Below are 57671 nucleotides of genomic sequence, written 5' to 3' on the forward strand. Positions count from 1 at the left end.
GCTGTGTCTTTAGTTGGTAAAGAGCTGATACATTATCAAAGTGCTGCAATTTATGCGGCTAGAATTGTACAAGGCTTGCTTGAACATCCCATTAATAATGATCAAATTTTAAATGTTAACGTCCCTGACTTGCCTGTAGAAGAAATCAAAGGCATACGTGTGACTCGCCTAGGCTCGAGACATAAAGCTGAAGGCATGATCAAAGCTCAAGATCCTGCTGGGCGAGATATATACTGGTTAGGCCCGCCAGGTAAAGAACAAGATGCGAGTGATGACACTGACTTTGGTACTGTAGAGCAAGGTTTTGTTTCAATCACTCCGTTAACTGTCGACTTAACTGCATATAATCAGCTTGCTGGTTTAGAGAACTGGATAAATAAACTATGAGCCAGGTAGCCTCAACAGTTGCCATTAATTTAGCGAGAAAGTTACACGAAGCTGGGATTCGTAATAATGCCGTCTTACAAGCCGTGTCTAATACTCCAAGAGAGCTATTTTTAGATGGCGCTTTGGCGCATAAAGCTTATGAGAATACCGCCTTACCCATTGGGCAAGGACAAACGATTTCTCAGCCTTATATTGTCGCAAGAATGACTGAATTGTTGTTACAACATAATCCTAGCAAAGTGTTGGAGATTGGCACAGGTTCAGGATATCAAGCTGCGATATTGGCTCAGTTAGTGCCGCAACTGTGCACTATTGAACGAATTAAAGCGTTGCAAATTCAAGCTCGGCAGCGATTAAAGCGTTTAGATTTGCATAACGTTTCTTTTAAATACGGTGATGGCTGGAAAGGGTGGCAGAACAAAGCTCCTTTTGATGCCATTATGGTGACTGCTGCTGCAGCTTCAGTGCCAGAAGCTTTATTGATGCAGTTATCAGAAGGCGGTGTATTAGTGATCCCTGTTGGAGAAGACTCCCAGCAATTATTAAAAATTACTCGTCACGGGAATGAGTACAGTTCACAGATTATTGAGGCAGTAAAATTCGTCCCATTAATTAATGGCGAACTCGCTTAATTAGGGTGATATTTCCTATCATTTTGGAGAACATGCTTGAAGTATCACAATTGGGTTTTAATCACTTTCATATTGCTTTCAATTACGGGTTGTAGTTTTCAAGCTCATACTCCAGCACCTGTGAGTAGCATTTCGGCTTCTGCTGGGCCGAAATACAATAAAGGCTCGATCACCACCGGCACTTACAAAGTAAAACGTGGCGATACCTTGTATTCAATTTCTTGGGGGGCAGGCAAGGATTTTAGCGATATTGCTAAATATAATCGCCTCAAAGCACCTTACACAATTTACCCCGGGCAGACACTGAAACTCTATCAGCCTACACCTAGCAAAACGTCAGCTAAACCGGTTGCTATAGCGAACAGTAAACCTAAGCCTGCAAAGAAACCTGTGGCAAAACAAACTACAGCTACAAAACAGGCTAGCACTAGTGCTGATAAAAATAGTACAAAAAAAGAGCTTGATCACAAAGCAAAGCCTGCGTATTCTGTAAAAACTACCCAAGAAAAAACGGTACAAGTAGCGAAAAATCCTGTTTCACGCTTGCCAGATAAAGTAAGCAAGTGGAATTGGCCGAATAAAGGTCGAATAATAGGGTATTTCTCTACCACTCAACAGGGGAATCAGGGCATTAAGCTTGCGGGTTCTCGCGGTGATATTATTAAAGCCGCAGCTGATGGAAGAGTGGTTTATGCCGGCAATGCACTTCGTGGATATGGTAATTTAGTCATTATTAAGCATAACGAAGATTTTTTAAGTGCATATGCCCATGCTGATGCAATATTGGTCAAAGAAAAACAATATGTAAATGCAGGACAGACAGTGGCGAAAATGGGTAGCACAGGGGCAAACCAGGTGATGTTACATTTTGAGATCCGTCTCCATGGTAAGTCAGTTAACCCATTAAATTATTTACCTAAACGCTAACTGTTTAGTTCACATCAAAACGGAGGATAGGCAAGTGCAGTAGATACTTAAATTTTATCAGGTTTGGGAGAGCACCATATGAGCCAGAAACAAAACGCTGCAGTAGCAGAAGAGCTTATGGATTTAGCTAAACAACCAGAAGAGGTTGCACTAAAGGCAGGAACTAAAGCCAAAACAGCACAGCAACCCGATATCGACCAACAAGTTCAAGATGATTTGCAAAAGAATCTTGACGCCACTCAACTATATTTAGGTGAGATTGGTTTTTCCCCTTTGCTTAGTGCAGAAGAAGAAGTCTTCTTTTCACGTAAAGCACTCAAAGGCTGCGAGAAATCTCGTAACCGCATGATAGAAAGTAACTTACGTTTAGTTGTTAAAATTGCCAGAAGGTATAACAACCGTGGACTAGCGTTACTTGATCTTATTGAAGAAGGTAACCTAGGACTTATTCGCGCGGTCGAAAAATTTGACCCAGAGCGAGGCTTTCGTTTTTCAACTTATGCGACATGGTGGATAAGACAGACCATTGAGCGCGCTATCATGAATCAAACTCGCACCATTCGTTTACCTATTCATGTCGTTAAAGAGCTTAACGTGTACCTTCGTACCGCAAGACAATTGGCTCAAAAATTAGATCATGAGCCCACGGCTGAAGAAATCGCAGATACGTTAGATGTTTCTACTAGCGATGTAAGCCGCATGTTAAAGCTAAACGAAAAAATCACTTCTGTAGATACGCCATTAGGCGGCGAAAATGATAAAGCCTTATTAGATGTCATTGCTGATGATGATTCGGTTGGACCTGATTACAAAGTACAGGATGAAGATCTATCAAATTCGATAGTAGGTTGGCTAAATGAGCTAAATACTAAGCAAAGAGAAGTGCTCGCGAGACGTTTTGGTTTATTAGGTTATGAGCCTTCTACATTAGAAAATGTGGGTGCTGAGATTGGCCTAACGCGTGAACGTGTCCGCCAGATCCAAGTTGAAGCTTTAAAACGATTGAAAGATGTTTTAGGTGCACAAGGCTTGTCAGTTGAAGCGTTATTCAGAAGCTAATTTGTTGGAATAAGCTTTAGTATGCTTTCAATGAATAAGGACATTAATCATGTCCTTTTTTATTGTCTGTTGAAAACGAGGAATAAGAAACAATGAATAAAAATGTCATTAGTTTTATCAGTATTGTATGTGTTGTGATATTGACTGGTTGTCAAAGCACAAGAGACACAATGATAGAACAAGGTTATCCCCTAGCTTATGCCGATGGTTTTCAGGATGGGTGCGATAGCGGTAACAAGGCTGGCGGAAGTTTGTTTGATGAGTTTAAAAAAGATGTCAATCGCTTTAATCAGGAGCAGGATTATGCTCAAGGCTGGACCGATGGATTTAGACAGTGTGAAACTGAGCAAGAATCAATACAGCGCCAAGTAAGAATGAGCATCGAGCAACAGAAATTACAGCAACAGACCAAGAGTAATGAGTTAGCTGAGCAACATGCATTAGAGCGAGAAGTCATGAAAGGAGTTGATACGAGTAGCCTAAAATCATTAGAGAAGTGACCAGGCTATACTCAATGCTGTTAGTGAATAAAAAACGCTGCGAAATCATCGCAGCGTTTTTTGTACTGAGTCTTTAAATAGATGTATTAAAGCTGAGCTAGCCTTTTAAGTTCATACAACATATCTAAAGCCTGTTTAGGCGTTAAATTGTCTGGATTTATCTGAGCTAACTTGTCTGTTGCAGCAGATGACTGGGGTTCAGGTAATGTCAGGTTTAATGCTTCTTGAATCGGTACTTGATTGTTATTAGCAAAGTCACGACTTTCAAGCATATGCAGTTTTTGTTTCGCCGCTTTTATGACGTGGGCTGGTACCCCTGCTAGTGAAGCAACTTGTAAGCCATAACTTTTGCTGGCTGCACCTTCTTGCACTGCGTGCATAAATGCAATCGTGTCACCATGTTCAACGGCATCTAAATGTACATTAGCAGTGCCAGTTATTTGCTCTGGCAACTGGGTTAATTCAAAGTAATGGGTTGCGAATAAGGTTAACGCTGCGACTTTTTCAGCTAAATACTCTGCTGCTGACCAAGCTAGAGATAAACCGTCATAGGTCGAAGTACCTCGACCGATTTCATCCATTAAAACTAAACTTTTCTCTGTAGCATTATGAAGAATGTTAGCGGTTTCTGTCATTTCGACCATAAAAGTAGAACGTCCAGAAGCGAGATCGTCAGAGGCGCCGATACGTGTAAATATTCGATCTACAGGGCCGATAATTGCTTTTTGTGCAGGTACAAAGCTACCTATATGAGCCATAAGCGTGATTAACGCAACTTGACGCATATAAGTCGACTTACCCCCCATATTGGGCCCTGTTACGATAAGCATTCTTCGCTTAGGCGCGAGGGTGACAGGGTTGGCAATAAATGGTGTTTGGCTAACTAATTCGACCACAGGATGACGGCCAGACTCGATATGAATACCAATGTCATTACTGATTTCTGGACAATGATAATCCAGTGTTTCAGCTCGCTCTGCAAAGTTGCTTAGCACATCTAATTCGGATGCAGCTTGGGCAAACAGTTGTAGTTCATGCAATTTAGGTAAAAGTAAATCAAATAACTCTTCCCAAAGCTGCTTTTCAATCGCTAATGCCTTTCCTTGACTAGATAGCACTTTCTCTTCGTATTCTTTTAACTCTGGTGTGATGTAGCGTTCGGTATTCTTTAGTGTTTGACGACGCTGATAGCTCAAAGGAACTTGATCTGATTGTAAGCGACTCACTTCGATATAGTAGCCGTGAACCCGGTTGTAGCCGACCTTTAAGGTATTGATGCCTGTTTGTTCTTTTTCACGGTTTTCTAATTGTACTAGATAATCAGATGCCCCTTCACTTAGGCCACGCCATTCATCTAACTGCGCGTTGTAACCCGCTTTAATTACGCCGCCATCACGGATAAGCATAGGCGGATTATCGACAATCGCATTTTCCAATAGCTGTTGCTGCTCTGGAAACTCGCCTAATAAATTGGCTAGACGATGGAGTTCACTTTGTTGGCAGTGACCTAAAGTTTGCTGAATTTCAGGTAATAAAGCCAACGCCTGGCGAAGACGGGCAAAATCTCGTGGGCGTGCGCTGCGAATAGCTAGCCTCGCCATGATACGTTCGATATCGCCAAGGGCTTTTAATTGCTGGTGTAAGTCTGCATATAACCCCGTATCAATTAACTCAGCAACTGCTTGTTGCCTTTGGCTAATATGCTGTTGGTCACGCAGCGGTTGGTGGATCCATCGCTGCAACATACGACTTCCCATCGGCGTCGCTGTCTTATCGAGTACCCAAGCTAAGGTATTATCACGTGAGCCAGATAAATTAATAGTAAGTTCTAAGTTTCGGCGGGTGGCAGCATCAAGAATGATAGTATCAGCCTGATTAAACATGGTGATGCTATTAATATGAGGCAAAGCTGTTTTTTGTGTGTCTTTGACATATTGCATTAAGCAGCCAGCTGCTTGTAGCGAAAGCCTAGCATTTGTAATACCAAATCCATGAAGATCTTTGGTACCAAATTGCTCTAGAAGTAATTGAATGCTGGTATCGTAATCAAACTCCCATTCAGGTCTTCGACGTATGCCTTTGCGATTTTCAATTAATTGGCGGTCAAGTAAATCTTCACTGTAGAGCAATTCTGCAGGACTGGTACGTTGCAGTTCAGCTTCTAGTGTTTCTTCATTTTCAAGTTCAACAATAACAAATCGACCAGACGAAACATCTAAAGTCGCGTAGCCAAATCCACTCTTACCCTGATATACCGCAGCAAGTAAGTTATCCTGCTTTTCTTGTAGTAAGGCCTCGTCGGTTAAGGTACCTGGGGTAACAATTCTTACAACTTTACGCTCAACTGGTCCTTTACTTGTAGCAGGGTCACCGACTTGTTCACAAATAGCGACAGATTGACCAATTTGAACCAATTTTGCGAGGTAACCTTCAACGGCGTGGTAGGGAAGTCCTGCCATGGGAATCGCGTTACCACCACTTTTTCCACGTGCAGTTAATGAGATACCTAACAGTTCCGATGCCAGCTTAGCGTCTTCATAAAATAATTCATAAAAGTCTCCCATACGATAAAACAACAGCATTTCAGGATGCTGTGCTTTCAGCGTTAAATACTGGCGCATCATGGGAGTGTGCTTTTCTAAATTTGGGTCTTCATTTACGGTCATTAAGTGATTGCTCTTACTTTATTTTGAATTAGGCTAAGTCTGGGTCAATATAGGCGGTCATCTTAACAACAATTGATTTGATACCCAATAGAATCGCAACGATGCTATGCCGTCTTGCCCTTGTTTACTGATTTTTTGAACAATACTTATTGTTGTAAACTCAGGTATTTACCCAACTTAGAAGTACTGTATACAGTGGTTTTGTTTGTCTACTATTTATCGTTATTAATATATTTTCGTTATTAACTGTATGATTTTTAATGTGTAAATAATAGTAAGGTAAAAAAAAGGAAAAAAATTATACAGTAACTATTGATACTGTATGATTATACAGTATACTGAGCTCATATTACGAAACAGACAAATTTATTCGTTACCAAGTTCGTTATTCGAACTGAGTCACCTTAAAGGGATAAAGAGAATGAAAGCAGATCCAAATAAAGAGAAAGCGCTGAATGCTGTATTAGGTCAAATTGAAAAGCAATTTGGTAAAGGTTCAATCATGAAGTTGGGCGCTGATCGCACAATGGATGTTGAAACCATTTCTACAGGTTCGCTTTCGTTGGATGTTGCCTTAGGTGCTGGTGGTTTACCAATGGGACGTATCGTTGAAATTTACGGTCCAGAATCATCGGGTAAAACAACGTTAACACTTGAAGTTATTGCTGCAGCACAACGTGAAGGCAAAACGTGTGCGTTTATTGATGCTGAGCATGCTCTAGACCCTATCTATGCAAAAAATCTAGGTGTCGATATTGATAACCTATTATGTTCACAACCTGATACTGGTGAGCAAGCGCTTGAAATCTGTGATGCGCTAACACGTTCAGGTGCTGTTGATGTAATCATTGTCGATTCTGTTGCAGCATTAACACCAAAAGCTGAAATTGAAGGTGAAATTGGTGATTCTCATATGGGCCTTGCCGCACGTATGATGAGCCAAGCAATGCGTAAGCTTGCAGGTAACTTAAAACAGTCAAATACGCTACTTATTTTCATTAACCAAATTCGTATGAAAATTGGTGTTATGTTTGGTAACCCTGAAACCACAACGGGTGGTAATGCACTTAAATTCTACGCTTCTGTACGTTTAGATATTCGTCGTACAGGTGCGATTAAAGACGGCGACGCTGTCGTAGGTAACGAGACTCGAGTAAAGGTCGTTAAAAATAAAATTGCAGCGCCATTTAGACAAGCTGAATTCCAAATTCTTTACGGTAAAGGTATTAACCGTACTGGTGAGCTCGTTGATTTAGGTGTAGCACACAAGCTGGTTGAGAAAGCTGGTGCTTGGTACAGCTACCAAGGCAACAAGATTGGTCAAGGCCGTGCAAATGCGGGTAAATACCTAGTTGAAAACCCTGCAGTAGCTGAAGAAATTGAAGCAAATTTACGTCAAATGCTATTAAGCACTGAAAAAGAAGCGGCACCAGCCGAGTCGGATGAAAACATCGATTTAGAAACAGGTGAAGTGTTCTAATCACGTTTTAACAGTAATGAAAATAACTATCGCGGTCGACATGAGTCGGCCGCGATTTTTTTGTGAGTGCTCTATTCATTGGCATATGTGATCGAACGCCGCGCATAAAGATATGACTTCATTAAAGACGTCATTTAGCTCGTATTACGGCACAGATTATTAAAAACCAATTAACCGATTACAGTAATCGCCCCTCATAGCAAGAAAATCGCTAATCTAAATACGCTTGGATCTCGCACCTTCAGTTTGTTTAAGTATATAATGTTGCCAATTTAAAGCTGATATTCAGCTTCATGATAAATAGAATTTATCCATTTAGGGCGATTTCATGTTTCAGACCACCACAGAATTAAGAAGCGCATTTTTAGCGTATTTTGGTAACAACGGACACCAAGTTGTCGACAGTAGCTCGTTAGTACCACATAACGATCCAACGTTATTATTTACAAATGCGGGTATGAACCAATTTAAAGAAGCTTTTCTAGGATTGGAAAATCGTGGTTATTCACGTGCAACGACATCGCAACGTTGTGTCCGTGCTGGTGGTAAGCATAATGACTTAGATAATGTAGGTTACACCGCCCGTCACCATACTTTCTTTGAAATGTTAGGTAACTTTAGTTTTGGTGATTACTTTAAAGAAGAAGCCATTTCATATGCGTGGAACTTTTTAACCCAAACACTGAAATTACCAACAGAAAAACTTTGTGTCACTATTTACGATACTGATGACGAAGCCTTTGAAATCTGGAATAAGAAAATCGGTGTTGCTGCTGAAAATATTATTCGTATTGGTGATAACAAAGGCGCTCCTTATGCCTCTGACAACTTCTGGCAAATGGGTGATACAGGTCCTTGTGGTCCATGTTCAGAGATCTTTTATGATCATGGCGAGCACATTTGGGGCGGCCGCCCTGGTACACCAGAAGAAGATGGCGATCGCTTCATTGAAATCTGGAATATCGTTTTCATGCAGTACAACCGTCAAGCTGACGGTGAAATGAAACCGCTACCAAAACCTTCAGTCGATACAGGTATGGGAATTGAGCGTATTGCAGCTATCATGCAAGGCGTACACTCAAACTACGAAATTGATATTTTCCAAGCGTTAATCAAAAAAGCGGCGGAGATTATTGGGGTTGAAGATTTAGAAAATAAATCACTGCGCGTAATTGCTGACCATATTCGTTCTTGTTCATTCTTAATTGCTGATGGTGTGATGCCGTCGAATGAAGGCCGTGGTTATGTATTGCGTCGTATCATTCGTCGTGCAGTGCGTCACGGTAATAAGTTAGGTGCAACCGATACGTTCTTCTTTAAATTGCTGCCTACCCTAATTGAAGTCATGGGCGATGCGGGTAAAAGTTTGGTTGAAGCTAAAGCGATTATTGAAAAATCGTTAAAAGCTGAAGAAGAACAATTTGCCAGAACACTAGAGCGTGGATTAGGTATTTTAGATGCTGCGTTAAACGAGTTAGATACTAACGTTTTAGATGGTGAAACAGCCTTTAAACTTTACGATACCTATGGTTTCCCAGTGGATCTAACAGCTGACGTCTGTCGTGAACGTGATATTACCGTTGATGAAGCCGGTTTCGAAGCTGCGATGGCTGAGCAAAGAAGCCGTGCACAAGCTGCTGGTAATTTTGGTACTGATTATAATACTGGTCTTAAAATCGAAGGTGAAACTGAGTTTTGTGGTTACACCGAATTAAACGGTGAAGGCAGTGTTTCTGCAATTTATGTTGGTGGTGAATCAGTCGAGACGTTAGCAGCAGGTCAAGAAGCGGTAATCGTATTAGATAACACCCCTTTTTATGCAGAGTCAGGTGGTCAGGTAGGTGATAAAGGCTTACTTTCAATTGGCGAAAATGTTTTTGAAGTTGCTGATACACAAATCTTCGGTCAAGCATTTGGTCACGAAGGTAAGTTAACGGCAGGTACATTGACTGTAGGCCAAAAAGTCACTGCAGAAGTGGATAAGAAATTACGTCACCGTACACAGTTAAATCACTCGGTGACTCACTTATTACATGCCGCCCTTCGTAATGTTTTAGGAACTCACGTAAATCAAAAGGGATCTTTAGTTAACCCTGAGCGTTTACGTTTTGACTTTGCGCACTTCGAAGCCGTAACTGCTGCAGAGCTCAAGCAAGTAGAAGATATGGTTAATACCCAAATCCGTCGTAACCATCAGCTAAAAACTGCTGTGATGGGTATTGATGAGGCAAAAGAGCAGGGCGCTATGGCCTTGTTTGGCGAAAAGTACGACAGTGAAGTACGCGTTGTGACTATGGGTGATTTCTCGATTGAACTCTGTGGTGGTACACATGTTGGCCGTACAGGTGATATTGGTTTGTTCAAAATCACTTCTGAAGGCGGTATTGCGGCGGGTATTCGTCGTATTGAAGCGGTAACTGGCGCTGCAGCAATGGAGTATGTTGCTGAGCAGCAAGCACAACTTGATAAAGCGGCTTCATTGTTAAAGTCTGACTCAGCTTCAGTTGTTGCTAAGCTTAAAGCGCAACTTGATAAAGTGAAGCAACTAGAAAAAGAAATGTCGCAGCTAAAAGATAAGTTAGCTGCTGCAGCTAGTGCAGATATTGCTGGTGAAGCCATTGAACTAAACGGCGTAAAAGTTCTTGTTAAAAAGCTTGAAGGTGTTGATCCTAAATCATTACGTGGTTTACAAGATGAACTTAAGCAGAAGCTAAACTCAGCCATTATTGTGCTTGGTATTGCTAATGAAGGTAAAGTTAATCTTATTGCTGGTGTGAGTAAAGATTTAGTCGGTAAAGTGAAGGCAGGTGAGCTTGTTGCTATGGTCGCTCAGCAAGTTGGTGGTAAAGGTGGTGGTCGTCCTGATATGGCTCAAGCTGGCGGTACGCAACCAGAGAAACTTGATGATGCACTAGCATTAGTTCAGCCTTGGTTAACAGAGCGTTTAGGCTAACGGTTAATTAAGATTAAAGTCACTCTCATAGAGCAATGAACATAAAGCATCTAATATTGGTAGCGGGTAAAAATGTGATTGATTTACCAGTGATTGTTAGTTGCTTTATGGCTTGAGTGATTGTTCAAGGTTTGGCATAGTAGAAACGTAATAATGACAGCGGTATTACGAAACCACATTTTTGAATAAAAACAGATTTAACGCACTGAAAATCATGTAAGTATAGTTTTTTATGCTTATTTGGTTATGAAAGCGACAAATTGTTTTGAAGGTTCTGTTTTAGCTTTGTCTAAAGAATGAACGTCAAATGTTAACAGCTTGAAACAATCGGACTTTAAAAATACCGAATTTCTTTATTTTTTGATTTTTTACAGTAAAAAGCTTAAAAATTTTATTGATTTAGTGTCGTTACTAATGATTTGTATTAAGCTAACTATATTAAAACGCGCATATTACGGATAGAAGCTGGTGTATGCTGATTGGACTAAAGGAGCAATCGAATGCTGATTTTGACTCGCCGTGTAGGCGAAACATTAATGATAGGTGATGAAGTTACAGTTACTGTGCTTGGCGTAAAAGGTAATCAGGTACGTATCGGTGTAAACGCACCTAAAGAAGTATCAGTTCATCGTGAAGAAATTTACCAACGTATCCAGTCAGAAAAATCTGGCAATACGACCCCAGAAGGGGGCAATTTCTGATAAATCAGAATTGTTAGCTATACGAATAAGGCCAGCGAAAGCTGGCTTTATTGTTTTTGGATGGTAAATAATGCTGGAACAATGGAAGCTATCGCTGTTGCTTTAATCATTTTTAAACGTTTTTAATCATCATTGCTGTGATGCTTCTTTTTTATCTTTGAGTCGTTGACGACTTGAGTGTTGTTCTAACCCTCTAATTATTTCGATCTTCATTTATTTGCTCTAATCATTATGCACACAATTATTATCAAATAAGTTGATTTTTAGTTTATGGGCAGGTTTATCTACTTCATTTTAATGAATGACGATGATGGCTACAAAAATGATGGTTTATTGTTTTTATCTATAAAAACAAAAATCGGGTAAAAGAATTGATAAATATTGTGGCATATGTCGGCAATGTGATTAAAAACAGTTCAAATGAATATAGTTTCTGAAAAAGGGTTTGACTTATTTTCTTCAAACAGTAATATACCGCCCAAGAAAACGGAGAGGTGGCCGAGTGGCCGAAGGCGCTCCCCTGCTAAGGGAGTATGGGCTTTAACTCCCATCGAGGGTTCGAATCCCTCCCTCTCCGCCATTTCTTAAAAATAGTAAACGATGCGCGTGTAGCTCAGCTGGATAGAGTACCTGGCTACGAACCAGGCGGTCGGAGGTTCGAATCCTCCCACGCGCACCATTACTATTTAAAAAAGCAATATCAATACGATGCGCGTGTAGCTCAGCTGGATAGAGTACCTGGCTACGAACCAGGCGGTCGGAGGTTCGAATCCTCCCACGCGCACCATTGATATTATTTGCTTTTGTACCAAATTTTGCGCGTGTAGCTCAGCTGGATAGAGTACCTGGCTACGAACCAGGCGGTCGGAGGTTCGAATCCTCCCACGCGCACCATTATTGTTCGGAGAGGTGGCCGAGTGGCCGAAGGCGCTCCCCTGCTAAGGGAGTATGGGCTTTAACTCCCATCGAGGGTTCGAATCCCTCCCTCTCCGCCATTATTTGCATAATCTAAACCATGCAACTAAGCTCATTAGCAATGAGCAAGCTCGTGTTAACCGAGCGATATAAAAGATTTGCGCGTGTAGCTCAGCTGGATAGAGTACCTGGCTACGAACCAGGCGGTCGGAGGTTCGAATCCTCCCACGCGCACCATTATTAGAGAATGCCCTGTAGCTTGCTACAGGGCATTTTTTATTGCTGGTTCGTCACTGCTCAATTTAAGTGTCACTTTTCTATTTTCATTTTGCGTAATAGAACAAAGCTTTCACAGTGTTAAATTCAATTACCTTCCTTTCTAGGCCGCCAGCGTCGTTTTAATGCTGTTTATATTTTCAGCCGTTCTATACGTGTTAACAGCTTTTAATTCGCTTGATGTTGGTTAGCATGCGTTTGAGCTCTATATAGAGTCTGCGGATAAGGGGGATCTTTTTTGCAACTCAACAAACGCTTTATCTATATTGGTACTCTTTTAGGTGAAATCACTCTTAACATGGATCATCAGCGTTGATCTATTGGCAACAGGCACACTAAGGAGCATGATTTACCATGTAACTGCTCGATTGTAATAAATAGTCAATTAATCACGATAAAATTGACATATTTATGCTTTTTACTTCATCTGCACTTCTTTAGGGCGATTGGTTGTTCTTTATCTTGATATCACTTTTTAGTTAGAAGTCGTCATAATCTTGTCATTTTCTTCATAAACCCATCAAAATTAAATTATTCTCATAAAAGTCTCATTTTAATTATCGAATTATCACCTATACCCTTTTAATTTTATTATTTTTGGTCTGACCAATTTACAAAGTGTTGGATAAATTGTTATAGATTAGTTATATTTTTCGTCAGTGAAGAATTTGATATAACTAAATTAGCTGGTTGATTAGCTTTTTTATAATCATAAATTAGTTAAGATAGACTGAATATTTATTCTGAATGCCGTTTGTGAATTAATGAATGCCTACTTTTGGTGCGTGAGTTAATTGCATATATGACTTCATTATTGGCGTATGTAATCAGAACGGATCCTGTGTGCAATGACTGATTGAACACTAAGACAAGAGAGGATGTATGACTTCAATATCTGAGCAATTATTTAACGCCTTAGGCGTGATGATAATGGGGATGAGCTTAGTCTTTATTTTTTTAAGCTTGTTAATCGTCGGTATCACTATCGTCGCCAGATTAACCAAGTCAGAGAATCAAGTTGCAGCAGCGTCGGCGCCAATAGCGCAAGCACCTGCATCAGCAGCGACACTTGACCCTAAGTTAGTAGCAGCAATCACTTCTGCTATTCATCAGTATCGTGCCAAAGATTAATAGTTTAGGAGTAATTATGAGCAAGCCTTTAGCGTTAACAGATGTAGTATTACGAGACGCCCATCAGTCTATTTTGGCAACACGCCTACGTTTAGACGATATGTTACCTATCGCTCCTTTACTGGATAAAATCGGTTATTGGTCACTTGAATCATGGGGAGGCGCGACCTTCGATTCATGCATTCGTTATTTAGGAGAAGATCCGTGGGATCGTATCCGAGAACTTAAAAAGGTCATGCCAAATACGCCGCAGCAAATGTTGTTACGTGGTCAAAACCTTTTGGGGTATCGCCATTATGCTGATGATGTAGTAACTCGCTTTGTGGAGCGTGCGCATACTAACGGTGTTGACGTGTTCCGTGTGTTTGATGCAATGAATGATGTTCGTAACTTAGAAACGGCTGTTAAAGCGGTGAAACAGGTTGGTGGTCATGCTCAAGGGACTATTTCGTTTACAACTAGCCCAGTTCATACCGTTGATACTTGGGTTGATATGGCTAAAAACCTTGAAGACATGGGTTGTGAGTCATTGTGTATAAAAGACATGGCAGGTCTACTCAAACCAATGGAAGCATTTGACCTGATTAGCAGACTTAAATCTCAAACGGATTTAACAGTGTCTATGCATTGTCATGCTACAACGGGTTTAAGCACTGCAACTTATCAAAAAGCAATTGAAGCGGGTATTGATGTACTTGATACCGCCATTTCGTCAATGAGCCAAACATATGGACACTCAGCGACAGAGACCTTAGTCGCAATGGCTGAAGATAATGGCCGCTCAACTGGCTATGACATGGCGCTGTTAGAAGAAATTGCAGCTTACTTTAGAGAAGTTCGTAAAAAGTATGCTCGTTTTGAAGGTGCGCTTAAAGGTATTGATTCACGCATTTTACGTGCACAAGTGCCAGGTGGCATGTTAACCAACATGGAAAACCAGCTCAAAGAGCAGGGCGCTGCAGACAAAATGGATGCTGTATTAGAAGAGATCCCTCGTGTACGTGAAGATCTTGGTTTCTTACCTTTGGTGACGCCAACGTCACAGATTGTAGGTACTCAATCAGTAATTAATGTCCTAATGGGTGAGCGATATAAAACCCTAGCTAAAGAAACTGAAGGCGTATTAAAAGGTGAGTATGGTGCAACACCTGCACCAGTTAACGCTGAACTTCAGGCTAGAGTGCTAGACGGTGGTGAGGCCATTACATGTCGTCCTGCCGATCTTATTGCACCAGAGCTAGATAAGTTACGCCAAGAGTTGGCTGATATTGCGAAGAAAGACAATATTACTTTAGCGGCAGAAACTGATGATGATGTGATGACGTATGCGTTATTTAATCAAATTGGATTACAGTTCTTAACTAACCGTGGTAATCCGGACGCATTTGAGCCTATTCCAAGTGCTGATGATATTGCGGTTGTTGCTGATAAAAAAGACAAAGGGCCTGAAACCTATACCGTTAATGTCCAAGGGCAAAATTTTGTGGTGGAAGTCAGTGAAGGTGGAGATATTAGCCAAATTGTACCCACTTCATCAACGGCTGGTTCTCAAGCGCCAGCTCCGCTTGCACCATTAACGCCGGCGAGTAATGAAATTAAAGTCACGATGAACGCACCGCTGTCAGGCAATATTTTCAAAGTGATGGTGAATGATGGCGACCATGTTAATGAGGGTGATGTGGTATTAATCCTTGAAGCAATGAAGATGGAAACCGAAGTTCGAGCAGAAACGACAGGTGTGATCAGAAATATCGCGGTTAAACAGGGCGATGCAGTTGCAGTTGGCGCACCATTACTGGCACTAGCGTAAGAGGTAGGAGATAGCATGGAAGGATTAATGGCCTTTTGGTCTGAGACAGGTATTGCTAACTTCGCACCTGATCAACTATTTATGATGGCAATTGGCGGGGCATTATTATATCTCGCCATTGCTAAAGGCTTCGAGCCACTTTTGTTAGTGCCGATTGGTTTCGGTGCTATCTTGGCGAATATTCCTAATGCGGGGTTTACCGACGAAGGCGGTCTACTTTGGTATGCCTACTATGTTGGTATTGAAACAGGCATATTCCCATTACTGATTTTCATGGGCGTGGGGGCGTTAACTGACTTTGGAGCGCTGATTGCTAATCCGAAAACCTTACTATTAGGTGCTGCGGCGCAGTTTGGTATTTTTGCGACCTTGCTTGGTGCAATTGCATTAAATTTAGTGCCTGGGTTTGAGTTTACTATGCAAGATGCTGCGGCTATTGCGATTATTGGTGGCGCCGATGGCCCAACAGCCATTTTCTTAGCCTCTAAACTAGCCCCAGATTTATTGGGGGCTATTGCAGTTGCTGCGTACTCGTACATGGCGTTAGTACCGTTAATTCAACCACCAATCATGCGTTTATTGACTAACGAATCTGAACGCACCATTAAGATGGAACAGCTGCGTGAAGTCAGTAAAAAAGAGAAAATTATTTTCCCATTGATGGTAGTGGGAATGACCATTTTATTCTTACCAGCAGCAACGCCTTTAGTAGGGATGTTCTGTCTAGGTAACTTAATGCGTGAATGTGGCGTGGTAGATAGATTATCAAGCACTGCTCAAAACGAATTAATTAACATTGTCACTATTTTCCTTGGTTTAGCAGTGGGCTCTAAATTGCAGGCTGAAGAGTTTCTACGTATCGAAACCTTAGGTATTTTAGTCTTAGGAGCTGTCGCATTTAGTATCGGCACAGCTGCTGGTGTGTTGATGGCTAAACTGATGTCTAAAGTCTCAGGTGGTAAGATTAACCCATTGATTGGTGCAGCTGGTGTATCTGCTGTACCTATGGCCGCACGTGTTGTGAATAAGGTTGGTTTAGAGTCAAACCAACAAAACTTCTTATTGATGCATGCTATGGGACCAAACGTCGCGGGTGTACTGGGTAGCGCTGTTGCTGCTGGTGTATTGTTGGCTGTTCTAGGTTAATACCTTGCGTTAACTCTGTTTGTTGTAAATTATATTAAAGCCACTGCTAAGCAGTGGTTTTTTTTTGCTAACACATTAGTCATATTAAGCCTGAGTTCATCGCTAGCTCATCGGTATAAACAGAAGATAGTGCCATCTATTACGTGTCTGTATCAGGGTTTTAGTTTTCTCACTCTCTCGCTCTTTTCACTTAGCATTTAACTCATCACTCATAAGCCTTTCTTTATTTTCTTTCTTACTCGATTAGCAAGGCTTAAGGGACGTCGATTTATCAGCCTAATCCAATATTAAGGCTTGCATTGCTCCATTGTTGTTCAATCCAAAAAACGACTCGTATTTTATACCCATTTAGGTGCGATTTTATTTATCTTGCACTAAATTAGCACTACCCTTTATAGGTATGTTGATAGGTTATTTTAAAATTTGCATTTAAAACAGTGTGTTACTAAGTTGGCACGTTAGCTGAATAGTAATGGTCACATATTGGCTGATTATAATTGTATTTTATTTATCCGTTTTTGATTGTTTTTGGTCTTAAACGTGAAAATTAATCATTTTTTAGTCGTAAATTAATTTAAGCAAAGGCGCTTGATTATTCCTTAGGGGGTAGTTAGCGCCTTTTTTGTTTTACCTATTTAACACTTAACAAGGATTTAAAGATGAATTGGAAAAAAGCACTTAAACAGACATTACTGGTGATGTCTTTTTCTGCCGTATTGCCAGCCATGGCTGAGGTCGGATTTCCAGAAAAGGAAGAACTGACTTTTGGTTTTATCAAATTAACTGATATGGCGCCTATCGCTATCGCTTACGAGAATGGTTACTTTGAAGAAGAAGGCCTATACGTCACGATTGAAGCCCAAGCTAACTGGAAGGTGTTATTAGACGGTGTTATTGATGGTCGCTTAGATGGCGCGCATATGCTGGCAGGGCAGCCAATAGCTGCCACTATTGGTTATGGTACTAAAGCGCATATTATTACGCCTTTTTCGATGGATTTAAACGGTAATGCCATTACGGTATCCAATGATATTTGGAAAAAAATGAAACCTAACATCGCTAAAAATAGCGATGGCAAACCTGTTCATCCAATTAAAGCTGATGCGCTGAAACCTGTTGTCGAGGAATACACTGAAGCTGGTAAACCGTTCAAAATGGGCATGGTATTTCCTGTATCAACCCATAACTACGAACTACGTTATTGGTTAGCTGCTGGCGGTATTCACCCAGGATACTATGCGCCTCATAAAGGTGACACTTCGGGTCAATTAGATGCGCAAGCATTTCTTTCTGTAACCCCTCCGCCACAAATGCCATCAACGCTTGAAGCTGGCACTATTTACGGATACTGCGTGGGTGAACCATGGAATCAGCAAGCCGTATTTAAAGGCATTGGAGTGCCGGTTGTTACCGACTATGAAATTTGGAAAGACAACCCAGAGAAGGTTTTTGGGATCACGGCTGAATTTGCTGAAAAATACCCTAACACGACGATTCGTTTAACTCGCGCCCTGATTAAGGCGGCTAAGTGGTTAGATGATAATAACAATGCCAATCGTCCAGCAGCTGTAAAAATCTTATCGCAATCTAATTATGTTGGTGCTGATTACGATGTCATTGCTAATAGTATGACCGGCACATTTGAATATGAAAAAGGCGATAAGCGAGCGGTTCCAGACTTCAATGTGTTCTTCCGTTATAACGCAACTTACCCATATTACTCAGATGCGATTTGGTATTTAACGCAAATGCGTCGCTGGGGGCAGATCTCTGAAGATAAACCTGATGATTGGTACAAAGATGTTGCTGCGAAAGTTTATCGCCCAGATATCTATGCTAAAGCTGCTCAATCCTTAATTGATGACAAAACCATTGATGCAAAACATTTCCCAGACTTTGCAACTGAAACTGGCTTTAAAAAACCTCAGCAGCACTTTATTGACGATATCGTGTATGACGGGAGCGCGCCTAATGCTTACATCAATAAGTTCAGCATTGGTCTAAAACAAGGCGATAAGCTGTAATTTACAGCTATCGAAGTGAGGATAGAGCTATGTCAACCATTGCAAAAATTACCCAGAGGCTTCCTATGGATAAGTCATCTGCCAACGTGTTGCTTTCGAAACTAGGTCAAATGAGTAAAACGTTACTGTTACCCATTATTGGCTTAACCGTGTTCTTAGTCTTATGGTCTATCAGCGCAAATAACATCAACACTTCGTTGGGTAAGTTTCCGGGGCCAGTGGCTGTTGTAGCTCAGTTCGACTCGCTTTACCAAGAACATGTGGCTGAACGAGAAAAAGCGGCAGCTTTCTATGAGCGTCAAAAAGTGCGTAATGAAGCCCGCGTGGCAAAAGATCCAACTTATGTGCCAAAGACACGAGCTTATACAGGTAAAGAAACCTTTGTTGATCAGATTGGTACGAGTTTGATTACCGTGATGTCAGGTTTTTTATTAGCCGCGATTATCGCCATTCCATTAGGTATTTGGATGGGGCTGAGCAAAAATTTAAATGCGGCAATAAACCCTATTGTGCAGCTGTTTAAACCCGTCTCGCCATTGGCTTGGTTACCACTGGTTACTATGGTGGTGAGCGCACTTTATGTATCTCCAGATCCTATGTTATCGAAATCGTTTATCAATTCGTTACTCACAGTCACTTTATGTAGTTTGTGGCCAATGATCATTAACACCTCAATCGGAGTCGCATCTATTGATACTGATTTATTAAATGTCAGTCGAGTATTGAGGTTATCAGCCTTTACTCATGTGCAGAAAATCGTATTACCAGCATCAATACCGTTAATTTTCACGGGGATGCGTTTATCACTCGGTGTGGCTTGGATGGTGTTAATTGCAGCAGAGATGTTGGCGCAAAACCCAGGCCTTGGCAAATTTGTTTGGGATGAGTTCCAAAACGGAAGTTCAGAGTCGTTATCTCGCATTATGGCAGCCGTTATTGTGATTGGGTTTATTGGTTTCTTACTAGATAGAGCAATGCTTGCACTACAAGCTTGGTTCTCATGGGACAAAGCCCGTTAATTTGGGACGCAAGGAGTAAATATTATGAGTGTATTTTTAGATATCAGTAATATCGATATGGATTTTCCTACCCCTAATGGTCCATTTAAAGCGCTTAAAGAAGTGAACCTGAAGATCAATAAAGGTGAGTTTGTATCGCTCATTGGTCATTCGGGCTGTGGTAAATCAACTGTACTAAATATCGTAGCGGGTCTTTATCAAGCCACACAAGGTGGAGTGATTTTAAACAGCGCAGAAGTAACTGAGCCTGGGCCTGAGCGAGCCGTTGTGTTTCAAAACCACTCATTACTGCCATGGCTTACGTCATATCAAAATGTCGAGCTAGCAGTTAAACAAGTATTTAAGAATAAAAAATCCAAAGCTGAAATTAAGGACTGGATTGAATACAACTTAAAGCTGGTACACATGGAACATGCAATGCATAAGCTTCCTAGCGAAATTTCAGGCGGTATGAAGCAACGAGTCGGTATTGCAAGAGCATTGGCAATGGAACCCGAAGTCTTGTTAATGGATGAACCGTTTGGCGCATTAGATGCACTAACGCGTGCGCACATGCAGGACTCGCTAATGGAAATTCAAAACGAGCTGAATAACACCGTTATTATGATTACGCATGATGTGGATGAAGCCGTATTACTATCCGACAAAATTGTCATGATGACCAACGGCCCAGCAGCGACGGTTGGTGAAATTTTAGACGTGAATTTACCAAGACCAAGAGAGCGGTTAGCACTGGCAGAAGACAAAGAATATAACCGTCTACGTGCTGAAGTATTGAAGTTCTTATACGAGAAGCAACGAAAAGTTGAGACCATTAATATTAGCAATTCATCAATTAGTAACGATGAAACTGCTAATGTTGGCTAAGATTACTCTGATGGACAAGATTTAATTACAACAAGGGAAATATGATGAGAAAGAATCAACTTGCGAGTTTTATCAATAAAAGGTTAGCAAAATCAGCGTTAACCATCATTGCTCCAGCATCTTTGGCATTGATGGGCCAAGTACATGCTGCAGAAGCAACGACGATTGCAGAAGCTGTGACTGAAGGGAAAGTGAAAGTCGATTTGAATCTGCGTTATGAAATGGTAGAGCAAGATAACGCATTAAAAGATGCAGATGCCTTTACGTTACGTACCCGATTAACTTACGCCACAGCTGATTACTATGGTTTTAGTTCGTTAGTCGAGTTCGAAGATTCACGTGTCGTAGCGGGTGTTGATGACTATAACGATACTTTAGGAAACAATCCTGATTATTCTGTGATTGCCGATCCTGAAACCACAGAACTTGATCAGCTATTTTTAAAATACCAATACGAAGGTTTTAGTGTGAAAGGGGGTCGACAAGTGATCACCTTTGATAATCAGCGTTTTGTGGGACATGTGGGTTGGCGTCAAGATAGACAGACGTTTGATGGCGTCATGCTTGAATATAAGTTCAATGATATGTTCCAAATTGATTATGGTTATATTACTCAGCGAAATCGTATTTTTGCAGAAGCAAAAGATATTGATTCAAAAGATAATTTAATCAATGCTCAATTAAAAACGGGTTTTGGTACGTTAAGCGCCTATGGCTACCTATTAGAAGAAGATACTAATATTGAAAACGGTCTAGACACTTATGGTCTTCGCTTTACCGGTAAAGCTGATATTGGTGATATTAAGTTACTTTATACAGCGGAATATGCCACTCAGGATTCAGATACAGCAGGGCAATCTTATTCTGCAGATTATATGAGTCTTGAGGGGGGCGTTGGTTTTTCAGTGGTTACCTTCAAAGTAGGCTACGAGTTGTTAGGTTCAGATGGTGGCGATTATGGTTTCTCGACTCCACTTGCAACACTACATGGCTTTAATGGTTGGACCGACCAATTCTTAACAACACCTAAAGAAGGCTTGGCTGACTTGTATGCATCTATTGGTGGTAGTGTGATTGGTGGTAAATGGGCTGTGGCTTATCACGAGTTTGATGCGGATGAATCAAGTGCAGCGGTGGACGATTTAGGCTCAGAAATCAACGCCGTCTTTAGTATGCCATTATACGACCACTATACCGTTGGCGTTAAATATGCGGCTTATTCAGCTGGTGATGTTGCAGCAGGTAAAGTGGATACTGACAAAGCGTGGGTATGGTTTAACGCAAAGTTTTAGCCTAATGTCAGTCCCCAGTTTTAAATAGGTTGGGCTATAAAATGAAAACGGCAGATGAACAATTCATCTGCCGTTTTGTAGGTTTGGTAGCAAATTAACTGAATCTTTAACCAAATCCTTAATTACGTCATTAGCTATGCTGTTTGCTCAATGATTTTTTCATTTGAATTAAACTGCGCTTCATCAAATTGACCTTCACTTTTACCAACCACAACCGCTGTCATCATATCGCCAGTGACGTTCGTTGCTGTACGGATCATGTCAATTACACGGTCAATTGCCGCAATAAATGCGATTCCTTCAAGCGGTAAACCAACAACACCTAAGGTAACGGTTAGCATAACCATTGCACTACCAGGTACACCTGCAGTACCAACTGACGCTACTGTTGCTGTAACAGCGATGAGCATGTAATCGCTCATTTCTAATGGGATACCATAAATTTGGGCAATGAAGATTGCCGCAATAGCAGGGTAAATACCGCCACAACCGTCCATATTCATGGTTGCGCCAAGAGGTAAAACAAAAGCACTATAGCGTTTAGATACGCCCATTGATTCAGTACATTTAGTACTTGCTGGTAATGTACCAAAGCTAGATGCAGTACTGAATGCGACTAACTGTGCAGGCATGGCTTTGCGGAAAAATTGTATCGGGCTCAGTTTAGCGACAAACTTAATTAAGCCACCATAGACAAAAATGATGTGGATGAGCGCTGCGACATAAATTGCGATAATGAACTTACCTAATGGCAATAAGGTTGATAAACCGTACTCACCCACAACCCAAGCCATTAAACCAAATACACCTATTGGGGTGAGTTTTAATACCATACGAGTGAGTTCAAACATGACTTCTGCGCCAGCTGAAATGGTATTTTTAAGTGGTGCAGCTTTTTCGCCAACAGCATTAATAGCGATACCCACTAATGCAGCAAATACGATAATTTGCAGTACTTTTCCTTCTGCTAATGAGGCAAAAGGATTAACTGGGATCATATTTAATAAGACTTGAGCAAACCCTGGAATATCACGGTCTCTCACTTCCGTTGTCGCCAGCTCAATACTGCCGCCCATATCAAAAGAACTACCAATGGCAAGACCTATGAATGATGCAGCCGTGCCTGTTAGCATAAACAGGCCTAAGGTCTTAAAGCTAAGACGTTTAAGGTTTGCTTGAGAACCTAAAGAAGTAATACTAACGACAATGGCGCAGAAAACTAAGGGTGCGACCAACATTTTAATGGCACTGATAAACAAGTCACCGAGTGGTTTCAGCATTACGGCGCTTTCGCCTAAAGCAACACCCGCCATGATACCAAAAGCAAAACCTGCGAGGACTTTTTGCCAAAAAGGAATACGTTTCAAGGTTTGAAAAATCATTAAATTTCCAACTATTTATTATACTTGCCGTTGTTTTCAGCAAGGGGATTATTATTTCAATAACCAAACACAATTACACAAAGGCTATTGAATAGTCATTGCGGAAGTTACGCTGCGTAAGCAATACGATGGTTCACATCATTAAGGTTCAGCTTATTTTAATATTGCTTATCTACAGTTCTCGGTGGAGCAATTTTCGAATTGTATTGAGTCAATCATAACGGGACAAACCGTTTTTGATATAACTTATACCATTTTTGAGACTTGTTAAATGTACTTTAAATTTCAACAACTTGCTAACCCTTGGTAAGGTGTGACTTCAAAGTGATTAAAACTCTATAAATATCATCAGGTAAAGTAAATGACAGCGTTATGGTTAATGTTTAGCGGGGCCTTTCTAGCAGCAACTTTGTTACCAGGAGGCTCAGAAGTTTTACTTGTCGCTTTATTGAATGAAGCCCCACAAACGTGGTTTGCATTGCTTGTTGTGGCCAGTATTGGTAATTCGTTAGGGGCAATCACCAGTTATTATTTAGGCTATTTAGGCCGCTTTGCGAAGACGCCAGAGGACTTTGCCTCTAAAAAATACCAACATGGACTAAAATTAATCGAAAAATATGGCTATTGGGCGTTATTGTTATCTTGGCTGCCATTAATCGGCGATATTTTATGTTTAATCGCAGGATGGCTAAAGTTACCTATTGTCCCATCGACTATCATGATACTCATCGGTAAAACGATTCGTTACTCTTTAATTGTGGCAGCATTTATGTTGGCGTGGTAATAATGACCCTACGAGGTAGGGTATCCATCATATTGAATATTAATATATAACTTTCAATCACTTTAGTTTGTATTTTTGCAAGCCATAGCGCAATTTCCACTACTATTGGAAACTATCTGAATAAAGCAGGGTCGTAAGCCCATACTATTATGCTATTAATTTTTTAAAGGAAGTTTAAGTGAAGAAATGGATCTTAGCAGCGGCGATCTCTATTGCCATAAGTGGCTGCGCACATGACGTAAAAACGTCCTCCAGTTTGCCTCAAGGCGTGACTTTAATCGAAACCGTTGGTGTATCTGACGCGGTGAGTATCCCTTATAAAAAATATTTGTTAGAGAATGGACTGACAGTTATTTTGCATCAGGACAATTCAGATCCTCTTGTTCATGTTGATGTTACTTACCATGTGGGGTCTGCTCGTGAAGTAGAAGGCCGCAGTGGTTTTGCTCATTTATTCGAACACATGATGTTCCAGGGCTCCCAGCATGTTGGAGATGAGCAACACTTTAAAGTCGTCACAGAAGCTGGCGGTACGCTTAACGGAACGACTAATACCGATAGAACAAATTACTTTGAAACCGTGCCAAGTAACCAACTCGAAAAAATGTTGTGGCTAGAGTCAGACCGAATGGGCTTTTTGTTGCCAGCATTGACCAGTGAAAAATTTGAAGTTCAGCGTGAAACGGTGAAAAACGAACGTGCTCAACGTATCGACAACCAACCATATGGCCGTTTGAATGAACGCTTTAATCAAGCCATGTTTCCTGAGGGACACCCTTACTCATGGCCTGTGATTGGCTGGCCAGAAGATCTAGAACGTGCAACGGTTGATGATGTTCGTAACTTCTTTAAACGTTGGTATGGGCCTAACAATGCTACGTTAACTATTGGTGGAGATTTTGATGAAATGCAAACGCTTGCCATGGTTAATAAGTACTTTGGTGAGTTAGCCCGTGGCCCTGAAGTTAAAGCTGATCCTAAAACCCCTGTTACTCTCGATGAAACCCGATATATTTCGATGGAAGATAAGGTGCATCTACCTCTGATTTATATGGGTTTTCCGACAGTTTATGCCCGTCATGAAGATGAAGCTGCATTAGATTTATTGGCCAATATTTTAGGCGGCGGTAAAACATCGCTGTTATACAAAAATCTGGTTAAAGATGGCTTTGCTGTGCAGGCATCAGTCGGTCATCCTTGCCAAGAGTTATCGTGTCGTTTGACTCTATATGCGTTGGCAAATCCTGCATCAGGTACCGACCTTGCTAAATTAGAACAAAAAATTAATGACTCGATTGCCGAGTTTGAGCAGCGTGGTGTGACCGATGACGATCTACAAAAAGTAAAAGTGCAATTTGAAGCCGATACCATTTACGGCATGCAAAGTGTGAAAGGCAAAGTTTCTACACTGGCTTACAATCAAACCTTTTTTGATAACCCTAATATGGTCGCCAGTGATTTAGCTCGTTATGCCAGTGTTACCAAAGAAGATGTGATGCGGGTTTTTAAAACCTATATCAAAGATAAACCAATGGTCGTAATGAGTGTGGTTCCTGAAGGGGCTAAACAGCTTATCGCTAAAGAGGATAACTTCACTCCGGTAACGCAATCAGTGGCCGATGTAGCGGTAACAGGAACAGAGAATGTTCGTCAAATCACTTCAAGCTTTGATCGCACCGTGATGCCGAAGGCAGGCGCTGCGCCCGTGCTTAAAGTACCAAAGCTATGGAATGCATCACTAGCAAATGGCATCGAGGTCATGGGAACAGAAAACCATGAAACCCCAACGGTAGAGTTATTAATTTATCTTGATGGCGGTAATCGGTTACCTGAAATTGAAAAAGCAGGTGTCGCCTCTTTAACGGCTTCAATGTTAAATGAGTCGAGTCAAAAACGAACAACAGAAGAATTAGCAGGCGCACTTGAAATGCTAGGCAGTAGTATTTCATTTGGAGCAACCTCTACTCAGAGCTACATTCAAGTATCGAGTTTGACTGAAAATCTGACACCAACGTTGGCAATTTTACAAGAAAAGTTATTTTCGCCAGGTTTTGTTGAGGCTGATTTTGAGCGTCTAAAACAACAGGAAATACAAGGGTTACAACACCAAGAATCAGATCCAAACTATCTAGCTCGTAGAGCATTTTCAGGATTACTTTTTGGCGAAGATACTCACTTTAGCGTACAAGCCTCAGGCAGTGTAGCGACAGTGTCTGCATTGACATTAGATGACGTAAAGCAGTTCTATCAAACCCAATATAAAGCAGGTAATGCGCAGGTGGTGTTAGTGTCTGATTTACCTCAACAACAGGTGATGTCTGAACTTTCGGTATTGGAGAAATGGCAAGGCAGTGCAAATAAAGCTGAAGCGTTACCAACATTCCCAACACTTGCTGGTGGCACTATTTACGTTATTGATAAACCCGGTGCAGCTCAGTCAGTGATTAAGATCGGTAAGCGAGCATTACCTTACGATGCGACAGGGGAGTATTTTAAATCTTTCTTAATGAATTACCCATTAGGTGGAGCATTTAATAGTCGTATAAACCTGAATCTACGTGAAGATAAAGGCTATACCTACGGGGCAAGAACTGGCTTTAATGGTAATGATGTTATCGGTCGTTTTGAAGCAACTGCCAGTGTTCGAACAGATGTAACGGCTGAGTCAGTGACTGAGTTTGTGAATGAAATAAAACGTTTTCAAGCTGAAGGTATGACGGATAAAGAGTTAGCTTTCATGCGCAGTTCTATTTCTCAAGGCAAAGCGCTTGAGTATGAAACCCCATATCAAAAAGCGGGCTTTATGCGCATGATACAGCGTTACCAATTGGCAGATGACTTTACTGAGCAACAGGCTGATATTGTGGCGACAATCAGTAAAGATGAACTTAACCAGTTAGCTAAAGCGCAGTTAGATTTATCGAGTATGATTATGGTCATTGTTGGCGATAAAACGGTGATTTCACCTAAACTTGAAGCTTTAGGCTATCCTATAAAAGAGATTAAATAGGTTTCGCTATTGTTTTTAAAAATATAGACCCTATATAGGTTTTATAGGGTCTGATATGATGAAAGACCACATAACGGTGACAATAATGATGTTACCGTTTTTTATTTTAAGACGATTGAACGTAAATTTATTCAATGAAGCAGATTTTATTATGCATTGTTGGAAATAATATCGTTTAATAGCAGGTCTAGCAGATTGTAAGTCGCAATATGAACCGATGCGGCTGACTAATTCGAGTGATTAATTCGAGTTATTAATTCGGGTTACAATAAGAGAACAGCAAATTGAACTCATTCAATGAAATAATCGATTACCTTTCCAACGACCAAGGTCGTGAATCACTGCTCGGTATGTTAAGGGGCATTGAACGTGAAGCTTTAAGAATCGATGACTCTGGTCAATTAGCAAAAGACGGTCACCCAGAAAAGTTAGGTTCAGCCTTAACTCACTCTCGTATTACCACAGATTACAGTGAGTCTCTTTTAGAGTTCATCACTCCAGTTAATTCTAATATTGACACTTTATTAGATGGCTTAACTCAAACTCATGCCTACAGTGTTAAAAATATGAATGGCCAAACACTCTGGCCTGTCAGCATGCCTTGTTATGTTGGCGATGAGAAAGATATTCCGATCGCCCGTTACGGCAGTTCAAATAATGGCAAAATGAAAACCCTTTATCGTCAAGGGCTAACTCATAGATATGGACCTTTAATGCAGATTATTGCTGGGGTTCACTTTAATTTTTCAGTGTCAGAAAAACTGTGGGATGCTTTGTATGAGAAAAGTGATAAACAGCTTTCTAGACAAGATTTTATTTCAGAATCTTACTTTGGCATGATCCGCAACTATCGCCGTTTGGTATGGGTATTGCCATACTTCTTTGGCTCTTCACCCGCACTATGTAGTTCGTTTATTAAAGAACAGCCAGTTGATTTTGATTTTAAGAAAACAGGTAAAGGGACACTTTACTTACCTTACGCAACGTCATTGCGTATGAGTGATTTAGGTTACACCAATAAAGAGCAGGAACAGCTAGATATTAGTTATAACTCGCTACCTGAGTATCTAGCGGGTGTAGGCGAAGCAATTAGAATGCCTTCAGCAAGCTTTGCAAAAATCGGGGTTAAGGTTGGCAATGAATATCGCCAGTTGAATAGCAACGTTTTACAAATCGAAAATGAATTTTATTCGCCAATTCGGGCTAAACGCGTTGCTAAGTCAGGTGAAAAACCATCTGAAGCGCTTGCTAGAGCAGGTGTAGAATATATCGAAGTGCGTGCCCTTGATGTCAATCCATACAGCCCTATTGGTATTGATGCTAGTCAGGTTAAGTTCCTTGATTTGTTCTTGCTTTATTGTTTATTACTTTCATCCGAGAAAACAGATGTTGAAGGAGAGGCTGAAATAGCCGCTAACTTAAAAGCTGTTGTACTTGAAGGTCGTAAACCTGACTTAACCTTAAGTAGAAAGGGCCAACACGTTAAGTTAACTGAATGGTTAAGTGATATTTTTGAGCCAATGTCACGACTTGCTGTTTTACTTGATGGTGAGGGAAATCAGTACCAACAAGCATTATCACAGTGGCAAGAAGCGATTAACGACCCAAGTAAAACACTATCTGGTCGTGTACTTGAAGATGTAGTGAATCAAGGTATTGATCATGGTGTGTGGGTTAAACAACTTGCAAAACAGTACCATGAGTACCTGTCTAATTATCCGTTATCAGCCAATACTTTGGCTGAATATGAAGCTGAAGCGCAAGAGTCTCTAAAAGTGCAGCAAGACATTGAAGCACAACCCGCAGTGAGCTTTGATGAGTTTTTAGCGGATTATTTTGCTGATTTAGCGCAGCCAGCAGTTGCCGTTAACCAATGAAGATAACGGCCTTATTATTGATGATGCTTGCACTGCTTCAAGGGTGTGCAAGTTCATCAGATGATGAGTTTATGTGTGGTTCGGTTGCGAGTTACATTACGCCACCGACTGCTGATAACCTATATCGGGTGGTTGTCACACATCTTGATGGCCAAGCTGTTATTTCGCGTCCTTATTATAAACTGACAGCAGGTAAGCACACGTTTACATTAGCTGAGCTAATAGAGTCGCCAGAATTGAAAGTTAAACTCGCAGCCAGACAAACCAAAAAGCTGGATATTGTGGTTGAACGTGAGCAGCGCTATCATTTAGCTGCTGAACTTAAAGTTGATAAAACATATACAGGGCTTAATAGCGACTATTGGCAGCCAGTGGTTTGGAAGCAAGCGCCTTATGAATGTGTATTTACCGATAAGATGGGGTAAATACTCAATGCTCCCCAAGCGATAATTACACCAAGGAATCACGCTTAGTCATTTTTCGTCCCATACCTATTTTTCATTCTCCTCATGTTCAATTAATCGCTTTACATTTATCTCTTCAACGCAGTTATTTAAAAAGTCACTGAAAAATCATTTAACAAACTGATTTAAAGTTAGCCTCATAAACTAGCCTTCTTAAAATTAGCGACCTCAAAATATCGTTAATAGCCTATATGTATTGCGATGATATCAATCCGTGACAGTCCATAACCGTCTAAGCGACACTGTCTAATCGTCAGTTAAGTCATGGGATATTTTGTCGCTTTATCATAACGACATCGTCAGCTTTTTTATGATAAAGCGGTTTGCATCTCTGTCACTTTGATGTGAGAATCTACCCGTCTTTGGATTTTCATATTCAGTTGTTTTCATTTGCTATAAGGGCTTTTATGAAGTGGTTTTTTCGTGCTTTAGGCACCATTTTATTATTACAACTTACCGGTTGTGCCACACCTCCACCAAAAGAGCCTGACAACCTGTGTTCTATTTTCCAAGAAAATCGCTCTTGGTATAAAGCTGCTGTCAATACTCGTGATAAATGGGGCGTACCAGTGCATGTTCCACTCGCTATGATGTACCAAGAAAGCTCGTTTAAGCACAATGCTGCGCCGCCGATGGAATACTTTCTTGGTTTTATCCCAATTGGACGTGCCAGTGATGCTTATGGTTATGCTCAAGCAAAAACGATGACGTGGGATGATTACGTGCGTGAAACAGGTAATTCGTGGTCGAGTCGAAGTAACTTTGATGATGCGATGGATTTTATGGGGTGGTTTATTTATAAAACTAATAAAATCAATGGTATTTCTAAGTGGGACGCAAAAAATCAATATTTGAATTATCACGAAGGATGGGGCGGTTACAAACGGGGAACTTATAAAGCCAAAGCGTGGCTAGGCCCTGTCGCCAATCGCGTCGATGCACGTTCAAAAACCTATGCTCAACAGTATCACACTTGTAAAGAAGACTTAGATTCTTCTTGGTTATGGCGTTTATTCTTTGGGTAATCCATCGCCTTGAACCATAAGCCTCGCCAATGCGAGGCTTTTTTATGTCATTTGTATAAAAATACTGACAATAATAAATCTAAACTTTCAGCGACAATGTCCGATAACAATTGTAGATATTGTGTTAATTCTTTAATGTTGCACAGGATTTAACATCTTACGATTTATCAATAATAAAAATTGTAACCACTTAGGTTTAAAATAATTTATTCGTTTTCGGAACCCTATATGCAAACTCATAATGATAATAATAAATTGCAGACGAGGTTATTATTACCCGTCATGTCGTTTGTCTTGCTCGCCATTGTTGTTTCACTGTTTCTTCCTGATCAAATCTCCACATTCCAATTGGTCATATTGCTTGTTTGCTTAGGCACTGCGCAGTTGTTTGCCTTGTTATATGTTTACCAGCAGCAAGTACAAAAACGCTTAAATGTATTGAGCCATTATTTAGCGTTAGTGGTCAGTACCCATACTGCGCCCGATAAGCCATTAAAGGATAATGGAGATGACCAAATTGCTAATATCAGTAATGGATTAAGCGATTTCATTGAAGATTTGAAAGCTGTTATTGATGAGATTCGAGCCGATGCTAATGATGTTCGCTCAGGATCATATGAACTTGCTTCTCAAATGGGAGCTGCTGAGTCATCAATGAGTCAAAGCACACAAGAGAATGAACAAATAAGTGCTTCTTTAACTGAGATTGTTCACACTGCGGACGAATTATTTACTAATGCTGAAGAGCTTAAGTCGACATCAGTTCAAGTTAAAGAGCTATTAGCATCAGGAACAAGTGATGCACAAAATAACCAAAGCTCAATGACGACCTTTGCTAATGGCATTGAGAGCATGGTGTCTGATTTAGATTTGCTGAACAGTGATAGCCAGAAGATTGGAAACGTTTTAGAAGTCATTAAAAGTATTGCCGAGCAAACTAACTTGTTAGCCCTTAATGCTGCAATTGAGGCTGCTAGAGCGGGTGAGCAAGGGCGTGGCTTTGCTGTTGTAGCAGATGAAGTGCGAGCCTTAGCGCACCGAACACAAGAATCGACAGTTGAAATTCAATCTATTGTGCTAGAGCTTCAAGCTAAAGCTGGAAATGCGGTCAGTGCCATCGGAGAAAGTCAGCGTGTCACCCAAGAAAGCCTACAACAATGTCAGCGTGTGACCCAAGCCTTTAGCGATATAGGACACGTCTTTGAACAATTAGACAGTGTTGCTGGCAATATGACTTACAGTATTCAAGGTCAGCAAACTTCAACGGGAAGCATTAATAATCGTGCGATTGAAATTTCACGTTTAAGCCATGAGGTGCAATTAAATCTCGAAGCGATTTCATTAAGAGCACAACAACAAAAGGCAAGCTCTGAAAACCTTGAACAAGTACTAACCCGAGTGTGTATTTAACATGCTTAAAGGTAGCAAATAAAAAAGGAGCCTTAGGCTCCTTTTTTGCTTTATAGCGAACATGACTCACTACAATTTAACGCTCGAATTCAGCCAATATCCAAGCAAGAGGGGCTTGGTACTGCTCAGGCATCCATTGCTGTAATAGTGCAATACTGTCGTCAACCATCGCTTTATTGTGTGCTGATAAATTGAGGTGACCCACTTTACGGCCCACTCTGACTTCTTTGTTGTACCAGAATAGCTCTGCATTCGGTAAGCTTAGCCAGCGGTCGTCTTTATCCACACCAATTAAGTTAACCATCACACATTGATAGTTAACTTGTGGGGTGTGGATCGGTAAATCACACAATGCACGCAGGTGTAATTCAAACTGATTGATGTGGCAGCCTGACTGTGTCCAGTGCCCTGAGTTGTGCACTCGTGGTGCTAACTCATTCACCAGTAGTTCATCACCGACACGGAAGCATTCCATCGCCATAACTCCCACGTAATCGAGGGCATCCATGACGCTGGTTAACATTGCTTCAGCTTGTGGTTGAAGGTGGTCTAATCGGCTTAATGGCGAAATAGAAGCCATTAAAATACCATCTTGATGTAAGTTAAGGGTTAATGGGTAAAAAACACATTCACCACTTTGGGTTCTTACACCAATAATTGATACTTCTTCATCAAAATTGATTGCTTGTTCTGCAATGGCTTCATTGCGCCAATCAGCGGGTATTTCTGTTCCTTCAGCTTGCTTTAACCAATGCTGACCTTTGCCGTCATAACCGCCAGTGCGGCGTTTAAGTAATACTCGATCACCATATTGCTGATGCAAGTTTGAGGTATCAGTATTGTCATCAACTAATTCCCAAGGCGATGTCGGAACCGATAGTTCATCCAATAAGCTTTTTTGGGTGAAGCGGTCAGCCAAACGCCCAAAAACGGGGCCATTAATAAAATGCTGATGTTCGCTTAATTGCAGGCTTAGGGATGACTCTGGCCATTGCTCACGCTCTGCAGTGATAATATCAGTATCTTTCAGCGGTAAACGCTCATTAGATGGCGTCATGATGTCCACAGGTTGGACATTGATTGCTAAAGGTTGACCAGCATGGGAAAGCATGGCGCCGAGTTGGCCATCGCCAAGTACCCAGACATTATGTTGTTTAGGGTTTTGCTGAGCCATTATTAAGCTTCCCTCGGATCTGGGTTTTCAAGAATGGTGTTAGTTTGATCATCTCTAAATGCATCAAGACGAGCAGCGAGTTCAGCGTCCGTTACAGCAAGGATTTGACTTGCAAGTAAGCCAGCATTAAATGCACCCGCTGTGCCGATTGCCAAGGTACCCACTGCAATACCTTTAGGCATTTGAACGATTGACAGTAAGCTATCCATTCCTGAAAGCGCCTTACTTTGTACTGGCACGCCAAGAACGGGTAAACGGGTTTTTGAAGCGATCATACCAGGTAAGTGAGCAGCACCACCGGCGCCACCAATAATCACTTTATAACCTTTATCGGCAGCAGTGCTTGCAAAGTCCATTAGTTTGTCAGGAGTACGGTGCGCTGAGACAACTTCAACATGATATGGCACCTGAAGCTTATCCATTATTTCTGCGGCGGCTTCCATGGTGGGCCAATCACTCTTAGATCCCATTACTACGGCAACAAGGGCTTGCATGATAACTCCTTAACACACTTATATTATTAGGTTATTTCTTACTTTTCCCTGCGTAGGGTACAGGGCTTATCACCATGAAAATCATGACGATAAAAAAGGGGCTAGATAATAGCATGCTGGCTTTATTTTCGCTGCATTTCAGTGTTTTCTGCGGCTGAAACTCAGTTTCTGATTGCGAATGCTAACAGGGTACTCTACTGTTAATGACATAGGCTTTGAACTCGAGGGTACTTTATGGCATTCGAAAGGTTAAAGACTAAGGGACTAGTTTTTTGCACTGTATTTTTTTTTACTACATTCAATCAGCAGCTTATAGCTGCAACTCATGCCGTTATGTTAACGGAAGTTGATGAAACGATAGTGTCTATTTCTGGTAATGAAGAGATGGAAGCAATTGCATTATTAACAGAGTTTAGTGATGAGCAGCTTTCATTTGACCAAGAGCAAGTCAGCATGACTCGTGGTTGGTTAGAGTTATCTAAACAGCAAAATAGTTGCATGTTTAATAAAATAAAAACCGCAGAACGTGAAAGTGTCGCTCATTTTTCCAAATATCCTATCAGTGTTTACCCTCCACTTAGATTAATCGTAATGAGTCATCATCGGGAACTCTTTCCCAAAGAGTTTGATTTAGCGAATTTTCCTGCAGATACACATGGTCAACTTGGGGTCGTCAAAGATAGAGCTTATGGCGACTTTATTGATGAGAAAATAAAAAGAAACCCACATCAATACTATATTCGTGGCGGGATGGGCTCTTCAAACAGTTTAATTAAAATGCTTAAAGCAGAGCGAGTAAAGGGGATTATCGAGTACAGTGAAGTGGTCGATGCCTTTTTACGAGACAATAACCAGAGTTTAGATTATCAATCTATTCCTATTCGCCATGTGACTCAGCCTATTTATGGCTACATCGCTTGTTCACAAGGCGAAAAAGGTAAAAAAGTCATTGCTGAAATTGACCGAATTATGGGTCTACAAAGTTTTCAAGAAGCTTTTATTCAAATGCATGCTGACTTTTTTGGTGAGGCTGAACAAGCCATTTTAATTCCTGAATTAGAACGTGTTTTTAGTCAGTAATAACCGTTATTATTTTTTTGAGTTGTGGCAATACTGATAATATTTAAAAAATTTAACCCTTTTTGATTTGTTATCCGTTATTACTTATAGGTGAAAACGGTTAAGGGGCTAAAAATGGGAACATCATCGAAGTTATCACGTCAAAAATTGGAGGGCTATTACTTCAATAAAGGGCGTTTATGGCCGTCTATTTTAGTTGGTCTGACATTACTATTGGTGTTGTTAATTAATCTTACTCTACATGTGCGAGCTGAGGTCACGAACAAACCTAATGTCGTTCAAGCAGAGCCAATTGATCCGATCATTCTTCCTAAAAAACCGACGATGCCGCCCGTTAAACCTGGGGTTTATCAAGGGCAGCTGAGCATTGATGGTCATGGTGGCAATATGGTGACAGGGGAAACGCCGCTGTCGCAATACCGACTTTCCTTTAATGATACTGATTACGATGCGCTACAATCCTTGATAGCTCAAGGCCAGTTACCTTTACGAAACGCAGTTAGTAGCCATCAATTAGTTAACCATTTCGATTATCGATTCGACAACACATTAGCTAACAGCGGCGAGTTGTCAAAAAACTATAAAGTGACCACAGAAATTGCGCCATCGCCATTCAATCAAAGCACGTTTCTACTACTTGTGAATGTTGAATTGACCGCGAATGCCAGCGAAAAAGCCGAATTGGGTTTTAATTGGCTACAGACTTTGGTGAGGTTTAACCCTAGATTAGTGTCTGAGTATCGTTTAATTGGCTATGAAACCAATACCAGAGTTAATAGTAGAAAGGGGCCTGCACAACATGTTCAACCTCATATCAAACTGAGTGATGCTAAACAGTTTGTTGCGTTATATGAGCTTAGATATAACGAGCAAACCATGACAGTAGGTGTTAATAATATTGAGGGTGATACTGCTGGTAATCGTGGTGTTCACCAAGGTTTTAGCGCAACAACGATGGCCGAATTAGTCATTTTGGATTCCAGAGCCAAAGCTAAACAGCAGTTAATACCTGAATACGCGATTGATATATCGCAGCAACATAAGTTCTTTGAACAAGCTAGCCCTGAGTTTCGATTTGCGGCTGCAGTGGCTGGACTGGGTCAGCTTATTAATCACAATCATTATGTGCATCAGTTTAATTATGACGAATTAGTGCATATTGCTAACCAGTCGGTGAATGAACTAAATCAAATTGTGGGCGATAACACATCAACCGATAAAATTGAGTTTTTAGCGCTTGTTAAGTCGGTTTATGAGCTAACTAAGTCGCAACAAGGTAAACAATATCGTCCTCGCAATCAGGTCACGCCTTATCCAATGCCAAAGCCCATTTTACTACCAAAACAGGGTGAGTTATTAGAGGGTAAGCAAACAAAGAATCAAAATCATTAATTTCAAGTTAACTGAAGATTGAATGAGGTTTTTTATGACTCAATGCCGTGAATAAGTGGACATTACCTACGTCGCTGGGCAAACTGGTTTAATGCGAAAATAGCCTATAACCAAGGTAGTCAGTGGTGACAGATAACGAAATAAATCAGCAAGCTAATAGAGCTGTTGATAGATCCGATGAACAATTAATGTTGGACTATCAGCAAGGTGATGCTCACGCTTTTGAAGCGCTTTACAGTAAACATAAAGGGCCGCTTTATCGCTACTTTGTACGCCAAATAAGCGATAACACCTTAGCAGAAGATTTATATCAAGATACTTGGGGCAAAGTGATTAATGCCGCTGATAATTACCAAGTTACTGCTAAATTTACTACTTGGTTATACCGTATTGCACATAATTTATTAATCGATCATGTCCGTGCTGTAAAACCATTAGATAAGCTTGATGAATTAGGTGAGCAGGGCATGGATGAGTTTGATGCCAGCATTGGTAATCAACAATTCAATGGGCGACCAGATGAAGTTTTAGAGCAACAGCATCAAGCGCAATTACTTAAAGCCTGCGTAGCTAAATTACCAGCGGTGCAAAAAGAAGCATTTCTGTTGAACATCGAGTTAGGCTTAACAGCTAACGCCATCAGTGATATTGCTAATGTTACTGTTGAAGCCACTAAAAGCCGTATTCGCTATGCGTATCAAAGTATCAAACAATGTGTCGCCAATAAGTGGGAGGGAATGACTCATGAGTAAGCATGATAATAATGACTCTGAACCTATGACTGACGAAGCTTTTGCGGCGTTGCAGCAAGACATTTCTGCATTGTATAAGCTACAAAATTTAGAGCGGCCTTCTGCGGCGATTGATGCTGCAATTTTGGCTCAGTCAAAAATGCGTTCGACACAGAAAACGCAGCAGAATTCCAACTCCAATGTGATTAAGGTGAGTTTTTGGCATAAGCATAAATTGCCATTATCAAGTGCTGCATCAGTGATGATCATAGCATCGGTTATGTTACTCAATCCTGAGTTTAATCAACATGCTGTGACAGATATTGAAGAGGCCATTCCAATGGCGACAGAGGTTAATCAAACTTCACCTTCGCCAGCTAAGATGCGTGCTGAGCCCAATACTTTTGCTGATGAACCTGCAAGTTCAAGTCAACGTATTGAGCAGGGAAGTGGGCAAAGTATTGAGCAGAATGTTGAAACGATGGCTGAAGCACAGCAAGAGACCCAAGCCATACGAGCATTAACTCAACAACAAGCAGCACCGAAAGTGAGTACGGAACACGCTTCAGGTATCGCTCGAAGTCAAATGAAACTGTCTGAAGCACAAGGTTTTAGCAAGATAGATAAAATGCAGTCACAACCTTTAATGCAACATGACTCAGTCGAGCAAGCTTTGGAAACATTAACACAATTAGTTAAAGATAAAGATTGGCAACAAGCTGAACGATATCTACAAACGATTGAACAGCGGTTCCCGAGGATTGTGGAATTAGAACATCCACAACATGAAGTGTATCAGCAATTTAAAAGGCAGTTGACTACTCAATAGTGCCGCCGTGAGCGCAAAGCCATAATATTAAAAAGGTAATAATATTTAATTGATATTATTACCTTTTTTTATCTTAACTTAATCATGTTAATCCTTATTCTCTGATGAGTATTTTTACTAACGTATTCGGTTACAAATTCATCGAGGATAAATCATTAATTAACGTATTTTGATACTGATAAGTTGCATTTTTTTTGCTAATTTGAGTGCTTGAAAATAATAATATTTACAAGGACTTTTCTGATCATGAAACTTCGTCAATCCGTTACCGCTTGCATGCTGGCCCTTGGGCTTTCAGGAATCGCTTTTCAAGCGGTCAGTAGTGAAAACCAAGGGTACTATCGTGCGCCAGCATTGCACGACCAAACCATTGTGTTTACCGCTGAAGGCGACTTATGGACTAGTCAGTTAAACCAAACTACAGCGACAAGATTGACGACTCAAGCAGCAGAAGAGTTAGATGCGACTATTTCAAAAGATGGTCAGTGGTTGGCTTTTACTGCCAATTATGACGGTGCAACTGAAGTGTATGTTATGCCAATGGCCGGCGGTGTTGCAAAACGAGTGAGCTTTGAGAATAGCCGGGTTCGCCTGCAAGGTTGGACTGCTTCTGGTGAGATCCTATATGCCACTGACAATGCCAATGGTCCAGCAAATTACTGGGTACTAAAAACAGTTAATCCATCGTCATTAATCGTAACCGATCTTCCCCTAGCTGATGCCATTGAAGGTGCGATTGATGCGCAAGGTAAATATGTTTACTTCACTCAATTTGGTTTACAAGCCAGTGGAGATAACGCCAAGGTTTATCGAGGTGGCGCATTAGGCGAAATCTGGCGCTATGAGCTGGGTAGCAAAAAAGAAGCGCAAAAGCTTACCGCCTCCCATCAGGGTTCTGTAAGACAACCTATGGTGTGGCAAAATCGCGTGTACTTTGTCAGTGATCAATCTGGCAATGATAACATTTGGTCTATGTCAGTTGATGGCAAGGACATGACTCAGCATACTCAATTTTCAGAGTGGCAAGTGCGTGACGCTCAATTAAATCAGGGACGTATAGTGTTTCAACATGGCGCAGACATTAACGTATTTGATATTAGTAATAATAGTTCGTCCATCGTCAATGTTAGTTTGACTTCAGATTTTCCTCATCGTCGTGAGCAATGGATTGCAGATCCAATGCAATATGCCACGTCAGTTGCTTTTGCTGCAAAGGGGAATAAAGCGGTTATTACAGCTCGTAGTCATGTCGCCGTTGCCAGTCATGACGGCAGTAGACTGATTCAAATTAAAACCCCTGCTGATGCTAGAGTTCGTAATGGTGCTCTTAGTATCGACGGAAAATGGGTTTACGGCATCAGTGATGCTTCAGGCCAACAAGAGATTTGGCAATTCCCAGCGGATGGTAGCGAAGGTGCAAAGCAATTAACCAAAGATGGCTCATCGCTACGAACCAGCTTACACCTTTCACCAGACGGTCGTTATATTGCTCACGATGATTATGACGGCAACGTGTGGCTATTGGACTTGAAAAAAGGCAAGAATAAAAAAATTATCGTTAATGGAGAAGGCTTAGGCGAATATGCGGATATTGTTTGGTCTGCGAATAGTCAGCTTATCGCCGTGACTAAGTCTGAAATTGGTAAGCAGCGTCCACAGGTGGTGTTGTACTCCTTATCAGATGAAAGAGCACAAGCATTAACTAGCGATAAATATGAGTCATTTTCACCTAGTTTTAGCCCTGATGCGCAGTGGTTATATTTCTTATCTAATCGCCACTTTGATGCAACACCAGGTTCACCTTGGGGTGATAGAAACATGGGGCCGATTTTTGATAAACGCACCCAAGTGTTTGCGATTGCACTCAATGAGAAGGCGTTATTTCCATTCGAAAAACCGACTGAACTCAATGCAAGTACCATTGCAAATAAAGAAGAAGCGACCAATACCGCAATTAAAAAAGTCAGAGTTGACTGGAAAGGGATTACTCAGCGTCTTTGGCAAGTACCCGTTGCATCAGGGAATTATGCTAATTTAACTGTGCTAAAAGATAAGTTGTATTTATTGGACACTCATGCCAATAAGACCAGTTTAAAGCTCATTAAATTTGATCATCTCTCTGCTGAAATTAGTGAGTTTGGGGCTGATATCGGTGGTTATGCTGTGTCTGCTGATGGCGAGAAATTACTCATTACTAAGCAGTCTAACCCTGCTGAAATGCATATTGTTACCGCAGGCGATAAGCTACCTGCTGAACTTAAAAACACTCAAGTTGATACCGCTCAATGGCAGCTGGCTATCTCACCTATGCAAGAGTGGCAGCAAATTTTTGAAGATGCTTGGTTGATGCATCGAGACTCTTTTTACGATAAAGGCATGCGAGGTAAAGATTGGGCTGCCATTAAACAAAAATACCAACCTTTATTAAAAAGATTGACCGATCGTAACGAGCTTAATGACATATTTAAGCAAATGATGGGGGAACTCGATTCATTGCATTCCCAAGTTCGTGGTGGTGATGTCACTAAAAATGAGACTGCAACTGCGGCTAGTTTAGGGGCGCGATTATCACAAACCGATAAAGGAGTGATTATCGGTCATATTTATCAGAATGATCCTGAGTTGCCTTCTCAAGCTTCACCCCTTGGGCGAATTAATGTGGATGCTAAACCAGGGGATATCATAGTCGCCATTAATGGCAAAGCCATTGACTCGGTTGCGGATGTAACGCATAGCTTGCGAAACCAAGCTGAAAAACAGGTACTGCTTGATTTAAAGCGTGGCAAAGATAGCCATAAAACCATTGTTGTGCCTCATAGCAATGGCGCAGATGCTAAATTACGTTACTTAGATTGGGTTAACAACAATGCGCAAAAAGTCGCTAAGGCCAGTGATGGCAAAATGGGGTATTTGCACCTGTATGCTATGGGGTCGGGTGATATCGAAAGTTTCGCACGCGAGTTTTACACCAATTACGATAAGGATGGCTTAATTATCGACGTTCGTCGAAACCGAGGCGGAAACATTGATAGCTGGATAATTGAAAAACTGCTTCGCCGTGCTTGGGCATTTTGGCAGCCGACCCATGGTTCAGCAAATACCAATATGCAACAAACCTTTAGAGGCCATTTAGTGGTGCTTGCAGATCAAATGACGTACTCAGATGGTGAAACTTTTTCTGCAGGGATTAAAGCATTAGGTTTAGCCCCTATTATTGGCAAGCAAACTGCTGGTGCTGGAGTGTGGTTATCAGGGCGTAATCGAGTGACTGATAATGGAATGGCACGCGTCGCTGAGTATCCTCAATATGCAATGGATGGTCGTTGGATTGTTGAAGGCTACGGTGTTACACCTGATATTGAAGTTGATAACTTGCCTTATGCAACGTTTACCGGTGCTGATGCGCAGCTTGAAAAGGCCATTAGTTACCTTAAAGAGGAACTAAAACAAACGCCGATCCTACCTTTACGTGCTAAACCTATTCCACAACAAGGCACTGCAGAGGATATTTTACCTAAACCATAGACTGGTTTTAAAAGTGACCAAGTAGAACAGGAAACGGTTGCTTGGTAATTTAAGTTATTGTTTTTAGATGCATAAATTGAAATGCATCTGACGAGGGCTCTACTAATAAGTCATCTAGACACTAAAAAAGCCAATCACAATGATTGGCTTTTTTTACGTCTTACTTGGTTGCTGAGTAAGGGTTATATCTGTCTTTACTCAGTAATGAATATTAATCGATATTTATTGATACTTCAGAGTTAATACTGTTCGCAATAAAGCAGTTAGCATGGGCTTTATCGTGTATTTTTTGCAGTACTTCATTACTGACTTCAATGCCTTCGGCAAACGTTACTTGCGGGTTTAAGAGCATTTTAGTGACAGACAATTTTCCTGAATCGTTTTTACCAAGTTCAGCACGGGCATTATCTTGATAAGATACGACAGTTAATCGCTTTAAGTGCGCAATGGCTAGAAATGTCAGCATATGACACGAAGATAAGGCGGCCAAAAGGCTTTCTTCTGGGTTAATTTTTTCGTCATTACCTTTGTACTCAGGTGCTGAAGAAGCTTGTATCACTTGCCCTGAACCAAACTCAATTTGGTGATCTCGGTTAAATTCAGGTGCGGTATGTTCAAAATGATCCGCTTGCCAGTTTACCGTTAGCTTAAAACCCATTAATGCTTCCTTTATTAGCCAATTCAAATGCTTAAAGTCGATTGTTTGCTAAATAAATTAGCGTTCTTACCTTAAATACATTTTTACCGAGCCTGCATTTTACCTGAGTACCTGATGAAATCTACTAAAGCTTAGAAAATTCAATTCTATTGTATTCGTAAAAATACCTTTGCATTTAACTTTGTTTGTTTTTTGCGCATTAATTCATTCGCTTATGTAAGCAATTTTTAACTTGGTTGTTAATGGTTTGTTATGAATACGTATGCAAAAAATTGAGACTAATACTTATCCATGACTACTATAACTCGATAATAATGCCTGATATTCCATTAGTCTGAGTCGTATAACTGAATGTTGGGTGACTATAAAGTCAGTAAGGTGAGGGGAAACTCAATGTTCAATTGTAAACCTAGTGTGTTATCACTAGCGCTAGCAGCGGCAGGAGTCAGTATTATGTTGACTCCGAATGACGCATTTGCGGCCGATGAGATAAAAACTGAAACGGTTCAATCTTCGACAGCTGATGTCGAAGTGAGCGCCACAGAGAATACACAACCCACAAATGCGTTAGCTAGCAATGAAGCGGATGATACGGAAGCAGAAACTGGCATCGAGCGGATCAGTGTGAAAGGCTATAGTCGTAGTTTGATTGATTCACTTAACTCAAAACGTTATGGGGATACCGTTTCTGAACAATTATCTGCCGATGACTTAGGTGCACTACCTGACGTTTCAATGGCCGATGCATTGACCCGTTTACCTGGTATTTCTGCAGTACGTACTGGTGGTCAAGCTGCTGAAATTAACATTCGTGGTATGTCGGGTGGCTTTGTATTTTCAACCTTAAATGGACGTGAACAAGTATCAACGAGTGGTTCTCGTAGTATTGAGTTTGACCAATACCCTTCTGAATTAATTAGTTCTGCAGCGGTTTACAAGTCGCCTAAAGCTTCCCTTATTGAAGGCGGTGTTGCGGGTACTGTTGAGCTGACAACCGTCAGTCCTCTAAGCAAAGATAAACAACATAACTTTACTGCCAATGTGCGTGGTATGTATAACGATCGTGCCGATGAAGTGTATGGTGCCGAAGATTTTGGTTCTCGTTTAAGCTTTTCATATCAAGGTAAATTCCTAGAGGATACCTTAGGTGTGGCAGTGGGTTACGCTCGTCTTGAACAGCCGAGTGTCGCAACTCAATTTATTGGCCTTGCTTACAATGATTCCAAGGATGTCGACGGCATTGAAGGGGATATCAATGGACCTGAAGATAACCCTGCGAACGAATACATCAGTGAAGGCTTTGAGGTACAACATCTAGGTGGTGTTGAAATTCGAAATGGTTACATGGCCGCCATTGAGTGGGCACCAGTAGATAATTTTGTGTTAAAGGCTGATGCCTTTATGTCCCGCTTTGACAGCGAATCATTTGCTCGTGGTTTTCGTACCAAGTTTGGCGGCCGCGATGCCAGTGTTTCAAATCCAACTTATGATGGTAATTCAGTTATCGGCGGCACGTTTAACCGCACTTCTAAAAGCTACACTCGTGTCGAAATCGTCAATGATGATAACCAAGATTTTGATGAGGTCGACAGCTTTGGTATCAATGGTGATTGGCAGGTAACAGACAGATTAAACGTCAATGTCGATGTGTCGTTATCAGCGGCTAAAAGTGATTTCAGAAACGGCTTACTTTGGTCAAATGTCGCTGTTGATGCGAATGCGGATGCGCCTATTTTTGATGAGAATGTCTCAGTAAGTTATTTATTAAATGGTTTAGATTTACCCGATGTTGGCTTTAATCAGGCGGATGCATTTTCTGATATCGACCGAGTGATGGTCAGTAAATACGGTATTTATCCGTTTGAAAACGAAGATGAAGTGAAAGCATACCGAGTAGATTTTACTTATGAGTTAGATAATGACTTTATCGCAAGTGTAGAATTTGGCGCACGCTATTCAGATCGCACTTACTCAAACGATCGCTCAGTATTTGAATACGGTAATGATGGTGCATTTTCAAAGTCTGAGCCGCCACTCAAACTTACCGATGATATGACAACGGTTGTTGACTGGGATGGTGACTTTTCATATTTCCCTTCTTATTTAGCCATTGATTTAGATAAAGCGTTAAATGCATGGTTCCCAGATGGCACGCCACAACCTGTGCAAACTTGGGGTAATGCAGGTGGAGTCATCGATCCACAAGGCTACACAACTAACTATTCATGGTCAGTGCTGCAAAGTGGCGAGGTGTATGAAGAAGTCTTGTCTGGCTATGTTATGGCAAACATTGATACTGAAATTGGTGGATTACCAATTACGGGTAACTTTGGTGTTCGTGTGGTTAATACCGACCAGTCAGCGACCATGCTTCAAAATGTAGAAGGAGATCCGACTTTAGGTGCGCAGAATATTACTGATGAAATTGGCATTATCAACCAAAACTATGCGCCAACGGTTCAGGGGGTTGATTACACCGATTACCTGCCTTCTATCAACTTAAACTTTAAAGTCACTGATGACTCACAGGTCCGTTTTGCCGCTGCAAAAGTGATGTCTCGCCCACCGATTAATCGCTTAGCTGGCGATATCAGTGCATCGGTTTCAGATGATGGTGAAATCAATGGTTCAAGTACCAATAACCCATTCTTAATGCCGTTCTATGCAGATCAATACGATTTATCTTATGAGTATTACTTTGATGAAGGGGCTGTCGTCGCTGCTGTCTTCTATAAGAATATTGACTCATTCATTGACACGATTGCGATTGATAATTTCGACTTTAAAGGCAACGGTTTTAACGTCCCTGATTACATTATTGATGAAGATAGTGGTGAGCAAATTGAAACCACTAACGGTACTTACACAACTGCAGTCAATAACGCTGAAGGCGGCTATATTCGTGGTCTTGAATTAGCTTACACCCAAGTGTTTGCTTCACTACCAGCAGGATGGTCAGGGCTAGGGTTTAACGCCAGTTACTCTTACACCGAGTCTGAAGTGCAATCCATTACTAACTTAGGTGGTGACACGGCAACGCAAGATTTACCTGGGTTATCTAACAATGTGGTCAGCGCCACGCTCTTTTACTCTTACGAAGGCTTCGAAACTCGCTTAAGTGGTCGTTACCGTGATGATTTCGTATCTGAGCAAGTCGCCATTAACGAACAAGTGGTGAACTTTGATGGTGAAACAGTGCTTGATTATCAAGCGTCTTACCAAGTGACTGATGGCTTAGGAGTGTTATTTCAAGTGAATAACTTAACTGATGAGCCAACTAAAAGTTACTTCGGCACTGAAAACAAAACCGGCACCATTCAGTACTTTGGCCGCGAATTTTACTTGGGGTTCACTTATGCCATGTAACAAAAATAATAAGAACAATATCCAGTTAATTCGTGTGATGGGTCATCAAATTAATAACAACAAACTGATGACGCAATTTAATCAACATTCTATGGGGAGAAGTCACTCATGATGAGTATTTCTAGAGTCGTGAAATTATCTGCAGTTGCTGCCAGTTTAGCGACGCTTGCAGGTTGTGGTGGTGGGGATTCATCTGAGCCAGGTGAAGTGCTGTTAACGTGTAATGTACCGAATATCCCTAATGCAGCGGGCACCGAATGTGTACCACCGCCGCCATTAAGCTGTCCTGCACCTAAATTTCCAGATGCAAAAAATGAAAGCTGTATTGTGGGCTATAACCCTGAGCTACCAGAGCCTGTAGCTTACGCTGGTGAAAACCAAGCTGTGTTGTATTACAACCGAATTAAGGATAACGATAATACTGATTCGAACCCTAATTACCCAGGTTATAAGCTGCATACTTGGAATAATGACACCTGTGATAGTTATGCACCGCCGTTTGATTCAACTGATTGGGCAAATGGTCATTCGTTTGATGGTATTGACCCTAATTATGGTGCCTATTGGATCATTAATCTTAAAGAAGGCTATGGCGAATGTGCCAACTTTATTGTTCATATCGGTACTGAAGGTTCAGGTAAAGCACTGGGGGATGGTGACTTAGTCATGAACCTTAAAGTGTTAGCCGAAGACGGCGAGCCTGAAGCAAACTTTAACCGTTCTAATTTTACCATCCATGGTGAAAGTGATGTGTATGATTATCCGATTCTAGATGTTGGTTTTTCTATTGCTGGTGCAAGTGCTCACTGGTTAGATCAAAACACTTTTGTATGGAATGAAGATCCCGACGGCATTGCCAAGTTCGTCATTCATCATTCTGCATCAGCTGGAATTGCTGCTGATAATGATGGCAACATCAGTGGTACTCAGGTTGAAGTGATGACCAGTGAGCTAACTGATGTGCAAAAAGCCTTAGTGCCACATTTAGCTGATTGGCCTGCCTATGAAGCGAATTTTACTGCAGAAGAAGCTAAGTCTATTGCTAAAAATCAATTGGTGATGGCGGCGTATGACAGTGCCAATAAACCTGTCGCGGCAAGTCATGTACAAGTGGCAAAAGTATTGGATGCGTTATATACCTCAGGTGATAACGATGCTGACGAAGCTGATTTAGGCATAATATATGACGGTAGTAACATCATTGCTAATGTCTGGGCGCCAACAGCGCAGTCGGTAAACTTAAAGGTTTATGACGCGGCGAAAAACTTAACCAGCACTGAGGCTATGACGCTTGATGCTGACACGGGTATTTGGTCATTCAGTGGTGATATGATCCTAGACAGAATGTATTACCGCTATGAGTTAGTGGTTTATCATCCTGTTACTCAGGCTATTGAAACACTCGAGTCAACGGATCCTTACTCACTTAATGTCTCAACTAATGGCCGTTACAGCCAATTTGTTAACTTGAGTGATGCAGATTTAAAACCTGAAGGTTGGGATGGCCACGAAGTTATGACGGTGGCAAATCCTGAGGATATCGTGATTTACGAAGGTCATGTACGTGACTTTAGTGCACGTGATGAAAGCACGACTGAAGCTAATCGAGGAAAGTACTTAGCCTTTACAGAAGAGGGAAGTGACCCTGTTGAGCATCTTAGAAAGCTGGCTGAAAGTGGTGTAACACATTTTCATTTGCTGCCAATCAATGACATTGCCACAGTCAATGAAGACCCAGCTGAGCGCGTTGATATTTCAGATACCTTGGGCACCTTATGTGACAAGATTGATGACAATGCAGATGCGTGTTTGACTCAGGATAAGTCGGCAACTATTCAGTCTATTTTAGAAGGAACATTACCAGGCTCTAAAGATGCGCAAGCACTCGTTAATGCCATGCGTGGTTATGACAGCTTTAACTGGGGTTACGATCCGCAACATTTTATTGCCCCAGAAGGAAGTTATGCGACTGATGCTGACGGTATTGCTCGCATTAAAGAACTGCGAGAAATGAACTTAGCATTACATGAACTCGGTTTACGCGTGGTACTTGATGTGGTCTATAACCATACGAGTTCGTCGGGACTTTGGGATAACTCGGTACTGGATAAAGTCGTGCCAGGTTACTACCACCGCTATAACGAAATTACCGGTAAAATTGAGTCATCGACTTGTTGTGATAATACTGCAACAGAACATCGAATGATGGATAAGTTTGTTTCAGACTCCATGGTCATTCTTGCCAAGCAGTATGGATTTGATGGTTTCCGATTCGATGTGATGGGTCATATGCCGAAAAGCAGTATTTTAGATGCTCGCGAGGCTGTTCAAGCGGTTGATCCTGATAACTACTTCTATGGTGAAGGTTGGAACTTTGGTGAAGTCGCAGATAACCGCTTATTTGAACAAGCTGTTCAGGCCAATATGGCAGGCAGTGAAGTCGGTACCTTTAATGATCGTATTCGAGAGTCAGTTCGTGGCGGTGCATTATTTGCTATGGAGCAAAAAGATGACTACTTACGCGACCAAGACACCCTGCGTTTATCAATGGCTGGTAACTTACAAAATTACGTCTTAAAAGACTTTAATGGTAATACAGCAACAGGTAGCAGCTTTAGCTGGAACACCCAGCCTACGGCCTATACTTTAGATCCTGCTGACAGTATTAACTATGTGTCAAAGCATGATAACGAAACCTTGTGGGATATTTTGCAGTACTCAAATGACATTGGTATGTCGCTTGATACTCGAGTTCGTGTGCAAAACATTGCTGCAACGATTCCATTAATGAGCCAAGGTATCCCGTTCTTCCAAATGGGTGGTGATATGTTGCGGTCAAAATCACTGGATCGTAACACCTATGACTCTGGTGATTGGTTTAACTGGGTCGACTTTACTAAGGAAAGCAATAACTGGAATGTTGGATTACCGTTAGAGCAAGATAATGCAGAGAAAATGGAACAAATTATCGCACTAGCAGGTAATCCTAATTCAGCCCCATCAATGTCTGAAATTGAGTTTGCTTCAAGCGTGTTTAATGAGTTCTTATCGATACGTAAAAGCAGCCCTTTACTGCGGTTAACTACCGAACAAGACATTATTAATCGAGTTGGTTTCCATAATATTGGTAAAAATCAAAAGCAAGGCGTTATCGTGATGAGTGTTGACGATGGTGCAGGCCTAGTGGATGTTGACCCTGCGGTTGATGCCATGGTGGTGATGATAAATGGTAGTGATAGTGAGCAATCTCATACTGTGTCAACAGCAACGGGCTTTAGCTTGCATCCAACGTTAGCTATGTCAGTTGACTCAATAGTTCAAGGTGCAAACTTTAGTGAAGGCACTGAGGAAGGCACCTTTACCGTTCCAGCTCAAACCACAGCTGTGTTTGTTAAAAACCAAGGTGATGCACAAGGTACTGGTTTAAGTGCAGACGCGACAGCGGGTGCGCCTGATGTTGTTCCTTATGGCAGCACAGAAGTCTTTGTTCGTGGCAGCATGAATGGTTGGGGTGAAGTGGATAGCTTTACCTATATTGGAAATGGCGAATATCGCGTAGCGATTACGTTAGCAGCAGGTGGCTATGACTTTAAAGTAGCGTCAGCAGATTGGAGTACCGTTGATTTTGGCGGCGTATCAGATGCTGAAGCAGGTGTAGATGAAGACGTAGCAGAGCAACTTGCACCAAGTGGTGCAAACTTAAGCTTTACAGCTGCAACTGATGCAACTTACGTGTTCTCACTCAATGCGGCTGATAAAGATAACCCAGTGCTTACCGTATACAACGAAGAGCCTTTTGTGGGGACTAGCGTTTATATTCGTGGTGGCATGAACGGTTGGGGTGAAACTGACGAGCTAACATATATGGGCGGTAGTATTTATCAAGCTGAAATTTTGGTATCTGTAGCAAACCATGAGTTTAAAGTGGCATCAGCTGATTGGTCTACTGTTGATTTTGGTAGCTTAGATGCCGATGGTTCAGTCACACTAGGGACTGAAAAAGCATTAGCTGTTTCTGGTAGCAATATGAGCCTGAACTTTGAAACTGAAGAAATGTATACCTTCACTCTAGACATGACTAATCGCAATGAACCTGTGTTAACAGTAAACAAAACTGATATGTTTGCTGGTAATACCGTTTACATTCGTGGTGGCATGAATGGGTGGGGGGAAGTGGATGCACTCAGTTATCAGGGATCATCTGTATATACTGTCGATATTGCACTTGACGCTGGAACTGCCGAGTTCAAAATCGCCACAGGAGACTGGTCAACGGTAGATTTTGGCGCTATAGCAGGTGAAGAGGCCGTGATTGAAGGTGATATGAAAACCTTAGCCTCTAAAGGAGCAAATATGCTGTTTGATGTTGCTGCAGCTGGGACTTATCGCTTTACGGTAACAGGCCCAAGTTTAAGTTCACCTACGTTAACCGTTAATCGTGTTAACTAGGACCTAGATAATTGTGTTGATGGTAAAAGGCTCAGCGAAAGCTGGGCTTTTTTGTTTTAAAAAATGTCCCGTCCTGAGATAAGTTGACACTTTGGAGACTTATCTATGAAACCTTCAAGCACAATCAGTTTTAAACGTACACAGCGTGATTACACGTTAGGCTTTAAATTAGCCGTCGTCAGCCAGGTAGAAAAAGGTGAGCTAACCTATAAACAAGCTCAAGAGCACTACGGGATCCAAGGTCGAAGCACTGTCCTTACGTGGTTAAGAAAACATGGTAGATTAGACTGGACGCAACCCATTGAGCATTCTCCTATGTCTAAATCTAAAGAAACACCCGCCCAGAAAATAAAACGCCTAGAGAAGCAGGTTTCTAATCTAGAAATGAAAAATATGATTTATGGCGATATGGTTGAACTGTTAAAAAATGAATATGGTATCGATTTAGAAAAAAAGTACTTAGCCGAGCGCTCTGGATTGCCAAAGAAAAAGGCACCGTAAAGTTAGCGACAGCGAGTCGGCAATTTAATTTATCGAGGCAAGCGATTTATCAATGGAAGCAACGAGTTGAATCTAAGGCAGAAAGGCTCAAACCTGTGAAACCAATGGTGATGTATTGGCGTCAGTTTATGCCTAGAGTAGGAACTCGTAAGCTCTACCAGCTCATCAAGCCACAGCTGATTGAGCAAGGCATAAAACTTGGAAGGGATGGGCTATTTGACTATCTGAAACAGCAAGATATGTTGGTGAAGCCAAGAAAAAACTACACCAAAACAACCAATAGCCATCATTGGCTTAGAAGACATCCTAACTTACTGAAAGAGAAGACGGTTGAACGCGCTGAAGAGGTCCTCGTTAGCGATATCACTTATGTAAAATCAGATGAGGGAACGCACTATTTATCGCTGGTTACAGATGCATATTCCAGAAAGATAATGGGATATGAACTAAGCGATGAGATGAAAGCCTCTGATGTCGTTAAGGCCTTGGATATGACGATAAAGAATCGGATAACAACGGGTAATATAATTCACCACTCAGACAGAGGAATACAGTACTGCTCAGAGGAATACCAAATGACATTAGCCGCCAACGGTATCACACCATCAATGACAGATGGATATGACTGCTACCAAAATGCACTGGCGGAGAGGGTAAATGGTATTTTGAAACATGAGTTTTTGCTTTATCGTTGCCGAACGATGAAAGAGCTTGGTGTTTTAGTCAAAGAATCAATAGAGATTTATAACCAGCTACGGCCGCATCTTAGTTTAGGAATGAAAACCCCGAACGAGGTGCATGAAAAAGCCAGTTGGTATTTCCAACTGGCTTAATAAAAACCGTCAACCTATTTTAGGACTAGACAAAACTGCAATATGTGTTGTGAATGACACCTAGTGTACTGGTCGGTAGTGCTTTATTAATTATGTTTCATCAGGATGATTCTGTGTTAAATAGCAGGATTCTTGGTAAAAGCAGCCTAATGTTATTTATGCTAAAACGGTTTTAAAGCGCCTTTTAAGGGGGCGAACAGTAATATATTACTTTGTTAACTGGCTTGCTCTGAATGAAATTTAAACAAAAAAGAGGGCTAATTGTCTGAAAAATGACAATAAATGCATTTTTGATGTAAAGACGACAAAAGTTGCAGATTTTGTTTGGTTTTTGTGTCTATACTAAAGCTGTAAAGGAAGAAAATGACAGTAGTATTAAAAGAAGGCAGGTTGTTAGCTAAGTTAACAAAAATTTATACAACGGCCCTTGTGATCTAGGACACACGCCCCAAAATCTACTTATGTAAGAATAAATATCTGCTAGAAAGTGAAGTATATAGCCTTGCTATATTATTAAAGGATAAGTTATCTATGAAAATAAATCTTTCGGGTCACCATGTTGATGTTACAGATACTGTAAAACAAGACGTTAGCGCAAAATTCACCAAAATTGCCAGCCATTTCCCAACGCTAATATCACTCGATATTATCATCTCAAAAGAACACGGCGAATTTGAAGTTGAAATCACGACAAATTATGAAGGCAGTCGTATCGCAGCAAAAGCCTCAGATCCTGTTATGTATCCAGCACTTTCAAGTGCAGGTAAAAAACTTGATGCAGCTCTTAAACACCGCAAAGGTCAGCTAAAAGCTGATTTACACGCCAAGCCTGAAGTGACAGCGCCTGAAATTGCTTATGAAAGAGTGCAAGAGATGGATCTGAAATAGTCCAAGACTTTCTAACGAAATAAAAAAACGCAGTCAAATGACTGCGTTTTTTGTGGCCGTTAACTAATGATGTTTAATCATTAATTTCAGCATTGTGATAAACATTTTGCACGTCGTCGCAATCTTCTAATGCGTTAATAAACTTGTCAAACGTTTCAACATCTTCACCAGTAACTTCGGTCATTGCTTGTGGCACAAAAGTAATGTGCTCAACTTCAAAGTTGATATCGGCAATTTCTTCAGTCAGTGCAACACGTACCTTGTTAAACTCAGTAATTGGCGCAAATACACTGATCATGCCATCTTCAAGTTCAACGTCAGTGACATCAACATCAGCCATCATTAGCAGTTCTAAAATGGCTTCGTCGTCATCACCTGCAAATACGAATACGGCTTGATGATCAAAGCTGTGGGCAACAGTACCAGGGCCACCTAACTTAGCATCGTTTTTAACAAATGCTTGGCGTACTTCTGTAAAGGTACGTTTTACGTTATCGGTTAGGCAGTCAACGATAACTGAACACCCGCCAGGGCCAAAACCTTCATAACGTGCAGTATCGTAATCTTCACCGCCACCGCCTTTCGCTTTTTCGATTGCGCGTTCAATTACATGTGCTGGTACTTGGTCTTTCTTTGCGCGAGTAATTAAGCTGCGTAACGCTAGGTTACCGTCAGGGTCAACACCACCATTTTTGGCACAAACATAAATTTCTTTACCATAACGCGAGTATAAACGCGTTTTTTGGCCGGCAGTCTTTGCCATAGATTCTTTGCGGTTTTGGTATGCTCTTCCCATCTTGATCTCGTTTTAAATTTCGAAAAATTGCCGCTGATTCTAACAAAAATAATCGCAGCTGTTTAGTCTATATGAGCAGAGCTATTGATACAGATCAGCCGATATAGGGTTAATGCATTCAATTTAACATAGTTACTGTTAAATTTGTGTAAGATATTGATGACTAAAATGCGGAAATAGACTTAATAATCATCTAAACTCAAAGCTGTGTGAGTAACCCTCTATAGTAAAAATGCGCTAAACTTGGAGGGAAGTAACGATATGATTGCATTGATAAGTCAGCATTAATAAGAGAGTTCTATATGACAGATGTTAGCCAGGAAGTTGCCACCACGGATGATAATAATAAAGCCACGGTAACCGTGCTATTTTACGAGGCCCCAGTTGGCTTACTGATGAAGAATACCGTGTTGACTGATCTTGACGTAAGCGAAACAGGTAGGGTGATGCTGCCTAATGAGTTTCGTGCTGGTAAATCAATCATTGCTGTACTTGATGGCGAGTGTAAAATTCTTAACTCATTGGGCGAGCGTGTTTATGCGCAAAAAAACCTTGTTTAAAAAGGCACTTTAGCCGTAACTAATTATTGTTATTTGATTAATGACAATCAATCTGAACTTTCTACCTCCTTTCTTCGTAATCTTGAGGCAAACTAATCGACTGTAAAAAGTGAGTCTCAATATTCATTTCATACTTATGACGAGCATCTATGTTGAATCATTGACCTAGATGTTTGAGATAATCGTTTAGTTGCTTAAACATAAAATATGACAAACTTAATCTGTTGTTAAACTGGCAGACAAAGTATGTATATACTGCCATCAAACGCGGTGACTTATTTACCACACCAATTAACGATCTCATTTTCAAGGAAGCATTATGCCAGCCTCGTTATTTACTCCCTATAAACTCAATGACACCTTGACTCTTAACAACAGAATATTAATGGCCCCGTTAACTCGCTGCATGGCTGATGATGATTTAGTTCCAACGCAAACCATGGCTGATTATTATGCTCGCCGTGCCGATGCTGGACTTATCATTAGTGAGGCGACCATTATTCGTCCCGATGGTCAGGGCTATGTCAATACACCTGGACTTTATACCCAGGCACAAGTTGATGGCTGGAAAGTTGTCACCAAGGCCGTGCATGATAAAGGCGGTAAAATTTTTGCTCAGCTTTGGCACACAGGGCGTGTTGCTCATCCATTCTTTTTTGGTGAAGGTAAGGGTGAAGTGCTATCAGCATCAAACATTGGCATAGAAGGCACAATACCCCGCAATCGAGAGTTAATGTATCAACAGCCTAAAGCTGCGACCAGTGAGGATATTACTCAGCTGGTGGCAGATTATGCAACCGCAGCAGACAATGCGCTCAAGGCCGGTTTTGATGGCGTTGAAATTCATGGTGCTAATGGCTACCTCATTGATCAATTTCTACATTACTCCTGTAATAACCGCACAGATGAATATGGTGAATCGCCAGAGAATATGGCACGTTTTGCCATTGAAGTAGTAGATGGGATTGTGGCTAAAATTGGCCACGAGAGAACGGCTATTCGTTTATCACCTGGGGCGTATTTTAATATGGAACCCGATAGCCGCGATCGGGCAGTATTTGATTACCTACTTAAACAATTAGAGTCTCGTCAACTTGCCTTTATTCATTTAGGAATATTTGATGATGCAATGGAGTTTGACTATCTAGATGGTAAAGCGTCAGCGTATTTAAGAAAGCATTACAATCAAACCTTAGTGGGGGTTGGTAGCTATACCGCTGAAACTGGCAATAAAGCCATTGAGGCAAATGAATTTGATTTGTTGGCGATTGGACGGGCGTTTATTGCGAATCCTGATTATGTGAGCAAGGTACGTCGTGGAGAGGAGCTGACTGCTTACGATGATGCCATGTTAGCTGAGCTAGTTTGATGCCTACTATGCGATGGTAAGTTGCGAAACAGCTAGGTTAGACGTATTAAAAAGGCAGCAAGGCTGCCTTTTTAATGAGTATATCGTTAATAAGTTAGCGCGATTCAAGTTTACTTATGGATAAGGCTTCTGCAATGCTCGCCTCTGGTTTTCCGAGTAAAAAACCTTGGGCATAATCGATATGGTAGTGTTTCACGCGCTCAAGTACTTGGGGAGAATCAACAAATTCTGCAACCGTTTCAATGCCCATTTTTTTCGCAAAACTTGATACGGTTTCTACTAGGTGCTGTGCTTTAGTATCTTGATCTAAATGCTGGATCAATGAACCATCAATTTTGATGATATCAATATCCAAACGCATTAAATGAACGAAGTTTGAATATCCAGCCCCAAAGTCATCAATTGCGATTTTACAGCCGTAGGGCTTAACTTTTTCAATAAAGTCATGCACCAAATCATAATTAGTAATTTCTTCGCTTTCTAATAACTCTAAGGTTAAGCGAGTTGATGTTTCTGGATTGGCTTTTAATAATTTTAGCAATTGCTCAACCCTTTCTGTATCAGCAATATCTTCGAGTGAAATGTTAACTGAAAAGGCATAGGGTAAACCTTTAAACAAGGCAAAAGACTTGGTTAACATCGCGGCCATTAAACGTGGATATAATCGGGAGCGCACTGCAGTTTGCATAAACTGAGCAGGTGTTAACACTGTGCCATCGCCTAAGCATATTCGCATCAAGCACTCAAACTTAGGCTCTAAGTTTTCAGTTATTGGCTTAATTAATTGCACATAGGGCGTGACCCAATCATGGGTGACTGCTGCAACAAGCATGCGGCTTTGATGCATGTTTGCTTCAAAAGCTTCAGGGTTAGACATTTCAGCTGTAAATAGTTGGTATCGTTGAAAATGCCGCCTAGCAATACGCCTAGCTAAATCAGCTTGTTGATGTAACTGAGTATATTGGTCATTGACGCAGTGGGCACCGCCTGCGCTTAGTGTGACATAAATTTCATTACCGTCGATGGCAATGGCTTTATGGCTAACATAATCAATGATTTGAACAGCAAGTTGTTGTAACTGGGCATCATTGAATTGGGAGTGGGTGAGCACGACAAATTCATCAGCACCAGTTTTATAAAGGTGATGAGGGGCTGAAACGAGTTCTAAACTATTGGCCACTTCAATGATAATAAAATCGCCAGCGTTAACACCATAAAAATCATTAATTTGCCCAAAGTCATTAATATTGAAGACGATTAATGAGGAGGCTTGATGTTGGTGTAAATCAGCGTACAGTTTTTTTCTATTAGGTAATCCGGTTAAGTTGTTAAAGTACGCCTCTTTAAAAAGGTTACTGTTTTGCTGTTCAATTTTATGAAAATTATCCGCTAAGGATTGGCGCATGACTTCAAAGTTATCACCTAACTGCTGAATTTCATCTTGGCTATTTAAGGTTAGCTTTTGGGTTAAATCACCCCTGACAATTTTTTGTGTCCAATTGGTTAGTGTCAATATATCCGAGGTGACAATTTTACCCACACTCATTAATAACCAGCTGGCTAAAGACAAGACCCCAGATAGCAGCAGTAGCTGAAAAAATAAGGTATTGAGTAATTCCTCTCCATAGAGTTTGACCTGAATTGAACCGCCATAAAAGCCCTGTAATTGTCCACGTGAAATGATGGGCTGCATCACTTGGCTAAAGCCTAAAACCCATTCACTTTGGCGGGTTTTATTGGTTTCAACATGACGAATAGCAGCAGGGCGTTTTGCTGTAATAAGTTGGCCATTGGTTGCTTGACTCAATGCGTTGGGGATCAAGCTTGCCCACATTCCTTTAATAAAATAATCGTGCGTATTATCAAACCCGAGTTTTTTGGCTCGATTAAGCTGGATAGATTGATTTTGAAGGCGATGGTGCAACGAAATAAGTTCACCGTTTTTATCTAAAACGGCAAAGTCAGATAAAGTGATTTGAAATAGGCTGGTTTGTTTTTTGTCTATTCGCGTGGTTGCCTGAGCGAAGAACTGATCGATAGCTGTGTCAATTTCATCTTTTTGATTGTTAAGCTGGCTAAAATCAATCTGGTTACTGGCTAATACCAAATGCATGTTATGCAAAGTATCGCTTATGCTGAGTTTAATGAGTTGTCTGTTTTGGTGGAGTTGATAACTGAAAAAAATGACTTGAATACAGATTAAAATCAGAATATTAGATAGCATAAGTTTGCGATAAAGCGGCATTTTTAAGTGCAATAACCAATACAATAATGGTTCTAACACACAATATAATAAAAACGCGCCAATCACCGCTAAGGTTAATAGTTGGCTAATGACCGCAATTTTTGGCCAATCGGCAACCTCTATTAAGGAGTTTGCATCGCCCCATGGGTTAATTGCTGTGTTGGGGTTAGTTGGGTCTACAATCCATGTTGGATTCGCTTGCCCTTCAATTTCTAATACCAGTTTATATTCTATATCTCCAGGATGGAGCGGTAACTGATACTGCCATTGATCTTTACCTGTGTGCTGCATTTGATAAAAGGGATCATCACTATGCCAGTCTGAAAAATTTCCGCTGACAAATACCTTATTGATTTTACTTGTAGGTGACAAACCAAATTGCTGATTTAATTTTTCGGAAAGCGGGAGGGATAGCGTTATGTCGTAAGGGGTGAGTGCATTAGTTGCAAGGAGCGAGACGACCCAAGTTTGTAGCGGCCACAAGCAAAGTAAGGCTAAGAGTATCCCAAGCCTTTTCTTCCATTTATGTAAATAATGAGTAAGTAAACTCAATCGCTGAAGCCCATGAAGTTCATGTAATTATTAACAATTATCTATCAATATGGGCTGATTTTTAAGCTAGGTCAACAGCATGAACAGTATTTTATTAGCGGTTTTTTAGTTAATTCGATTACAACGTTAAGGTACTAATGAATAACATTCAGTATTTGGATTTGCTTATGCCGCGAGTGAATTATCTGCTTGAAGTGCCAGCGCATAAGATAATTAGGGGAAAACTGTTGCAACTAAAATCACATCAAATTCATGCATTAACTTAGCTGTAAAATGAAAAAGTTGCCTTTGAATGTTCAAGGCTGTTAACAAGAGCACAGTTGCTGCCTAGCTGATATTAGATATATTGATTATAATGTCCTGATATCGATTGAGTAGTAAACCTATACTGAATCACACTTATTTTGATTAAAGAGAATTGACCATGAGCGCTATCCCACCTTGTCCTAAATGTGAATCTGTCTATGTATACGAAGATGGTTCGCAACTTAT

General features: G+C 41.0%; 40 protein-coding genes and 6 tRNA genes (2 of these 46 only partly in view). 39 read left to right on the forward strand and 7 right to left on the reverse strand.

Annotated elements, in window-relative coordinates; all coding sequences use genetic code 11:
• From surE to J8L86_RS08790, 5 genes are all read left to right on the forward strand, one after another.
• Nucleotides 1-387 carry the 3' portion of a 5'/3'-nucleotidase SurE gene (surE, locus tag J8L86_RS08770; RefSeq protein WP_055023773.1) on the forward strand. It extends 363 nt beyond the left edge of the window, so the window shows 387 of its 750 coding nt (coding positions 364-750); the start codon falls outside the window, past its left edge; its stop codon occupies nucleotides 385-387.
• Nucleotides 384-1019: a protein-L-isoaspartate(D-aspartate) O-methyltransferase gene (locus J8L86_RS08775; RefSeq protein ID WP_055023774.1), complete on the forward strand. Its 636-nt coding sequence runs from the start codon at nucleotides 384-386 to the stop codon at nucleotides 1017-1019. The genes surE and J8L86_RS08775 overlap by 4 nt, the downstream gene beginning before the upstream one ends.
• 36 nt (nucleotides 1020-1055) lie before the next feature.
• Nucleotides 1056-1946 (forward strand): peptidoglycan DD-metalloendopeptidase family protein, encoded by an 891-nt coding sequence (locus tag J8L86_RS08780; RefSeq protein WP_065108620.1) that lies wholly within the window; start codon nucleotides 1056-1058, stop codon nucleotides 1944-1946.
• A gap of 78 nt (nucleotides 1947-2024) precedes the next feature.
• Nucleotides 2025-3005 carry an RNA polymerase sigma factor RpoS gene (gene rpoS / locus J8L86_RS08785; RefSeq protein WP_055023776.1) on the forward strand — a complete coding sequence of 327 codons (981 nt, stop codon included), beginning with the start codon at nucleotides 2025-2027 and terminating at the stop codon, nucleotides 3003-3005.
• A 92-nt stretch (nucleotides 3006-3097) separates the two neighbouring features.
• Nucleotides 3098-3505, forward strand: a complete 408-nt coding sequence (locus J8L86_RS08790) for a hypothetical protein (RefSeq protein ID WP_055023777.1) — start codon at nucleotides 3098-3100, stop codon at nucleotides 3503-3505.
• A gap of 86 nt (nucleotides 3506-3591) precedes the next feature.
• Here the strand turns inward: J8L86_RS08790 and mutS are convergent, their stop codons facing one another.
• On the reverse strand, nucleotides 3592-6171 hold the full coding sequence (gene mutS, locus J8L86_RS08795; RefSeq protein ID WP_211029920.1) for a DNA mismatch repair protein MutS: 2580 nt from the start codon (nucleotides 6169-6171) through the stop codon (nucleotides 3592-3594).
• A gap of 421 nt (nucleotides 6172-6592) precedes the next feature.
• Here mutS and recA point away from each other — a divergent pair, with 421 nt between their 5' ends.
• The 16 genes from recA to J8L86_RS08875 all read left to right on the forward strand — a co-directional run bounded on the left by recA (nucleotide 6593) and on the right by J8L86_RS08875 (nucleotide 21785).
• Nucleotides 6593-7651 (forward strand): recombinase RecA, encoded by a 1059-nt coding sequence (gene recA / locus J8L86_RS08800; RefSeq protein ID WP_055023779.1) that lies wholly within the window; start codon nucleotides 6593-6595, stop codon nucleotides 7649-7651.
• 328 nt (nucleotides 7652-7979) lie between these two features.
• Complete coding sequence (gene alaS, locus J8L86_RS08805) at nucleotides 7980-10604, forward strand: alanine--tRNA ligase (protein WP_055023780.1); 2625 nt, start codon at nucleotides 7980-7982, stop codon at nucleotides 10602-10604.
• A gap of 500 nt (nucleotides 10605-11104) precedes the next feature.
• The gene (gene csrA / locus J8L86_RS08810) at nucleotides 11105-11305 is read left to right on the forward strand and encodes a carbon storage regulator CsrA (RefSeq protein WP_055023781.1); all 201 of its coding nucleotides are present in this window, start codon (nucleotides 11105-11107) and stop codon (nucleotides 11303-11305) included.
• A gap of 488 nt (nucleotides 11306-11793) precedes the next feature.
• Nucleotides 11794-11885: transfer RNA gene (locus tag J8L86_RS08815), tRNA-Ser, on the forward strand.
• Between the two features lie 22 nt (nucleotides 11886-11907).
• A tRNA-Arg gene (locus J8L86_RS08820) sits at nucleotides 11908-11984 on the forward strand.
• Between the two features lie 31 nt (nucleotides 11985-12015).
• Nucleotides 12016-12092 (forward strand) — tRNA-Arg (locus J8L86_RS08825).
• Nucleotides 12093-12122: 30 nt separating this feature from the next.
• A tRNA-Arg gene (locus J8L86_RS08830) sits at nucleotides 12123-12199 on the forward strand.
• A gap of 9 nt (nucleotides 12200-12208) precedes the next feature.
• Nucleotides 12209-12300, forward strand: a tRNA-Ser gene (locus J8L86_RS08835).
• An 80-nt stretch (nucleotides 12301-12380) separates the two neighbouring features.
• Nucleotides 12381-12457: transfer RNA gene (locus J8L86_RS08840), tRNA-Arg, on the forward strand.
• Nucleotides 12458-13378: 921 nt separating this feature from the next.
• Nucleotides 13379-13627, forward strand: coding sequence for an OadG family transporter subunit (locus J8L86_RS08845; protein ID WP_065108618.1), 249 nt, complete (start codon nucleotides 13379-13381; stop codon nucleotides 13625-13627).
• A gap of 16 nt (nucleotides 13628-13643) precedes the next feature.
• A complete protein-coding gene (oadA, locus tag J8L86_RS08850; protein ID WP_211029922.1) occupies nucleotides 13644-15437 on the forward strand; it encodes a sodium-extruding oxaloacetate decarboxylase subunit alpha in 1794 nt (597 codons plus the stop codon).
• A 15-nt stretch (nucleotides 15438-15452) separates the two neighbouring features.
• The gene (locus J8L86_RS08855; RefSeq protein ID WP_055025721.1) at nucleotides 15453-16583 is read left to right on the forward strand and encodes a sodium ion-translocating decarboxylase subunit beta; all 1131 of its coding nucleotides are present in this window, start codon (nucleotides 15453-15455) and stop codon (nucleotides 16581-16583) included.
• Nucleotides 16584-17281: 698 nt separating this feature from the next.
• Nucleotides 17282-18607 carry a CmpA/NrtA family ABC transporter substrate-binding protein gene (locus tag J8L86_RS08860; protein WP_225442280.1) on the forward strand — a complete coding sequence of 442 codons (1326 nt, stop codon included), beginning with the start codon at nucleotides 17282-17284 and terminating at the stop codon, nucleotides 18605-18607.
• A 65-nt stretch (nucleotides 18608-18672) separates the two neighbouring features.
• Nucleotides 18673-19626, forward strand: coding sequence for an ABC transporter permease (locus J8L86_RS08865; protein WP_156669122.1), 954 nt, complete (start codon nucleotides 18673-18675; stop codon nucleotides 19624-19626).
• 24 nt (nucleotides 19627-19650) lie between these two features.
• Nucleotides 19651-20493, forward strand: coding sequence for an ABC transporter ATP-binding protein (locus tag J8L86_RS08870; RefSeq protein ID WP_055025718.1), 843 nt, complete (start codon nucleotides 19651-19653; stop codon nucleotides 20491-20493).
• 131 nt (nucleotides 20494-20624) lie between these two features.
• Nucleotides 20625-21785, forward strand: a complete 1161-nt coding sequence (locus J8L86_RS08875) for an alginate export family protein (protein ID WP_174567624.1) — start codon at nucleotides 20625-20627, stop codon at nucleotides 21783-21785.
• Nucleotides 21786-21919: 134 nt separating this feature from the next.
• Here J8L86_RS08875 and J8L86_RS08880 read toward each other — a convergent pair whose 3' ends face one another.
• Nucleotides 21920-23167 (reverse strand): dicarboxylate/amino acid:cation symporter, encoded by a 1248-nt coding sequence (locus J8L86_RS08880; protein WP_211029924.1) that lies wholly within the window; start codon nucleotides 23165-23167, stop codon nucleotides 21920-21922.
• 361 nt (nucleotides 23168-23528) lie between these two features.
• Between J8L86_RS08880 and J8L86_RS08885 the strand changes: the two genes are divergently transcribed.
• The 6 genes from J8L86_RS08885 to J8L86_RS08910 all read left to right on the forward strand — a co-directional run bounded on the left by J8L86_RS08885 (nucleotide 23529) and on the right by J8L86_RS08910 (nucleotide 31737).
• Complete coding sequence (locus J8L86_RS08885) at nucleotides 23529-23951, forward strand: YqaA family protein (protein ID WP_065108614.1); 423 nt, start codon at nucleotides 23529-23531, stop codon at nucleotides 23949-23951.
• Between the two features lie 178 nt (nucleotides 23952-24129).
• Nucleotides 24130-26961 (forward strand): pitrilysin family protein, encoded by a 2832-nt coding sequence (locus tag J8L86_RS08890; protein WP_211029926.1) that lies wholly within the window; start codon nucleotides 24130-24132, stop codon nucleotides 26959-26961.
• A 284-nt stretch (nucleotides 26962-27245) separates the two neighbouring features.
• Nucleotides 27246-28838: a glutamate--cysteine ligase gene (gene gshA / locus J8L86_RS08895; RefSeq protein WP_211029928.1), complete on the forward strand. Its 1593-nt coding sequence runs from the start codon at nucleotides 27246-27248 to the stop codon at nucleotides 28836-28838.
• Entirely contained in the window at nucleotides 28835-29263 is a 429-nt protein-coding gene (locus tag J8L86_RS08900) for a hypothetical protein (RefSeq protein ID WP_211029930.1), read from the forward strand. The genes gshA and J8L86_RS08900 overlap by 4 nt, the downstream gene beginning before the upstream one ends.
• A 446-nt stretch (nucleotides 29264-29709) precedes the next feature.
• Nucleotides 29710-30327, forward strand: a complete 618-nt coding sequence (locus J8L86_RS08905; protein WP_055025712.1) for a hypothetical protein — start codon at nucleotides 29710-29712, stop codon at nucleotides 30325-30327.
• A 228-nt stretch (nucleotides 30328-30555) separates the two neighbouring features.
• Nucleotides 30556-31737: a methyl-accepting chemotaxis protein gene (locus tag J8L86_RS08910; protein ID WP_065108611.1), complete on the forward strand. Its 1182-nt coding sequence runs from the start codon at nucleotides 30556-30558 to the stop codon at nucleotides 31735-31737.
• 76 nt (nucleotides 31738-31813) lie between these two features.
• Here J8L86_RS08910 and purK read toward each other — a convergent pair whose 3' ends face one another.
• Nucleotides 31814-32911 carry a 5-(carboxyamino)imidazole ribonucleotide synthase gene (gene purK / locus J8L86_RS08915; protein ID WP_055025710.1) on the reverse strand — a complete coding sequence of 366 codons (1098 nt, stop codon included), beginning with the start codon at nucleotides 32909-32911 and terminating at the stop codon, nucleotides 31814-31816.
• A 2-nt stretch (nucleotides 32912-32913) separates the two neighbouring features.
• Nucleotides 32914-33405: a 5-(carboxyamino)imidazole ribonucleotide mutase gene (purE, locus tag J8L86_RS08920; protein ID WP_055025709.1), complete on the reverse strand. Its 492-nt coding sequence runs from the start codon at nucleotides 33403-33405 to the stop codon at nucleotides 32914-32916.
• 234 nt (nucleotides 33406-33639) lie between these two features.
• Here purE and J8L86_RS08925 point away from each other — a divergent pair, with 234 nt between their 5' ends.
• The 5 genes from J8L86_RS08925 to J8L86_RS08945 all read left to right on the forward strand — a co-directional run bounded on the left by J8L86_RS08925 (nucleotide 33640) and on the right by J8L86_RS08945 (nucleotide 40962).
• Nucleotides 33640-34485 carry a hypothetical protein gene (locus J8L86_RS08925; RefSeq protein WP_065108610.1) on the forward strand — a complete coding sequence of 282 codons (846 nt, stop codon included), beginning with the start codon at nucleotides 33640-33642 and terminating at the stop codon, nucleotides 34483-34485.
• Nucleotides 34486-34599: 114 nt separating this feature from the next.
• Nucleotides 34600-35877 (forward strand): von Willebrand factor type A domain-containing protein, encoded by a 1278-nt coding sequence (locus tag J8L86_RS08930; RefSeq protein WP_211029932.1) that lies wholly within the window; start codon nucleotides 34600-34602, stop codon nucleotides 35875-35877.
• A gap of 188 nt (nucleotides 35878-36065) precedes the next feature.
• Nucleotides 36066-36629 (forward strand): sigma-70 family RNA polymerase sigma factor, encoded by a 564-nt coding sequence (locus tag J8L86_RS08935; protein WP_065108770.1) that lies wholly within the window; start codon nucleotides 36066-36068, stop codon nucleotides 36627-36629.
• A complete protein-coding gene (locus J8L86_RS08940; RefSeq protein ID WP_211029934.1) occupies nucleotides 36622-37437 on the forward strand; it encodes a hypothetical protein in 816 nt (271 codons plus the stop codon). Before J8L86_RS08935 ends, J8L86_RS08940 begins: the two co-directional genes overlap by 8 nt.
• Before the next feature lie 246 nt (nucleotides 37438-37683).
• Nucleotides 37684-40962: a S41 family peptidase gene (locus tag J8L86_RS08945; protein ID WP_211029936.1), complete on the forward strand. Its 3279-nt coding sequence runs from the start codon at nucleotides 37684-37686 to the stop codon at nucleotides 40960-40962.
• Between the two features lie 211 nt (nucleotides 40963-41173).
• Here J8L86_RS08945 and J8L86_RS08950 read toward each other — a convergent pair whose 3' ends face one another.
• Nucleotides 41174-41620 (reverse strand): OsmC family protein, encoded by a 447-nt coding sequence (locus tag J8L86_RS08950; protein ID WP_055025704.1) that lies wholly within the window; start codon nucleotides 41618-41620, stop codon nucleotides 41174-41176.
• Between the two features lie 393 nt (nucleotides 41621-42013).
• Here J8L86_RS08950 and J8L86_RS08955 point away from each other — a divergent pair, with 393 nt between their 5' ends.
• The 4 genes from J8L86_RS08955 (at nucleotide 42014) to raiA (ending at nucleotide 51657) form a co-directional block, all read left to right on the forward strand.
• Nucleotides 42014-44986 carry a TonB-dependent receptor gene (locus tag J8L86_RS08955; protein ID WP_065108606.1) on the forward strand — a complete coding sequence of 991 codons (2973 nt, stop codon included), beginning with the start codon at nucleotides 42014-42016 and terminating at the stop codon, nucleotides 44984-44986.
• 108 nt (nucleotides 44987-45094) lie between these two features.
• On the forward strand, nucleotides 45095-49435 hold the full coding sequence (locus J8L86_RS08960; protein ID WP_211029938.1) for an alpha-1,6-glucosidase domain-containing protein: 4341 nt from the start codon (nucleotides 45095-45097) through the stop codon (nucleotides 49433-49435).
• Between the two features lie 105 nt (nucleotides 49436-49540).
• Nucleotides 49541-50769 (forward strand): IS3 family transposase gene (locus J8L86_RS08965; protein WP_211029940.1). Its coding sequence is split into 2 segments (ribosomal slippage): nucleotides 49541-49892 and nucleotides 49892-50769, totalling 1230 coding nucleotides; the frame shifts between segments, so codons are not numbered across the junction.
• 531 nt (nucleotides 50770-51300) lie between these two features.
• Complete coding sequence (raiA, locus tag J8L86_RS08970; RefSeq protein ID WP_055025701.1) at nucleotides 51301-51657, forward strand: ribosome-associated translation inhibitor RaiA; 357 nt, start codon at nucleotides 51301-51303, stop codon at nucleotides 51655-51657.
• 73 nt (nucleotides 51658-51730) lie between these two features.
• Here the strand turns inward: raiA and J8L86_RS08975 are convergent, their stop codons facing one another.
• The gene (locus J8L86_RS08975; protein WP_055025700.1) at nucleotides 51731-52453 is read right to left on the reverse strand and encodes a YebC/PmpR family DNA-binding transcriptional regulator; all 723 of its coding nucleotides are present in this window, start codon (nucleotides 52451-52453) and stop codon (nucleotides 51731-51733) included.
• Nucleotides 52454-52755: 302 nt separating this feature from the next.
• Here J8L86_RS08975 and J8L86_RS08980 point away from each other — a divergent pair, with 302 nt between their 5' ends.
• Together J8L86_RS08980 and J8L86_RS08985 are read left to right on the forward strand one after the other, a co-directional pair.
• Nucleotides 52756-53013 (forward strand): TIGR02922 family protein, encoded by a 258-nt coding sequence (locus J8L86_RS08980; RefSeq protein WP_055025699.1) that lies wholly within the window; start codon nucleotides 52756-52758, stop codon nucleotides 53011-53013.
• Between the two features lie 319 nt (nucleotides 53014-53332).
• Entirely contained in the window at nucleotides 53333-54382 is a 1050-nt protein-coding gene (locus J8L86_RS08985) for an alkene reductase (RefSeq protein WP_211029942.1), read from the forward strand.
• Between the two features lie 94 nt (nucleotides 54383-54476).
• On the opposite strand, the gene J8L86_RS08990 is transcribed toward J8L86_RS08985, so the two are convergent.
• The gene (locus tag J8L86_RS08990) at nucleotides 54477-57179 is read right to left on the reverse strand and encodes an EAL domain-containing protein (protein ID WP_211029944.1); all 2703 of its coding nucleotides are present in this window, start codon (nucleotides 57177-57179) and stop codon (nucleotides 54477-54479) included.
• A 424-nt stretch (nucleotides 57180-57603) separates the two neighbouring features.
• Here J8L86_RS08990 and J8L86_RS08995 point away from each other — a divergent pair, with 424 nt between their 5' ends.
• Nucleotides 57604-57671, forward strand: partial view of a zinc ribbon domain-containing protein YjdM gene (locus tag J8L86_RS08995; protein WP_055025696.1) — the 5' end (the start) only. 274 nt of this gene lie beyond the right edge of the window; 68 of the gene's 342 nt are visible here — the first part of the coding sequence; the start codon lies at nucleotides 57604-57606; the stop codon falls past the right edge of the window.

Source organism: Shewanella sp. MMG014 (assembly GCF_018100775.1).
Lineage (GTDB): Bacteria > Pseudomonadota > Gammaproteobacteria > Enterobacterales > Shewanellaceae > Shewanella > Shewanella japonica.

Bases quoted from the DNA above. Each gene is read 5' to 3' on its own strand.
- purE (WP_055025709.1), bottom strand. From the start codon at position 33,405: ATGCAAGCCCTTGTTGCCGTAGTAATGGGATCTAAGAGTGATTGGCCC.
- J8L86_RS08945 (WP_211029936.1), top strand. From the start codon at position 37,684: ATGAAACTTCGTCAATCCGTTACCGCTTGCATGCTGGCCCTTGGGCTT.
- J8L86_RS08975 (WP_055025700.1), bottom strand. From the start codon at position 52,453: ATGGGAAGAGCATACCAAAACCGCAAAGAATCTATGGCAAAGACTGCC.
- J8L86_RS08845 (WP_065108618.1), top strand. From the start codon at position 13,379: ATGACTTCAATATCTGAGCAATTATTTAACGCCTTAGGCGTGATGATA.
- purK (WP_055025710.1), bottom strand. From the start codon at position 32,911: ATGGCTCAGCAAAACCCTAAACAACATAATGTCTGGGTACTTGGCGAT.
- J8L86_RS08900 (WP_211029930.1), top strand. From the start codon at position 28,835: ATGAAGATAACGGCCTTATTATTGATGATGCTTGCACTGCTTCAAGGG.
- rpoS (WP_055023776.1), top strand. From the start codon at position 2,025: ATGAGCCAGAAACAAAACGCTGCAGTAGCAGAAGAGCTTATGGATTTA.
- J8L86_RS08940 (WP_211029934.1), top strand. From the start codon at position 36,622: ATGAGTAAGCATGATAATAATGACTCTGAACCTATGACTGACGAAGCT.
- csrA (WP_055023781.1), top strand. From the start codon at position 11,105: ATGCTGATTTTGACTCGCCGTGTAGGCGAAACATTAATGATAGGTGAT.
- recA (WP_055023779.1), top strand. From the start codon at position 6,593: ATGAAAGCAGATCCAAATAAAGAGAAAGCGCTGAATGCTGTATTAGGT.
- J8L86_RS08875 (WP_174567624.1), top strand. From the start codon at position 20,625: ATGGGCCAAGTACATGCTGCAGAAGCAACGACGATTGCAGAAGCTGTG.
- J8L86_RS08860 (WP_225442280.1), top strand. From the start codon at position 17,282: ATGTCTTTTTCTGCCGTATTGCCAGCCATGGCTGAGGTCGGATTTCCA.
- J8L86_RS08925 (WP_065108610.1), top strand. From the start codon at position 33,640: ATGGCATTCGAAAGGTTAAAGACTAAGGGACTAGTTTTTTGCACTGTA.
- J8L86_RS08985 (WP_211029942.1), top strand. From the start codon at position 53,333: ATGCCAGCCTCGTTATTTACTCCCTATAAACTCAATGACACCTTGACT.
- J8L86_RS08980 (WP_055025699.1), top strand. From the start codon at position 52,756: ATGACAGATGTTAGCCAGGAAGTTGCCACCACGGATGATAATAATAAA.
- J8L86_RS08790 (WP_055023777.1), top strand. From the start codon at position 3,098: ATGAATAAAAATGTCATTAGTTTTATCAGTATTGTATGTGTTGTGATA.
- J8L86_RS08880 (WP_211029924.1), bottom strand. From the start codon at position 23,167: ATGATTTTTCAAACCTTGAAACGTATTCCTTTTTGGCAAAAAGTCCTC.
- J8L86_RS08960 (WP_211029938.1), top strand. From the start codon at position 45,095: ATGATGAGTATTTCTAGAGTCGTGAAATTATCTGCAGTTGCTGCCAGT.
- J8L86_RS08910 (WP_065108611.1), top strand. From the start codon at position 30,556: ATGCAAACTCATAATGATAATAATAAATTGCAGACGAGGTTATTATTA.
- J8L86_RS08905 (WP_055025712.1), top strand. From the start codon at position 29,710: ATGAAGTGGTTTTTTCGTGCTTTAGGCACCATTTTATTATTACAACTT.
- J8L86_RS08935 (WP_065108770.1), top strand. From the start codon at position 36,066: ATGTTGGACTATCAGCAAGGTGATGCTCACGCTTTTGAAGCGCTTTAC.
- mutS (WP_211029920.1), bottom strand. From the start codon at position 6,171: ATGACCGTAAATGAAGACCCAAATTTAGAAAAGCACACTCCCATGATG.
- J8L86_RS08930 (WP_211029932.1), top strand. From the start codon at position 34,600: ATGGGAACATCATCGAAGTTATCACGTCAAAAATTGGAGGGCTATTAC.
- J8L86_RS08955 (WP_065108606.1), top strand. From the start codon at position 42,014: ATGTTCAATTGTAAACCTAGTGTGTTATCACTAGCGCTAGCAGCGGCA.
- J8L86_RS08855 (WP_055025721.1), top strand. From the start codon at position 15,453: ATGGAAGGATTAATGGCCTTTTGGTCTGAGACAGGTATTGCTAACTTC.
- J8L86_RS08870 (WP_055025718.1), top strand. From the start codon at position 19,651: ATGAGTGTATTTTTAGATATCAGTAATATCGATATGGATTTTCCTACC.
- J8L86_RS08885 (WP_065108614.1), top strand. From the start codon at position 23,529: ATGACAGCGTTATGGTTAATGTTTAGCGGGGCCTTTCTAGCAGCAACT.
- J8L86_RS08775 (WP_055023774.1), top strand. From the start codon at position 384: ATGAGCCAGGTAGCCTCAACAGTTGCCATTAATTTAGCGAGAAAGTTA.
- J8L86_RS08950 (WP_055025704.1), bottom strand. From the start codon at position 41,620: ATGGGTTTTAAGCTAACGGTAAACTGGCAAGCGGATCATTTTGAACAT.
- alaS (WP_055023780.1), top strand. From the start codon at position 7,980: ATGTTTCAGACCACCACAGAATTAAGAAGCGCATTTTTAGCGTATTTT.
- oadA (WP_211029922.1), top strand. From the start codon at position 13,644: ATGAGCAAGCCTTTAGCGTTAACAGATGTAGTATTACGAGACGCCCAT.
- J8L86_RS08865 (WP_156669122.1), top strand. From the start codon at position 18,673: ATGGATAAGTCATCTGCCAACGTGTTGCTTTCGAAACTAGGTCAAATG.
- raiA (WP_055025701.1), top strand. From the start codon at position 51,301: ATGAAAATAAATCTTTCGGGTCACCATGTTGATGTTACAGATACTGTA.